The sequence below is a fragment of the Rubrobacter aplysinae genome, assembly GCF_001029505.1.
Lineage (GTDB): Bacteria > Actinomycetota > Rubrobacteria > Rubrobacterales > Rubrobacteraceae > Rubrobacter_A > Rubrobacter_A aplysinae.
Genome location: NZ_LEKH01000007.1, coordinates 1 through 56561, shown reverse-complemented (window position 1 = coordinate 56561; position 56561 = coordinate 1). Strand labels below are relative to the sequence as shown.

At 63.8% G+C, this 56561-nt stretch carries 60 protein-coding genes and 2 riboswitches (1 of these 62 running past the window's edge); of the genes, 46 read left to right on the top strand and 14 right to left on the bottom strand.

Translation table 11 applies throughout. The features are described 5' to 3' along the window. The 11 genes from ABD53_RS08865 to ABD53_RS08820 form a co-directional block, all read left to right on the top strand. Window positions 1–381 carry the 3' end of a helix-turn-helix domain-containing protein gene (locus tag ABD53_RS08865; protein WP_047865419.1) on the top strand. The gene continues 405 nt to the left of window position 1, outside the view, so the window shows 381 of its 786 coding nt (coding positions 406–786); its start codon lies beyond the left edge, outside the window; the stop codon is at window positions 379–381. Window positions 382–1358: 977 nt separating this feature from the next. Further along, complete coding sequence (locus ABD53_RS16940) at window positions 1359–1547, top strand: hypothetical protein (RefSeq protein WP_152670690.1); 189 nt, start codon at window positions 1359–1361, stop codon at window positions 1545–1547. A gap of 37 nt (window positions 1548–1584) precedes the next feature. Continuing rightward, the gene (locus tag ABD53_RS08860; RefSeq protein WP_053057864.1) at window positions 1585–2328 is read left to right on the top strand and encodes a DUF4417 domain-containing protein; all 744 of its coding nucleotides are present in this window, start codon (window positions 1585–1587) and stop codon (window positions 2326–2328) included. Between the two features lie 311 nt (window positions 2329–2639). Next, a complete protein-coding gene (locus ABD53_RS08855; protein ID WP_047865418.1) occupies window positions 2640–3035 on the top strand; it encodes a hypothetical protein in 396 nt (131 codons plus the stop codon). 153 nt (window positions 3036–3188) lie between these two features. Next, window positions 3189–3683: a single-stranded DNA-binding protein gene (ssb, locus tag ABD53_RS08850; protein WP_047865417.1), complete on the top strand. Its 495-nt coding sequence runs from the start codon at window positions 3189–3191 to the stop codon at window positions 3681–3683. A 126-nt stretch (window positions 3684–3809) separates the two neighbouring features. Then, on the top strand, window positions 3810–4115 hold the full coding sequence (locus ABD53_RS08845; RefSeq protein WP_047865416.1) for a hypothetical protein: 306 nt from the start codon (window positions 3810–3812) through the stop codon (window positions 4113–4115). 1 nt (window position 4116) lies between these two features. Then, on the top strand, window positions 4117–4518 hold the full coding sequence (locus ABD53_RS08840; RefSeq protein ID WP_047865415.1) for a hypothetical protein: 402 nt from the start codon (window positions 4117–4119) through the stop codon (window positions 4516–4518). Window positions 4519–4784: 266 nt separating this feature from the next. Next, window positions 4785–4994 carry a hypothetical protein gene (locus ABD53_RS08835; protein ID WP_047865414.1) on the top strand — a complete coding sequence of 70 codons (210 nt, stop codon included), beginning with the start codon at window positions 4785–4787 and terminating at the stop codon, window positions 4992–4994. A 58-nt stretch (window positions 4995–5052) separates the two neighbouring features. Beyond that, window positions 5053–5352, top strand: coding sequence for a hypothetical protein (locus ABD53_RS08830; RefSeq protein ID WP_047865413.1), 300 nt, complete (start codon window positions 5053–5055; stop codon window positions 5350–5352). 763 nt (window positions 5353–6115) lie between these two features. Beyond that, entirely contained in the window at window positions 6116–7129 is a 1014-nt protein-coding gene (locus tag ABD53_RS08825; protein WP_047865412.1) for a hypothetical protein, read from the top strand. Between the two features lie 540 nt (window positions 7130–7669). Further along, a complete protein-coding gene (locus tag ABD53_RS08820; protein WP_152670689.1) occupies window positions 7670–8149 on the top strand; it encodes a hypothetical protein in 480 nt (159 codons plus the stop codon). Window positions 8150–8446: 297 nt separating this feature from the next. Here ABD53_RS08820 and ABD53_RS08815 read toward each other — a convergent pair whose 3' ends face one another. Continuing rightward, window positions 8447–8968, bottom strand: a complete 522-nt coding sequence (locus ABD53_RS08815; protein ID WP_152670688.1) for a hypothetical protein — start codon at window positions 8966–8968, stop codon at window positions 8447–8449. On the opposite strand from ABD53_RS08815, the gene ABD53_RS08810 reads away from it, so the two are divergent. From ABD53_RS08810 to ABD53_RS08785, 7 genes are all read left to right on the top strand, one after another. Further along, window positions 8932–10719, top strand: a complete 1788-nt coding sequence (locus ABD53_RS08810; RefSeq protein ID WP_327286736.1) for an ISL3 family transposase — start codon at window positions 8932–8934, stop codon at window positions 10717–10719. The two genes, ABD53_RS08815 and ABD53_RS08810, sit on opposite strands and share 37 nt — an antisense overlap. 153 nt (window positions 10720–10872) lie before the next feature. Further along, window positions 10873–11190, top strand: a complete 318-nt coding sequence (locus ABD53_RS08805) for a macro domain-containing protein (protein ID WP_160309654.1) — start codon at window positions 10873–10875, stop codon at window positions 11188–11190. A gap of 75 nt (window positions 11191–11265) precedes the next feature. After that, complete coding sequence (locus ABD53_RS08800) at window positions 11266–11586, top strand: DUF4326 domain-containing protein (protein ID WP_047865407.1); 321 nt, start codon at window positions 11266–11268, stop codon at window positions 11584–11586. Between the two features lie 19 nt (window positions 11587–11605). Beyond that, a complete protein-coding gene (locus tag ABD53_RS08795; protein WP_047865406.1) occupies window positions 11606–12133 on the top strand; it encodes a hypothetical protein in 528 nt (175 codons plus the stop codon). Window positions 12134–12149: 16 nt separating this feature from the next. Continuing rightward, on the top strand, window positions 12150–12311 hold the full coding sequence (locus ABD53_RS17260; RefSeq protein ID WP_160309653.1) for a hypothetical protein: 162 nt from the start codon (window positions 12150–12152) through the stop codon (window positions 12309–12311). A gap of 324 nt (window positions 12312–12635) precedes the next feature. Continuing rightward, on the top strand, window positions 12636–13103 hold the full coding sequence (locus tag ABD53_RS16935; RefSeq protein ID WP_152670687.1) for a hypothetical protein: 468 nt from the start codon (window positions 12636–12638) through the stop codon (window positions 13101–13103). Window positions 13104–13210: 107 nt separating this feature from the next. Further along, the gene (locus ABD53_RS08785) at window positions 13211–13651 is read left to right on the top strand and encodes a hypothetical protein (RefSeq protein WP_047865404.1); all 441 of its coding nucleotides are present in this window, start codon (window positions 13211–13213) and stop codon (window positions 13649–13651) included. Between the two features lie 64 nt (window positions 13652–13715). On the opposite strand, the gene ABD53_RS08780 is transcribed toward ABD53_RS08785, so the two are convergent. The 5 genes from ABD53_RS08780 to ABD53_RS08760 form a co-directional block, all read right to left on the bottom strand. Next, entirely contained in the window at window positions 13716–14480 is a 765-nt protein-coding gene (locus ABD53_RS08780; RefSeq protein WP_047865403.1) for a CPBP family intramembrane glutamic endopeptidase, read from the bottom strand. A gap of 51 nt (window positions 14481–14531) precedes the next feature. Then, window positions 14532–16520 (bottom strand): LTA synthase family protein, encoded by a 1989-nt coding sequence (locus ABD53_RS08775; RefSeq protein ID WP_047865402.1) that lies wholly within the window; start codon window positions 16518–16520, stop codon window positions 14532–14534. A gap of 59 nt (window positions 16521–16579) precedes the next feature. Next, window positions 16580–17242 (bottom strand): DUF305 domain-containing protein, encoded by a 663-nt coding sequence (locus tag ABD53_RS08770; RefSeq protein ID WP_235401484.1) that lies wholly within the window; start codon window positions 17240–17242, stop codon window positions 16580–16582. 8 nt (window positions 17243–17250) lie between these two features. Continuing rightward, a complete protein-coding gene (locus tag ABD53_RS08765) occupies window positions 17251–17814 on the bottom strand; it encodes a DUF3105 domain-containing protein (protein WP_047865401.1) in 564 nt (187 codons plus the stop codon). Window positions 17815–17921: 107 nt separating this feature from the next. Next, complete coding sequence (locus ABD53_RS08760; protein ID WP_152670686.1) at window positions 17922–18281, bottom strand: hypothetical protein; 360 nt, start codon at window positions 18279–18281, stop codon at window positions 17922–17924. Between the two features lie 248 nt (window positions 18282–18529). Here ABD53_RS08760 and ABD53_RS08755 point away from each other — a divergent pair, with 248 nt between their 5' ends. The 8 genes from ABD53_RS08755 (at window position 18530) to ABD53_RS08720 (ending at window position 26724) form a co-directional block, all read left to right on the top strand. After that, a complete protein-coding gene (locus ABD53_RS08755) occupies window positions 18530–19369 on the top strand; it encodes a heparan-alpha-glucosaminide N-acetyltransferase (protein WP_053057862.1) in 840 nt (279 codons plus the stop codon). Window positions 19370–19495: 126 nt separating this feature from the next. Continuing rightward, window positions 19496–19897 (top strand): ArsR/SmtB family transcription factor, encoded by a 402-nt coding sequence (locus ABD53_RS08750; protein WP_047865399.1) that lies wholly within the window; start codon window positions 19496–19498, stop codon window positions 19895–19897. Then, a complete protein-coding gene (locus tag ABD53_RS08745; RefSeq protein WP_053057861.1) occupies window positions 19894–22182 on the top strand; it encodes a heavy metal translocating P-type ATPase in 2289 nt (762 codons plus the stop codon). Before ABD53_RS08750 ends, ABD53_RS08745 begins: the two co-directional genes overlap by 4 nt. A 494-nt stretch (window positions 22183–22676) precedes the next feature. Then, window positions 22677–23123, top strand: coding sequence for an ArsR/SmtB family transcription factor (locus ABD53_RS08740; RefSeq protein WP_047865513.1), 447 nt, complete (start codon window positions 22677–22679; stop codon window positions 23121–23123). Between the two features lie 4 nt (window positions 23124–23127). After that, complete coding sequence (locus tag ABD53_RS08735; protein ID WP_200900345.1) at window positions 23128–25098, top strand: heavy metal translocating P-type ATPase; 1971 nt, start codon at window positions 23128–23130, stop codon at window positions 25096–25098. A 232-nt stretch (window positions 25099–25330) separates the two neighbouring features. Next, entirely contained in the window at window positions 25331–25888 is a 558-nt protein-coding gene (gene lspA, locus ABD53_RS17255; RefSeq protein ID WP_160309652.1) for a signal peptidase II, read from the top strand. Between the two features lie 17 nt (window positions 25889–25905). Then, complete coding sequence (locus ABD53_RS08725) at window positions 25906–26178, top strand: hypothetical protein (protein WP_152670685.1); 273 nt, start codon at window positions 25906–25908, stop codon at window positions 26176–26178. A gap of 144 nt (window positions 26179–26322) precedes the next feature. Further along, entirely contained in the window at window positions 26323–26724 is a 402-nt protein-coding gene (locus ABD53_RS08720; RefSeq protein WP_084709455.1) for an ArsR/SmtB family transcription factor, read from the top strand. A 29-nt stretch (window positions 26725–26753) separates the two neighbouring features. Here ABD53_RS08720 and ABD53_RS08715 read toward each other — a convergent pair whose 3' ends face one another. Then, on the bottom strand, window positions 26754–27887 hold the full coding sequence (locus ABD53_RS08715; RefSeq protein ID WP_053057859.1) for a S1C family serine protease: 1134 nt from the start codon (window positions 27885–27887) through the stop codon (window positions 26754–26756). 217 nt (window positions 27888–28104) lie between these two features. On the opposite strand from ABD53_RS08715, the gene ABD53_RS08710 reads away from it, so the two are divergent. The 10 genes from ABD53_RS08710 (at window position 28105) to ABD53_RS08665 (ending at window position 39390) form a co-directional block, all read left to right on the top strand. Beyond that, window positions 28105–28329: a hypothetical protein gene (locus ABD53_RS08710; protein WP_152670684.1), complete on the top strand. Its 225-nt coding sequence runs from the start codon at window positions 28105–28107 to the stop codon at window positions 28327–28329. Between the two features lie 58 nt (window positions 28330–28387). Then, entirely contained in the window at window positions 28388–29125 is a 738-nt protein-coding gene (locus ABD53_RS08705; RefSeq protein ID WP_047865395.1) for a ZIP family metal transporter, read from the top strand. A gap of 226 nt (window positions 29126–29351) precedes the next feature. Beyond that, window positions 29352–31868, top strand: coding sequence for a heavy metal translocating P-type ATPase (locus ABD53_RS08700; RefSeq protein ID WP_047865394.1), 2517 nt, complete (start codon window positions 29352–29354; stop codon window positions 31866–31868). 154 nt (window positions 31869–32022) lie between these two features. After that, the gene (locus tag ABD53_RS08695; RefSeq protein WP_047865509.1) at window positions 32023–33012 is read left to right on the top strand and encodes a cation diffusion facilitator family transporter; all 990 of its coding nucleotides are present in this window, start codon (window positions 32023–32025) and stop codon (window positions 33010–33012) included. Window positions 33013–33154: 142 nt separating this feature from the next. Then, window positions 33155–33709 (top strand): methyltransferase family protein, encoded by a 555-nt coding sequence (locus tag ABD53_RS15920; protein ID WP_152670683.1) that lies wholly within the window; start codon window positions 33155–33157, stop codon window positions 33707–33709. Window positions 33710–33774: 65 nt separating this feature from the next. Next, a complete protein-coding gene (locus ABD53_RS08685; RefSeq protein WP_047865393.1) occupies window positions 33775–34683 on the top strand; it encodes a DUF1385 domain-containing protein in 909 nt (302 codons plus the stop codon). A 3-nt stretch (window positions 34684–34686) separates the two neighbouring features. Next, window positions 34687–35661 carry an AAA family ATPase gene (locus tag ABD53_RS08680; RefSeq protein ID WP_235401482.1) on the top strand — a complete coding sequence of 325 codons (975 nt, stop codon included), beginning with the start codon at window positions 34687–34689 and terminating at the stop codon, window positions 35659–35661. Window positions 35662–35791: 130 nt separating this feature from the next. Continuing rightward, window positions 35792–37198 (top strand): hemolysin family protein, encoded by a 1407-nt coding sequence (locus ABD53_RS08675; protein ID WP_047865392.1) that lies wholly within the window; start codon window positions 35792–35794, stop codon window positions 37196–37198. Between the two features lie 118 nt (window positions 37199–37316). Continuing rightward, window positions 37317–38858, top strand: a complete 1542-nt coding sequence (locus ABD53_RS08670) for a glycosyltransferase family 117 protein (RefSeq protein ID WP_047865391.1) — start codon at window positions 37317–37319, stop codon at window positions 38856–38858. 4 nt (window positions 38859–38862) lie between these two features. Beyond that, window positions 38863–39390 carry an MnhB domain-containing protein gene (locus tag ABD53_RS08665; RefSeq protein ID WP_047865390.1) on the top strand — a complete coding sequence of 176 codons (528 nt, stop codon included), beginning with the start codon at window positions 38863–38865 and terminating at the stop codon, window positions 39388–39390. Window positions 39391–39439: 49 nt separating this feature from the next. On the opposite strand, the gene ABD53_RS08660 is transcribed toward ABD53_RS08665, so the two are convergent. Together ABD53_RS08660 and ABD53_RS15915 are read right to left on the bottom strand one after the other, a co-directional pair. After that, entirely contained in the window at window positions 39440–41014 is a 1575-nt protein-coding gene (locus ABD53_RS08660) for a glycosyltransferase family 117 protein (RefSeq protein WP_047865389.1), read from the bottom strand. 202 nt (window positions 41015–41216) lie between these two features. Beyond that, on the bottom strand, window positions 41217–42260 hold the full coding sequence (locus tag ABD53_RS15915) for a bactofilin family protein (protein WP_152670682.1): 1044 nt from the start codon (window positions 42258–42260) through the stop codon (window positions 41217–41219). Window positions 42261–42482: 222 nt separating this feature from the next. Then, a riboswitch (cobalamin riboswitch) is annotated at window positions 42483–42697 on the top strand. A gap of 34 nt (window positions 42698–42731) precedes the next feature. On the opposite strand from ABD53_RS15915, the gene ABD53_RS08650 reads away from it, so the two are divergent. Continuing rightward, window positions 42732–43487: a HoxN/HupN/NixA family nickel/cobalt transporter gene (locus ABD53_RS08650; protein ID WP_053057856.1), complete on the top strand. Its 756-nt coding sequence runs from the start codon at window positions 42732–42734 to the stop codon at window positions 43485–43487. A 174-nt stretch (window positions 43488–43661) separates the two neighbouring features. Here the strand turns inward: ABD53_RS08650 and ABD53_RS17965 are convergent, their stop codons facing one another. Together ABD53_RS17965 and ABD53_RS08640 are read right to left on the bottom strand one after the other, a co-directional pair. Next, on the bottom strand, window positions 43662–43964 hold the full coding sequence (locus tag ABD53_RS17965) for a transposase (protein ID WP_152670681.1): 303 nt from the start codon (window positions 43962–43964) through the stop codon (window positions 43662–43664). A 33-nt stretch (window positions 43965–43997) separates the two neighbouring features. Next, entirely contained in the window at window positions 43998–44540 is a 543-nt protein-coding gene (locus tag ABD53_RS08640; protein ID WP_160309651.1) for a metal-dependent transcriptional regulator, read from the bottom strand. 98 nt (window positions 44541–44638) lie between these two features. On the opposite strand from ABD53_RS08640, the gene ABD53_RS08635 reads away from it, so the two are divergent. The 3 genes from ABD53_RS08635 to ABD53_RS08625 all read left to right on the top strand — a co-directional run bounded on the left by ABD53_RS08635 (window position 44639) and on the right by ABD53_RS08625 (window position 47256). Further along, window positions 44639–45967: an Nramp family divalent metal transporter gene (locus tag ABD53_RS08635; protein WP_047865388.1), complete on the top strand. Its 1329-nt coding sequence runs from the start codon at window positions 44639–44641 to the stop codon at window positions 45965–45967. A 120-nt stretch (window positions 45968–46087) separates the two neighbouring features. Further along, window positions 46088–46245, top strand: a riboswitch (cobalamin riboswitch). 52 nt (window positions 46246–46297) lie between these two features. Next, window positions 46298–46513: a CbtB-domain containing protein gene (locus ABD53_RS08630; protein ID WP_047865387.1), complete on the top strand. Its 216-nt coding sequence runs from the start codon at window positions 46298–46300 to the stop codon at window positions 46511–46513. A 14-nt stretch (window positions 46514–46527) separates the two neighbouring features. Next, window positions 46528–47256: a CbtA family protein gene (locus ABD53_RS08625; protein ID WP_047865386.1), complete on the top strand. Its 729-nt coding sequence runs from the start codon at window positions 46528–46530 to the stop codon at window positions 47254–47256. A 106-nt stretch (window positions 47257–47362) separates the two neighbouring features. Here the strand turns inward: ABD53_RS08625 and ABD53_RS08620 are convergent, their stop codons facing one another. Together ABD53_RS08620 and ABD53_RS08615 are read right to left on the bottom strand one after the other, a co-directional pair. After that, entirely contained in the window at window positions 47363–47854 is a 492-nt protein-coding gene (locus ABD53_RS08620) for a DUF6789 family protein (RefSeq protein WP_200900344.1), read from the bottom strand. 34 nt (window positions 47855–47888) lie between these two features. After that, window positions 47889–48329: a MerR family transcriptional regulator gene (locus tag ABD53_RS08615; RefSeq protein WP_053057853.1), complete on the bottom strand. Its 441-nt coding sequence runs from the start codon at window positions 48327–48329 to the stop codon at window positions 47889–47891. Window positions 48330–48988: 659 nt separating this feature from the next. On the opposite strand from ABD53_RS08615, the gene ABD53_RS08610 reads away from it, so the two are divergent. From ABD53_RS08610 to ABD53_RS16540, 6 genes are all read left to right on the top strand, one after another. Beyond that, window positions 48989–50662 (top strand): VanW family protein, encoded by a 1674-nt coding sequence (locus ABD53_RS08610; RefSeq protein WP_047865385.1) that lies wholly within the window; start codon window positions 48989–48991, stop codon window positions 50660–50662. 104 nt (window positions 50663–50766) lie between these two features. Continuing rightward, window positions 50767–52146, top strand: a complete 1380-nt coding sequence (locus ABD53_RS08605; protein WP_047865384.1) for a VanW family protein — start codon at window positions 50767–50769, stop codon at window positions 52144–52146. Between the two features lie 144 nt (window positions 52147–52290). Continuing rightward, a complete protein-coding gene (locus ABD53_RS08600; RefSeq protein ID WP_235401495.1) occupies window positions 52291–53352 on the top strand; it encodes a class E sortase in 1062 nt (353 codons plus the stop codon). Between the two features lie 132 nt (window positions 53353–53484). Then, the gene (locus ABD53_RS15910; protein ID WP_235401478.1) at window positions 53485–54063 is read left to right on the top strand and encodes a sortase; all 579 of its coding nucleotides are present in this window, start codon (window positions 53485–53487) and stop codon (window positions 54061–54063) included. Window positions 54064–54119: 56 nt separating this feature from the next. After that, the gene (locus ABD53_RS08590; protein WP_152670678.1) at window positions 54120–54494 is read left to right on the top strand and encodes a hypothetical protein; all 375 of its coding nucleotides are present in this window, start codon (window positions 54120–54122) and stop codon (window positions 54492–54494) included. Between the two features lie 15 nt (window positions 54495–54509). After that, entirely contained in the window at window positions 54510–54917 is a 408-nt protein-coding gene (locus ABD53_RS16540; protein ID WP_084709449.1) for a sortase, read from the top strand. Between the two features lie 68 nt (window positions 54918–54985). On the opposite strand, the gene ABD53_RS08585 is transcribed toward ABD53_RS16540, so the two are convergent. After that, the coding region (locus ABD53_RS08585) for an MMPL family transporter (RefSeq protein WP_047865381.1) at window positions 54986–56561 on the bottom strand (1576 nt) is incomplete at its 5' end.

The following is a 56561-nucleotide window of genomic DNA, read 5'->3' as shown; positions in this document are numbered from 1 at the left end:
AGAGCTTCCTACTCAGAAGATGTGAGCGAGGAAGCGGCCGGGGTTGGAATAAAGGTGATAGCAGGCCAAACGAACGTGGTGCATTACCCGGAAGAGGATGCGCAAGCAGCTCCGAGTAGCGGCCACGACGCGTTCGTCAAAGAAGCACAGCGGACACGCAGTAGCGGCCCAGAAGATCCGTTGCCAACCACGCAGCAAGACAACCAGCAGCTACTCGATAACTCTGGATCCGGGGAGCAAACCACGCTTGAAGAACTATACGTACACGTCAGGCAGAGCCGCCGGATGATGGCAGAGTTACTGGAGCAAGTAATAGCCATAGAGAGTCAAGTCGGAAGCGCGATTGCAGCAGCCACAGAGGGAAGAAATGGAACGCGATGAGAAGTGTCGGGAGCTGTATTCAAGCTGGTATCGGGAGCTGGCTAAGTGGTGCAGCGACAGCATACTGCACCGGCGAATCTGCCCCTTCACACAGGCTTCACAGACTCTTCACACACGTATCACGCGCCGGATCGACAAAAGTACCCTTCACACACCCTTCACCGAGAAAGTCGTGTGAAGGGTGTGTGAATGCTTCATATTAGCCTGGATGCCGATAGGTAAAGGAGTTATGCCGAATCAGAGTATCAGCGACCCTACACAAGGAGTCAGAAAACGTTCGTTAGGTGTGGGTATAGAAATTTTCTGGCGAATTGGCCTTGGTTTTGGGGCTAGGAAGAAGTGTTGGAGGCGGGTTTGTGGAGTAGTGGATGCTAGTAGATACAGGAGAGTTTGGAGGGATAGAGAGGTGGCGATTGGAGGAGGTTATGGAGAGGAGATAGAAGGGTGGAGTGAGGCTGGAGCTGGAGAAGATCAGAGGATGGTAGAGGGAGGATGCTGGAGTGGAATCGAGGAGGTTGGTGGAGAAGAGATAGCGAGTAGGGAAGGGTCGGTCGAGAGGGTTGGAGGAGGGTGTCGTCACAGTGTTTTCGGAGTAGCTTCGGAGTTCGTGAAGAAGCGTAGCGGAGCAGTCGAGAATGTCGGTGGGGAAGAGTTACCGGGGCAGCTATTGTCGGGGCTCGGCGGTGATGTCGTGACGGTCGGCGCGGGTAAGTTAGCCGGCGAATCGGGGCAGCACCAACCACGTGGACGGAGGCCGGAGGTACGTCTATATGACAGTCTCGAAAAGTGTCTAAAACAACGCAGCTTTTTAGTGGGTAGTAGGTCGTGTGGGGTGGAAGTAGAAGGCTTGGTCAGAGACCACAGGCTGCCCGCGCACGAGATAGGGAACCACGTATCTCAGAAGAGTTTGGAGGAGTTCTCTTCCCGTAAGAGGAAGAGCCAGTCGGTGGAGTCGAGAGAGCCAGGAGGTAGAGCTCATGGGGGGTCGCGGCGCGGCCAGCGGATCGAGCAGTGGGTCGAGCGGTGGAGGTTCGGGAGCCGGTACGGCAGCGGCCACAGCAGCAGCGGCGGTCGGAGGTTACGCGATCGGCACGGTGGGGGGCACTGGAGGGTCCAGTGGCGACTCGGGAGATCACGAAGGCGAGGAAGAAGAGGAAGAGGAGTAAGGTCTGGTGATAGACGGTTATCGGTAGGAGGTCGCCGGTGGACGTAGAGAAGGAGCTCAAGAAGAAGAGCCCACAGGGTTCGGTAGACGCCCTGAACACCACCCGGTTGATGGACTCTGACAACGGTCTCGGCATACCCCTGATAAGGAGAGAGCAAGAGATCCCCGGTGTGCTGATGCCGTACCGGACCAGGCTCAATGAAGATGTGGTGCTGGCCCACGAACCATACCGGACGGCCCTGCATTTCTTCCTCGAGGACTACCGGTTCGAGGGTGTGTGGAGTCGTCCCCGGGAGAAGCTGAAGTACGTAAGTAGCGTGGGCTTTGCCCTCTCACCGGACTTCAGTCTCTATCGTGACTGGCCGCTGACGGTGCAGCTCTGGAACGTTTACCGCAACCGCTGGTGCGGGGCGTACTGGCAGTCCGGTGGGGTGAAGGTGATCCCGACGATCTCGTGGTCCACGGAGGAGTCGTACACGTTCTGCTTTCTCGGAGTCGAGAAGGGCTCTACCGTGGCTATATCGAGCGTCGGGGTGGATCTGGGTAACCGTCACGAGAGGTCGCTATTCGTCTCGGGGTGCAGAGCGATGGTCGAGGCTATCGAGCCGGAGGCGGTACTGCTTCAGGCCGAAGTATTCCCGGAGGAGCTCGTAAGAGAGGGCGGCCTTAGAGATGTGGATCTTAGACGGTATCCATCTCACTGGCAGTCGATACGTCAGGCCCAGAAGGAGGCACGCCAGCGAGACTTCGAGAGGTTTCAGGAGAGCCTGGATGTGGGGTGAGAAGACGGTCCCGGTAACCTGGAGGGAAGCCGAAGCATCGTGGGGTCCACGGCGGCGACGCGGCCCAAAGTGTCCAAAACCACGCAGCTCACAAAGTTGAGCGGAGTCAACTTTGCTCGCAGCGCGGTTTCTCTTGGGGGCCGTCGCCGCTGGGCTCGTGGAGGCAGGGCAGAGGAGGGCTTCTTCCCGAAAGAGGCCAGAGGTAGTACAGACGTCAGAAGCCCGTCGAGATAACGAAGTCGGCTCGCTTGCGGCGGTGTTCAGGCCAGACCAGGGGTACAGGCCTGAACACCAAAGAGGATGGAGGAATCGTGAGCGAGCACAGGCGGCTGCTACGGAAGGCCCGGAACGTCGAGGCGCTGGTGGAGAACCCAGTAAGCAGGTCTCTGGAGAGAGCGGCCGACGCGAAGGCGAAGGTGATGAGGCTACTCGGTGCGGAGATAACAGAGGCCGGGTCGAAGGTACGCGGAGATCTCTTCCTGCCGATCTGCTCGCCGGCGGACGGCTCAGAGGTGGGAGTGTACCTGGAGGGAAACAAGCGTCCGGCGATCACCAGCCACGTCGTCTACCCGGCGCTGGAGCTAGAGGAAGAGCCATCGTTGTATGCCGGAGCGGAAGACGCGGTGAGCCATTTCCTTACCGGGTTCTCGCCCTACTCCGAGCAGTACACCTCGGAAGACGAGCCGGTAGGAGAAGAGGCGGCCTAGGTGGAGCTTCGGAGCTTTGCTGGCTGCTTGCCCAGTGGTGAAAGCAGCCAGCACGCTCTCTCAGTGGATGTAGAGGGTCACTGGCGGTAGGTAAATCGGGCTTATCCCGTAAGGAGGGAGGCCCACGTAGAGCAAGTCGAGAGGAGGGCCAAGATGGCCGACTTCAACCTGGTGGTCGAGGCCGGGAACCTCACGCGAGATCCCGAGCTTCGGTTCACGAACAACGGCATCCCGGTGTGCAACTTCGGGATCGCGGTAAACCGCGTCCGCAGCCAGAACGACGAGGTGGACTTCTTCGACGTCACGGCCTGGCGCGAGCTTGGCGAGACCATCGCCAACTACAAGAAGAAGGGCGACCCCATACTCATCAAGGGCCGTCTGCAGTTCCGGTCGTGGGAGGCCCAGGACGGCTCCAAGCGCAACAAGGTGGACATAGTGGCCGATGAGGTCCAGTTCCTCCCGCGCGGCCAGGGCGGAGAGTTCGAGAATGGCGGTTCCGCTGGTGGTCAGAAGGTCGGAGCGGCAGCGGGCGGCTCGGGCAGCTCGGGCAACGACGCTGCACCCGCCGATTTCGAGGATGGGCAGTGGGATGATATCCCCTTCCATCACGCTCAGGCCAGGCAGCGGGTAGTGACTGACATCCTGTAGCAGCCAACCAGCAACAGAGTGTGCGCTACAGGGGGCGCGGAGCCGGTGAGCGGCTCCGCGCCTTTTCTTGTGTAGAAACCGGATGGGGAAGGGCGGGGAAAGTCTGCCACGGACAGGGAGGGAGAGATGCAGGACGTAAGCCGGGAGCTCTCGGCATTCTTCGATGATCGGTATCCGGGGCATGCCCGGACGATCTCGACAGCAGTGGAGCTACCGAACGGGTGGGTCCTCGCCATGAGCTTCGAGAGGGTCCGGGACAACCGCGGCGGAGCCCACACGGTCTACTACGCGACCCGGGTAAAGAACCGCGTCCTGCTTGGCGAGGAGCGGGCTCACAGCGGCAATCACCGCGAGGTCGCCCGGCCCGACTATCCGCGGGCGGCGCAGCAGATAGAGAAGTGGTACAGAGCCTTGCGCAAGGAGGTAGGGTAAAATGATGATCGTGAGCCGTTACGATACCGACGCCATCGCCGAGGCCGTGCCCGGTCACATCTTCGCCTTCGACATCCGCCCTGATGGAGAAGGGTCTCAGGCCCTGGTAGCGAGCCACGACGGCGAACACGTGCTGGCGATGGGCGAGACCTGGTGGGTTAGCCGCCTCGAAATCCGCGACGACGGGAACGAAGGCGTGGTCGCAACGGTTAGCTACCAGGAGAACTTCGGTCACCCGTTCGACGCGGGCACAGAGTACCGCGAGCTCGAAGAGACGATGCCGGAAGAGGAGATCGACCCACCACCGCCGAAAGGAACGGTAGAGCGCAGGCGCTACGACCAGCAGATGCGCGAGGCCTACCACGAGCTCATGAAAGAACAGAAGGACCGCTCGGAGTCCTGAGAGATCTCCCGGAGGCGGATGCATTCCGCCGCTCCTGCTCCCTTCTTGCTCTCTCTATTTGATTACCCCGTAAGAGACGTCTTCATCCCGTAGCACCGGATCATCGCAGGGTCCCACGAGACACCTGAAACCCCTGCGCGCGGCTTCCCGACTCTTTACAGTCTTTGATCGTCTTCAGCAGCTTCCACTACGTGGCGCTACTGCGTGGCGAGTAGTACAGCGGTGCAACTCGCCACGCAGTAGACCAATCAGAGGAAGGAGCCACCATGCGTACTGCCCAGGACGAGAAGCTACTCCGGGTAATGGAAGACCCGGTAGAGCGGGAGGCACTCGTGGATCTGCTCAAGCATCGCTTCTCGGGCAACGAGCTAGTCGGCCGGGAGCGTCTAGTCGAGTGCGCCTCTCACGCAGCCTTCGACGCCCTGCTCGACTTCGAGTTCACGGTGGGCGAGGAGGCCGGGCTAATCGGAGAGTAGAGCAGAGTAGAAAGCCCTATAACCTCCATAACCTGATTACCTACACAAGGAGAATCAGATGCTGCCAGTCCTGTTCGTGGCGGCGTTCGCCGTTTTCGCGGTCCTTGCCTGGATACTGATCACCGACGCGGGCCGTAGGGCGGATTTCTATCGTAACCGCTACAGAGAGACTTTGGCAGAGCTCGAGGTGCGTGAAGAGTGGCGGCGGTTTGACTCCGAGTACACGAGCCGGCTGTGGGAGGAGCTGGACACCCGTAGGATGGAGATCAAAGGCCTCGAACATCAGCTCCAGGATGTGTTGGAGGAGAACGAGGCACTGCACGCCCAGCTCTCGCGCTACTGGCTACAGACCAACTAACTACTAGGGGAGGGCGGGAGCCCGAGCGCGGGGCTTCCGCCCGAACCAGTTCGAGCTCCAGCCCATGCGGGCCGCAGCGTGGCTGGAGGATCACGCGACCGAGCTAGCAGAGGTACCCGGGTGCGGCTCGCCCGCTGCGGTTCGAGGTTCACATGAACCGCCTAGAGCGACCTTCTCTAACACGGCGGACGGCTGTGCCAGCGGGGGTGTGGCTATCTGCGGAAGGCGCAGATCCCTATCGCGGGGTGTGTGGCCCGGTACGATACTCGATGGTAGGAGCAGCAGTTTCCGAAGCGGCTTTAGCGTAGCACCACACTCACCACGTCAAGGGCCGGAAAACTCGGCCAGCAGTCTAGACTGCTAGCCGCCCTCCGGGTTTGCAAAGAATTTTCTTCACGGCCTCTGGCCTAAAAATTCTTCGTCAAAACTTTTCCTAGCAGAGCTGCCCTTGACGTGGCTCGCTTAGGCGCGGTGGAACGCCTACATTCGGAAACACTGGCCTTTGACTCTTTAATGGTGTGGGTATGCTTGGGGCTTCGGCGCGGCGTAGTTGTATAGGATGCTTGGGGCTGGTGGTAGCCGCTGCCGTCTCACGGGAAATAATCCTACCATTTGCAGGGAAAATTTCTCTAAAAATCTCCCAAATTCGCCCTTTTTGGTCTTGATTTTGCTGGTTAAGCTGCTAGAATATTAATTAGTAAAGTTAATCCAGGTTCGGCGATGAGCCAACATCCCGAACCGTGATCCAAAGGGGGACTTCCCAATGGATAAGGCCAGTGTAGCGCATCTTTTCGGTACGTGTTTTGCCGAAGCACTCCGCGAGCGGGTAGGGGATAACGGTAGCGTCGGCTCCGGCAAGATCGCCGCCGAGCTTGGAAGCGAGCACCACATCCCCGCCGAGTTTGTCGAGCGGATGACCGGCTACGCCGCCCGCATCGGCGCGGTGGACGCGGTAAAGCTTGCCGACGAAAGCACCGCTTTCTACTACACCGACGACTACCAGCAGACCACCCGCCGCACCCTCGCCATAGATGCCGGACGCGCCGAGGATAGGGGAGACTACGCCGTAAGCTACGCCCCGGCGGATACGCGAGTTTCAAAACTCCGCACCCCCGCCGTGCTTTTCCCCGAGGCGACCAAAGACACCGTTACCGCCGGAGAAGCAGAGGCCGCCCCAAAGTCTACCCGCACGGGCCAGGACGAGTGCGAGCGGTGGTATCAGCAGGCTATCAGCCGCCGCCAGATAAACGCCCAGATAATCGCCACCAGCCCCGCCCCGCAGCGCAAGGATTACACAGCCGATCCGCTCGCAGCGTACCGGGAGAGGGTAGAGGCTCAGGCCGGAGACGAGGCCCGCGAGAACTATGCTAAGGCAGAGGCCCGCCGCAAGTGGAGAGAGGCCGACCGCCTCATAAACTGGCTGTATCACAGGCCCGGACAGGCTCAGGAGATAAACAGCCTCTACTACGAGCGCGGAGCGCACAGCCCCGAGGCTCAGGAGCGGATCAGCGCCGCCCTGAACCGCCTCAAGGATCTGAAGAAGGTATACCGCAGCCGCCGGGGAGGTAAGGTATACGCCCGGCTTGCCGAGGGAGTGAAGCCCCGCCGCTACACTCGCCGCGAGCTTGAAGGTTACGAAGAGGTTCAAACGCAGGAGATAGCCGACGAGACAGCGGGTAACGAGGAGGACACCGGCCCCGAGCAGAGCTTCGATCCGCAGGTAATGGCGGAGATGGCCGCCACCGGAGCCAGCTACACCGAGGCTTGGGATAGCTAGAGCGGAGCAGAGGGAGACGGAGCGGAGGCCGGGAGAGAGTCCCGGCCTCCGCGTCTCGCGTTGGTTCACATAGCGAACCGGCTAGCCGGTGGCGGGCGCTTCTGGCGAAGCGCAGGCTCGCCAGCGGCGGGGCCGACTCGCCGCTTTCAGCGACTCACCGGCCCCACTCGCTGGCTCGCCGAGTTTCACTTGCTCCGGAGATGCTGACCCGCGCAAGCGGCCGTCCTCAAGGTGGTGCGGCTCCGGCCGGGGCGATTCGCGCTCTTCGAGCACTTCACCGCCCCGACCTCTGGCGGAGAACTGGCGAAACCCGATGAGAGAGGAACGTCAGTGGAGCGGAGATAATCCAGTGCGGCACCGCCGCTCCGACTCGCCGCCTCCGGCGACTCGCCGGCGCGACTGGCGCACCACGGGTACCACGAATAGGGTAGAGGGTTACAAGGGCTGGCAGGGCCTGTGGCCCTGGCGTGGCTCTGCCAGCCCTAGCATTGGAGTAAACGGGCTAGTCACTACAATCACTACAGCAAGGAGAAGACAAAAATGAGTATTACCGCTACCATGAATCGTAAGACTATGGGATCCACGGACGGCGAACACTTCAAGCCCGACGAGCAGCTTCAGGAGTACCTGGAGTCTCTCTCTTCGACCGAGCTTCGGGAGCTCGCCTCCTATGCGCGGAAGATGGCTATGGGTAAAGAGAACCCGGAGCGCGGCCCCGGCCAGGAACTGAGCCGCTGGCTGGTCGCCCAGTACATCAGGGGCTCCGGTCCCTACTTTTATCTTCAGTCCTATATAACGGGTGATCTCACCTATACCGACAAAAATGGACGCAAGAGGAGCGGAAAGGGCAAAACCCGCTACGTTGGACGCAGGCTACCGGCTGACCTTGCCGAAGAGTTCGGCTACCCCGAGGGCGTGACGCCGGAAGAGAGCGGTATCAACGTTACGGGTACTCCGAGAACCTCTAAAGGAAGTGAAGGCTCGAAGTCCGGGGAGGGATCAAAGCCTTCAAAAGGGTAGGAGTCAGAGTAGCTTCGTACTAGATGCTGTACGTTATCTCCTTTAAAGATCTTCTCTAAAGAGAAACAGCCCTGGCGCTAACAGACAGACGTGGGCCTAATATAGATGAAGGCCCACGTCAGAATATCCGGGGAGAAATCATGCTCGAAATCAACGGAGATCTCTGGAGACTGAGACCAGACAGCTACCCGGCGCTGAAACTGATAACCACAAACCAGACTGACTCATAAAGTCAGGGCTCTCCCGAACTCTAGGTGAAGAGCAAGGCTCTCAGTGGAAGATTGGGGTTGGGCCGAGCTACTCTTCAAGGATCATCACGTAGACTCTGACGCCTCCTCCTGGTGGCGACTCGGGAGAGCCTTCGGGAAAGACAGCTACGGAGTAGCGGTAGCCATCGCGGCGACCCTGCACGCCCGTAGGACCCTCTATGTACCGAGCTCCGTTTTCTGTAGCCTCGCGCTGCTCCGCTTCGGAAAGCTCCGAGAAGGGTGTAGGCTCTTCACTGTTCTCTACCTCCCAGCCTCGCACGCGGAGTTGTGTCCGGTAGTAGCCGAGGACCTCTTGCTGGGAGTCGTCGGTCGTGAAGCTGACGTCGCAGGTGCCGTTGGTCTTGTTGGAAATCACCTGGAGCTGACGGTCCTTGTACCTAGAAAGGTTAGCGTAGGCGGCGCGCTCGCCTTCACTACAGCCCGTGGTGCCACCGTAGGAAGCCAGGCCTAGAGACCCAAAGACACACACCATGATGACTCCGACGACCCAGAGTATGGTCGCCGCTGTCCTTGATGAAATTGCGGAAGAGTCGGAGCCATCGGGCTGCATCGGCGCTTTCCTTCCTCGACAATGCTCGTGAAAGCCACCAAAACACCGGGAATCTTATGCTCAAGACAGCCTTCTTCAAAAGCAGCTTCACCTTACCTGAAGAATTGCAGGTTGCCGAGATCTCCTTCGATGGACACTCGGTAACCATTTACGCTTTCAAGAATGCTCCAGCAGCCAAGTGCCCTCTGTGTGAGCGGCCTTCACGTCGAATTCATGGTCTCTACACCCGTACGCTGGCCGACCTGCCGTGGTCGGGCACCCCAGTGCGCCTACGGCTTCGGGTGCGGAAGTTTTTCTGCGACGAGCCATCTTGCGAGCGCAGGATCTTCGCCGAGCGCCTGCATGATGTGACCCGGCCGTTTGCCCGCGGCACCAACCGCCAGAGGAACGCTCTGGAGTGGATAGCCTTCTCTCTGGGCGGCGAGGCCGGAGCTAGACTCGCCCGAGAGTTAGGCCTACTCGTTAGCCCCGACACCCTCCTTAACCGGATTCGGAGAGCTTTCGTCGTCCACAGCGCCGAGACCGGGGACGAGAAAGACCTACGCGTGGTGGGAGTGGACGACTTCGGCTTAAAGAGGAACAACGGCCCCGCAACGATCATGGTGGACCTAGAGCGCCACAAGATAGTGGATCTCTTGCAGGGCCACTCGACAGAGCTAATAGCTGGGTGGCTGGGGCAGCATCCCGACGTCGAAGTGGTTGCTCGCGACCGCTCCAACGTCTGCCGGGAAGGCATCGACGCCGGCGCCCCGCAGGCGAGGCAGGTCGCCGACCGCTGGCACCTCTTGCACAACCTCACCCAGGTCGTGGAGCATTTCTTGCTGACCAAACGCACGGAGCTGAAGAAGGCGGTGATGCCTGAGACTACGCATGACGGGGCGGAGACTTCCAAAGACGGCAAGGAGGGCCATGTTCCGGTTACGGAGATCCCCGACATACGCGCTTACGAGCACATAGAGGGACCGGCCAGGGAACGCCACGAGCGCCTGGTCGAACAGTGGAAAGCGATCCGCAGGCTCCACCTTGCCGGAGCAAAGGTCAAGGACATAGCAGAGTGGACCGGCACCAGCCGCAGCACCGTCTACCGCTACAGAGAGCTCGCCGAGCCTCCACCCCGGCCCAAGCATGGCAGAAAAGGTAGCGTCCTCGATCCGTGGCGACCCTACCTCATAAGGCGCTGGAACGAGGGCTGCCACAGTGCAAAGAGACTCTATTACGAGATCCGCGAGCAAGGCTACTCACACAGCATAGACATAGTGACCAAGCTCATCTCGGACTTTCGCTACACTGAGCAGCAGGGCAAGCGGCTCCAGGCTCCTAGAGCACCCAAGGCGAAGAAGGGCTCCATCGCGGGGGTGTCTCCGACAGCCAGGAACATGTCTGCGCTGTTTATGCGCCGGCAAGAGAAACTCGATGCGGAGCAGAAGGCGTACCTGGATAGATTGTGCGCTTCTGACGCGGCACTGGCTGATGCTTACCGACTGACGCAAGAGTTCGCGAAAATGGTCCGGAAACTCGACGGCGAAAAGCTGGACGGCTGGCTAGCAGAAGCAGACGCCTCACAGGCCGAGGTGATGAGAAAGTTCGCCGCCGGGTTAAACAAGGACATTGCGGCGGTGAGAGCGGGGCTAACGGAGAGCTGGAGCACCGGACCCGTCGAGGGCTTCATCCATAAGGTGAAGCTCCTGAAGCGGCAGGGTTACGGCCGGGCGAACTCTGATCTGTTGAGGGCCAGAGCCCTGGCGGCCTGAAGGCTGCTCTGGCAGGCGGAACAGCGGGAGACGGACCTCTTCACCTAGAGTTCGGGAGAGCCCTGACTTTGTGAATTGGTCTGTACAAACGGCGAGCGCCGTAAGGGCGGAGCGTGCGTTATGGGTCGAGGGTGCGCGCGGCAGGCCAAAGAGATGCTGCCCGGCATCGACTACAAGCTCGGCGAACTTCTGGGCCGGTACGGCAACCGGGTATTCCGCCTGGCCGCCTTGCCGGATGGCTCTCACCTCGGTAGCTTCCCTGTAAAGCATTCCTGGAGGGACTGTGCAGACCCGGAGCTGATCAAACGGTCCGCTCACCAGCTCGTGGAGCTTATGGAGCGCTTCCGGATCGCCGAGGTCTATCTGCCCAGGCCCGGAGCCGGAAATGGAAAATTGGACTACCTTGCTGACGTAAAGCCTGTCCTTGAGGAGGTCCTAATAGATGATCGGTTCCGCATAATCACCTTCTGAATTGCAGCTAGCGGTATCGGGCCTCGAAAGAAACGAAGGCCCGATACTTTGCAGAGAGGAAAAAGAGGAGCTCAAGTGGCGGAGAAGGTGGTCCATTGCAAAAAAGAGCCGTTCGACGTCTACATAGGTCGCGGACGAGGTTCGGTGTGGGGTAACCCCTTCAAGATCGGAGAGGATGGAGAGCGCGAAGAGGTTATAGAAAAGTACAAGCAGTGGCTCGTCTTCGGGGAAGGCAGGCCGCTTCTAAAGCGTCTCGGCGAGCTTGAAGGCCAGACCCTTGGATGTTGGTGTACGGATTACGGCGGTCTCAGTGCTGGCGACGGGCTTATCTGTCACGGTCAGATCCTTTTGAAGCTCCTACAACATCGCAGGGAGAAGCTCGTCCCGAGAAACTGATAAAGGGGAGAATGAGTACATGCAGATCTTCGTGGATCTTGCCTCAGTCGCACGCGATGTAGTCACTGCGGTGGCCCTGATAATCGGCGGCGGCTTTGCCTACTTCAAGTTCATCCGGGGCCGCACATTCCGGCCCAGGTTAAACCTGGTCCTCACAAGCAAGGTGCGAAGAGAGCAGGGTGTGCTACATGTGCTGATGGACTGTGGAGCTCGAAATATCGGGGCCAGGGAACTACGGATCACCGCGGAAGGCACGGCGGTGAGACTGTTGGCTAGCTCCATGGTATCCACGCAGCAGGATGTGGAGCAGTCTTCGCAAAGTTCGCAAAGTTCGCAAAGCGGCTGGGACCTCATCGGAGTCTGGCAACCTGTCGAGGCGAAGACGCTCGAGCCGGAGGAACCGCTCGAAGAATCGGTTCTCGTGACTATACCCGATGGCGGACAGGTTGCTCTTAGAATAGAGTTTAGTGTCTCGATCCCTTCTGGAGAATCCTGGCAAGCCTCAGACATTGTCTTCCTCGCCGGCGAAGACGATAATGAGTATTAGAGGAGGTGAGGTTCTCATGGCACGAACGATACACTCCAAAAGCACCGGACAGAGAAGGCTACCGCCGGATCCGGAGCGCACAGCCCGCATCGAGCGTGAGAAAGAACAGACTCGTCGACGCGAGGAGCGCGAGGAGCACGAGCGCAAAAGCCGCGAGCACAAGGTCCAGCCCGAATAAGAGGAGAGTTAGGCCCAACTCTCACTAGAGATCATCTACTATTTTTAGCCGATCTCCGGTCCCTGAACACACAGGGCCGGGGATCTTCTCGTGAGCAATCCTGCCCGATAAATATCGGAGAAGAAGATGATAAAGGTACTTTTAAAGCTCCACCACCTGCGCGGCGACGCGTGTGCGGTCTCGCGTGGGCCGAGGCTCTTTCAAAGCGCCTGGCCCGCAGAGCCGTGCACAAGCTGGTGTACAAGATCTTCGGCTGAGTAAGGTCGAGCATCACATCTATCCCGCAAAAAATACGCTCATGGGCCACCGAAGACTGCCACAAGCATGGCGTCCGAATATAATGCCGGCATGAGTGGGGACTACTATCAACGCCGGCGCGAGCGGGAACATTACAGGCGAAGGCGCGACCAGGATCGCCGCCGCCGGGACCGTGAAAGAGAAGAAGGCCTTCGCGAGCAGGCCCGGGGCCCAAACGATGGCTACCTCAGGCAGGCCGCCCGAGTAACCGGGCTCGTTGCGGTGCTGTGGCTTATAGCTACGGTTCTCTCCGAAGGCCAGCTCATCTCCTACCAGTGGTGGCGGACCGTGTTCGTGGCCGGCGCCATCGTCGTGATCGTAGGTCTCGGCCGCGAGCTTGTACTGGCCGCGCTCAGGGCGCACGCCTCGGCCCGCCCCGGCTTTGGCTCTGTCCTCGGCGGAGGCGTGGCCGGGCTCGTGCTGGCCGGCACTCTGCACATTACCGGTGTGATGGGCGAGGTGGCTGGTGTGCTAGCGGGCGCGACGCCAGTGTAAGTGAGGTGTAATGGGGAGAGCCGGGAGCACATGAACTACCCAGGTTTCAAAAGAGAGGAAACTATGGAAGTAGACTACCGCCCGTGAGGCTAATGGCGGATTGGCCCATGCCGTATCAAGGACTACTCGATATCCGCTACGGCCGGCCAGCCAAATGCAGAATCAGGATCTACGAGCACGAAGCGGACGAGCCCCCGGGCTCGCCCGTGGTCCTCATAACCGATCTCGCGGACAATGCCGGCGAGGATATCTCGGCTGCGGCGGAGATCATCGTAGGTACGCTGCTAGCTACTCTTACGGAGGCTACCGATCTCTCGACCTCTACGCCGCCGGCCTTCATCAACCATTATCCCGAGGAGATCACTGGCACCACCGACAGCTACGAGCTGGTCGAGTTCGACGACCCGGCCGTCGCGGAGCTCATGATAGAAGAGACCGCGGCCGGAGCGCCAGCTAGTGGTCGCCGGGTGGTGTGGTCCATAGAGGATGCACGCTTCGTTGCAGCCGACAAAAAGATGGTCGAGACGCTACTGGCGAGTGGAATGTAAATTCTAACCAGCTTTGGGGGGCCAGGTGACAGTTCCACAAAACGGTTCGTTGCCGCCCATGAATTCAGATACTCTCGGGCACAAAACCCAACCCGCTCAATACGAGTATGGTCACTGTGAAAGAGTTGAACGTGGCGTGCGCGGCGATCGGGGCAAGGAGCCCACTGCGGATACGCAGCCAGCACAGCCCCATAGCTAGCGTGAAGATAGATAGGAAGAGCACTGGCTCGAGGTGCAACGACGCGAACATGGCCGACGAGAGCGCCGCAGCGAGGACGAACGCGCTCCGCCCGCCCGCATGTTGCCGGGTCTCGGGGTCCCGACCTCCCCCGCTGATCAGGGTCCGACTGGTGGCTATAGCGGCTATTTTGCCGGCCGCGGCCGAGAACAAACGCCCAAGACCGGCGAAGATACCGCCTCTGAATAGTATCTCCTCCGCGACGGGAGTGACCAACCCAATGATCAGGAAAACCGCTGGTATCGCGACTGCCGGGTTTTCCGAGACCCAGGAGCTTATGCCTTCCATCAGGGGTTGCTGCGCCGAGTTATCCGCAGGGTATCCGAAAGCTTTGAGTACGTACTGACTCGCGGCGGCGAGCAGGGCGCTCAAGACGACCCCGGCAAGTCCTACGCCGATTCCACTCAGCACCGCTCTCACACCGCCCTGCGGGGGCCGGATAAAGCCCAGCGGAGCGAGCGAGAGGCTGAATCGGCGGCCAAAAGCGCGCAGCACGAGCACCCCGCCCCAGAACGCTCCCAACGTGAGCACCACGAACAACGCGTTCTGGAGTACGACCAGGATCATGGTAATGCCGGGATCAAAGTTCATGTACACCTCTCCTTTAGAAAAATAGTCAGAAAGATAGCCTGCGTCCGGAGCCTAATCACCGTAGATCGCTTCTACGCGGGCCTTCCAGGTGAGCAGTTGCGTGCGGCGCTCATCCGCCTCGCGCCGCTCTGAATCCGAGGCCCCGGAAAGCAGGTTGTTCTCCTCCATGGGATCGCGCGAGAGGTCGTAGAGCTCGTCGGGTGTATCGCCGTAGTTGTAGACGTACTTCATGCCGTCCTCCAGGCTCGCCAGGCACTCGCGCGAGCCCCAGCAGCTAAAGTTGAGCGTCCTGTCCTCCGGCGGATTCCACAGCGGCTCTCCGGGATACTCGCCGCCCTCGACGCGGTAGCCGAGGAGGCGCGTTATTGAAGGGAGCAGGTCCAGCTGGTTTGCGAGCTCCTCCACGCGGGCGCCGCCGCTGGTCCAGCCCGGACGCTGGGGGTCGTGGATCATCATGGGGATCTTCACGCCCTCCTCGTAGGGGACCTTGTCGTGCTGGAACCGGCCGTGCTCGCCAAAGGCCTCACCGTGATCGCCCGTGATCACGAACACGGTGTCCTCGTACAGCCCCATGTCCTTGTACTGCTGGATCAGGTTCCGGACGAAGAAATCCTGGTAGCGCACCGTATTCTGGTAGCGGTTCAGGAGAGGGTCTTCGGAGAACTCCTTCGTGCCGTAGCGTGACGGCACGCCGTAGTCGTCGTGGGCCGTGCCGGTCAAATACGTGGCTAGAAATGGTTGTTGGCCGTTCTCCGTAATCTTGCTCAGCCACTTCCGGCTCGGCTGGAGCATTATGTCGTCCTCGTAGGAGAAGTAGTTCGCCCTCTCGAAGCCTTCCCTGTCCATGCTCTCCAGAGGAAAGAAGTCCTCGTAGCCGAAGTTCTCGACTACCTGGCGGCGGCTCTCGAAGTTCTCGGTGGCAGACTGGAAGAACGCGGTGTTGTAGCCTTGCTCTCCTAGTAGTCCCGGCAGACACCGCGCCGGGACGTCCTCCGCTAGCCCGTCCGTGCCCCGCGGGGTGGTCGGCGGGGTTATGCCGCAGTTGATCGCCGTTATGGAGTTAGAGGTGTGGGGGACCGTAGTGTATGCGTTCTCTGCGACGAGGCTCTGTTGCGCCAGCCGGTCCAAGAATGGGGTAATCTCCGGTCCCTCACCGTCCTCGTCGGAGGGCGTTACCGACTCGTAGGGTGTCACCGAGCGCGCCCGGGTGGACTCCAGTTGTATTAGTACCACGTTGCGCTTGTTTGTCCGCGGCGTCTTCGCGAGGCTTGTATCCTGGGGCAGACTCTTCCGGATCTTCTCCTCGTTTACCTCTATACGGTCCTCGTAGGCGGACTCTTCGATCTCCGCGGAGACCATGTTTACGAGCGGAGCCCGGATGAAAGACTCGCTGGCCCCGGTAGCCTCCGGGTTGGCCGGCAGGGAGAAAAGGAAGAGTCCGGCGGCGGCGAGCCCCGCACCGAGGAGACCCAGCAGCGAGCCTCTCTGGCGTACTGTACCGCGCCCGGGTCCCGGTGGGCCGCTCCGGCGGTCGAGAGCCCGCGCGAGTAGCCAGGGGACGAATACCGCGTATAGCAGGGGCACGATGGCGAGCGCGGCCACGCCGGGACTTATCCTGCTCGCGACCACCGACTGTATCTCGCCGGGCGCGGAGAGATAGTATGAGATCAGGTGCAGGCTGAGCGCCGAGCCTGTATCCACGTAGTAGAAGTGGGTCGCCGTAGTGAGGACGGCCACCAGGATAGTGGCGGCGTGAAACGTCACGGTGGCCGCTCGTCTCGGGAGACCGCTCTTGGCGACGATAAACAGGCCCGCCCAGAGCGTCGCGTAGCCCAGGTCGAACAAAATGTCCGATCTCAGGAACTGTAGCGCCTCGTAGGCGCCGGTCTCCTCCGGACGCGCCCCTATGCGCGCGAGCTTGAGAGAGATGTTGTAGACGAACAACGGCCCGAGCAGGGTTAGCAGGTACACCCTGGCGCGGACGTCGAGCAGCGGCGCCGGATCCCGGCCCAGGCGCTGTAGAAATCTGCCTCTACTCATGACTCACACCTACGCTCGAGCGGCGGTAGCGTTTCCGAAAATGGCTGCGCGCAGCGTTCTCATGCCAGGCCCGCATACCCGGTTGCGCTCTGGGCATCTCCGTCCATCTCCATATCCTCCATGGGTCCATTCTGCGGCGGCGGATCTCCGCCCCTCTGTTCGAGCATATCCCGCATGGTCTGGATCTCCGCTCTCTGGGAGGCGATGATGGCCTGCGCGAGCTCCGTAACCGTCCGTTTGTCCGAGCGCTCCATGACGGCCTCGGCCATAGGAATCGCGGCCTCGTGGTGCGGGATCATCAGCTGGAGAAACAACCTCTCGGCCTCCTCGCCTTCGGCGTTTCGCAGCTCGTTGAGCTTCTCCGATGAAGCCATGCCGGGCATCCGACCGTCCATCTCCGACCCCATCCACGCCATGCGCTCGCCCGAGCCCGAAAGTGGTAGCCCCCACAGTGAGAGCCAGCCCTGCATGCGCCCGATCTGACTCTGCTGGGTTAGCGTTATGTCCGTGGCGAGGTTCGTTACCTCTGGATCGTCGGTGTTCTCCTGCACGATCTGGGCCATCTCGACGGCCTGGGCATGGTGGGCCGACATGTCGCGGGCAAAACCTGCTTCGGCGGAGTTCTCTCCAGGAGGTTGGTCGGCGATCACCAGCGAGAGCGAGGCGACGCTCACGAGGACCGCGACCGCGGTCAGTAGGCCAGCCGCTCCTATTCGTCGCAAGAGCCCCATCAGACCGGCTCACCTACTCCGCCGGAGCATGCCGCGCCGGGCTCCGGGGTCTGCGGTCCCTGCTGGAAGGCGCTCACGAACTGCTCCAGGCGCTCATCCGAAGCCTCGTCCACCTGTAGCTGCTCGCCCCAGGCGCTGGCTACGACGGAGCTTGGCAGTCCCTCCATCGGGCTGAGGAGCGCGTAGGGTTCGCCCTGCGCGAGATCCTGTAGCCGGTTGACCTGCTGCTCGGGGAGGTCTGGGCGGTAGGTGATCCAGACAGCACCGTGCTCCAGGGAGTGTACGGCGGTCTCGTTCCGGATCGGCTCCTCGTACACGCCGCAGTTCTGCCACACCGGGTTGTGGTCGCCGCCGGCGGGTGGGTTCTGCTCGTAGTCCACGTTCTGTTCGGTATGCTGCCCGGCCTGACCGACCTCTAACTCTTCGGTGCCGTCCGGAGGACCGGCGGATACCCCCTGGCGGCTGTCCAGAATGACCACACCCACGAAGGCGGCTATTAGCGCCACCAAAATAGCCGCTATAAGTAATTTACCCCAGGGCCGCTCTCCGGGCGCCTGGGCCATGCCTCTTCTTCCACCTGTCATGTCTAACTACACCTCTAGATTGGCTTGCTAGCGTCTGGGACCGCTGTGTGGGCGGACCCGAGGCGTCCGGACGGACGCGTAATGGGCTAGAGGCGCTGCTGGGGAGGAGGGGGGTCCGGCGAGAGACACAAGCTCGGGAGCACCCTCCTAGAGGCGGCGATCAATGAGGCGAGCCTGGGCGTGCGCGCCACCGCCAAGACAGAGCCCGAAACGAGCGCCGCTAGCAGACAGACTCCCGAGACGCCGCCCACACCGTGGGCGCCGCCAGCGTGGGATCCTCCACCGGAGGCGTGCGTGGCGGATGATACGGAGGAGACCTCCGGGCAGCCGCCACCGACGCAGTAGCCCGCCACCTCGAGCTGCGGGTAGAAGGCGACGAAGGCTGCCACAAGCAGGGCGGCTAGCACGGGCATCGCCTGTAATGTGTCGTGCCGTAGAGACTCCAAGATGCGCGGATTGTACACTCTCTAACGCGGCGTCAAAGGCGTTGGAAGTGATGACTGGTGCCCGCGGGAGCGCATGGCGTGCATTGCTCGGCCAAAGAACTCATGAGGGGCATTCGCGACGGGGAGTCGTGGGTTGTGCCCGCGCAGTCGGGATACCAGGAGCCGGTGTTACGGCTCGAAAGCGGCGTTCCTATCCTGCCCCCGGACGCGGCTATGTCAGGGATCGCCCTCAAAGGAGTATGCATCCGGTGATCTATAATCGGGCCGTGCCCAGCGGACGCATCTCCCCGGTACCACGGTTTAAAGGACGGGTCGCGGCGCGGCTCGATGGAGGGGCTCCGGCGGCCGGAGGCCCGCGTTTTTGGGGGGTGGACGCCGCCCGGGGCGTAGCCATGATAATGGTGGCGCTGTATCACCTAGTGTACGATCTGGACTTCTTCGGCGGGTATCCGGTGGAGTCCACGTCCGGGTTCTGGGCCGTATTCGCCGACACCAGCGCCTTCGCCTTCGTGTTCCTCGTGGGGCTGTCTCTGACACTTGGCCTCGGCAGCTCGGCCGAGGCGCGATCTGGAAACTTCAGAAAGTTCCTGCGGCGGGGGGCCGGTATCTTCGGCTACGGCATGGCGATAGCCCTGGTTTTCCTGGTGTCCGGGCTGGGCTACGTGATCATCGGCATCCTGCAACTGATCGGGCTCTCAATAATCCTAGCCTACCCGTTCGTGCGGCTCCGGCTCGCCAACCTCGCGCTCGGTGCCCTGGTGATAGCAACCGGCCTCTACATATCCTCGCTCGGCGTCTCGCTGCCCGGAGCGGGAGGCGTTCTATTGGCCCCTCTGGGCGTAGTGCCCGAGGGCCTCGTGATGCCGGACTACCGGCCGCTACTCCCCTGGTTCGGGGTGGTCCTACTGGGCATCGCGGCGGGTAACTTCCTGTACGCGGGAAGAAAGCCCTCTGGCGAGGCGGCTCCGGCGCCCGTAAGGCCGCTGGCGTTTATCGGGCGACACACCCTGTCTATCTATCTAATCCACCAGCCCGTCTTGCTCGCCGCGCTCGCCGCGCTCGCCGCGCTCGGGTTTATAAGCCTCTAACCCGCCTGGCGGACCGTACCGCGCCGCCCCGGGTCCGACTCCACAGAGAATCTCCCCGCGGTTCGTCGCCCAGCCGTGCATCTGCTATAGTCTTACGGACGATACAATGAATGTTGAGGTGATACTATGACCAACGACCGATGCGACCTGTTGTGCATAGACGCTCCGAAGGCAGAGGCTATCCGGGCGAGGCTTCTGGGGGAGGAGGGGGCGCAGGAGGCCGCGGAGGCGGCCCGGGCGTTATCTGACCCTACGAGGCTTACGCTTGCCGGGGCTCTCGGGGAGGCGGAGTCCGTAGGCGAGGCGGCCGGTGAGCTTTGCGTTTGCGATCTGGCCTGGATCACGGGCCGCTCACAGAACCTGGTCTCGCACCACATGAGGACCCTGCGCTCTCTCGGGCTGGTCAGATCCCGCAGAGACGGAAAGCTCGTGATGTACCGGCTTACGGAGCGAGGCAAGGTCCTTCTCGGCGCCGTGGCAGGCGGCGCGCCCGGGGACCGGATAGCCGGGAAAGAGGTGGGCGCATGAAGCACGGGAAGGGCCTGCCGGTATTCCAGCCGGACGAGAGACCCGAGCCCGAGGCTAAGATCGATCAGGGCGCGGGCTCCTGCGCCGACGGCTGCTGCTTGCCTTCCGACGGAAACGGATCGGGCGCCGACGAGGATGCGGCGCCTCTGGCGGAGAGTGGAGGCTCCGATGGTCTGGAGCGCACCGTCGTGCGGGTAACCGGGATGGACTGTGCGAGCTGCGCGGCGACCGTCGAGCGTGGCGTCTCGCGCCTCCAAGGCGTGCATCGTGCGACCGTGAACTTCGCCGCCGGCAGGCTGGACGCCACTCACGAGAGCGGCGTGACGTCCGCGGAGATAGAGCAAGCCATACAGAAGTCTGGCTACGGGGTGGAGCATCCCGGAGAGGCGGAGGGCGCCTCCTTCTGGCGCCAGCCGCGGGTGCTGCTGGCGCTCGGCGGCGGGCTCCTTTTCGCTCTCGGGGCGGTGTTGGCGCTGCTCGGGACGCCGGGGGTTGTAAGCTCTGCGGCGTACGCCTCGGCCATCGCGGTGGGGGGACTGCCGATCTTCCGGGCGGCGGTCGCCTCCACGAGGGAACGCAACCCGGACATGAACGTCCTGATGAGCGTCGCCGCCATCGGCGCCGCGGCGGTGGGCGCCTGGGGCGAGGCGGCGCTGGTGGTGATCCTCTTCGCCCTGGGGCTTTCGTTGCAGGTCTACGCCGTGGAGCGCACCCGCGGCGCCGTGCGCGCCCTCGCCCGGCTGGTCCCCGACGAGGTGCTGGTGCGCAGAGACGGCGCCGAGTATCTCGTGGCCGCCGGGGAAGTGTCCGCCGGGGAGACCATTCTCGTGAGGCCCGGCGAGCGTCTCGCGGTAGACGGGGAGATCGTCGAGGGTACCTCGGCTTTGGACGAGTCGCCGGTAACCGGCGAGAGCACCCCGGCCGAAAAGGGGCTCGGCGAGGAGGTCTTCTCCGGCAGCCTCAACGGACAGGGCGGGCTCGCGGTGCGGGTCAGCCGGGAGGCCGGCGAGTCCACGCTACAGAAGATAACCCGCATGGTCGAGGAGGCGCAGGGGAGCAAGGCTCCGGCCGAGCAGTTCGTCGAGCGGTTCTCGCGGATCTACACGCCGGTCGTCATGACCGCGGCCCTCGTGGTCGCCGTCGCGCCGCCGTTGGCCGGCGGGGAGTTCTCGACCTGGTTCTATAGGGCCATGGTGCTCCTGATAGTCGCCTGTCCGTGCGCTCTGGTGATCTCCACGCCGGTGACGGTGGTCTCCGGGATCGGGGCGGCCTCCCGGCGCGGTGTACTCGTCAAGGGCGGCGAGGCGCTAGAGGCCGCGGGCAAGCTGAAGACCCTCGTCTTCGACAAGACCGGCACACTCACCGAGGGGAGGCCCGTCGTCGAGAGGGTCGCCGCGGTCGGCGGCGCGGGCGAGGGTGAGTCGCTCAGGATCGCCGCGGCGCTGGAGCGGCGCTCCGAGCACCCGCTGGCGCACGCCATCCTCTCCGCCGCGGACGGCAAGCTCCCGGAGGTCTCGGAGTTCCGGGGCATCTCGGGCCGCGGGGCCGAGGGCGTCGTGGAGGGCCGGAGTTACCTCGTCGGCAGCCCCAGGCTCTTCGAGGAGCGGGGGGTTCCGCTGGAGGCCGCCGCCGGTGAGCTCCGGGAAGTAGAAGATGCCGGGCAGACCCCGGTTGTGCTCGGGACGCGGGAGGGGCCTCTCGCCGTCCTCGGGCTCGCCGACGCCATAAGGCCCGACGCGGAGGCCGCGCTGCGCTCGCTCAGGGAGGCCGGGGTGCGCGACTTCGTGATGCTCACCGGCGACGCCGAGGCCCCGGCGCGCCGGATCGCCGACAAGCTCGGCATAGATTACCGGGCGCGCCTGTTGCCCGAACAGAAGGTCGAGGCCGTCAGGGAGCTCGTCTCCGGCGGAGGTGCTTCCGGGCGCGGCGTCGTCGGCATGGTCGGGGACGGCATAAACGACGCCCCGGCGCTCGCGGCGGCAGACGTGAGCTTCGCCATGGGCGCGGCCGGCACCGACGTGGCGCTGGAGGCCGCCGACGTGGCGCTGATGCGTGACGATCTGGGTAAGCTCGCCGAGGCGGTCAGGCTCTCGCGCGCCTCCGAGGGCATCATCAAACAGAACATCTTCACCTCCATACTGGTCAACACGATCTTCTCTTTGCTCGCCCCGTTCGGGCTGGTGACCCTCTGGCTCGCGGTGCTCGCCGACATGGGAACCTCTCTCGGGGTAACCGGCAACGGGCTAAGGCTATTCCGCCGTGGCGGTAAACCGCGCCAGCCGTAGGCTCCAGCATGGCGGCAGGCAGACTTCGCACTGCTGTATGTGACCCATGGGTCCCGTGAGGAACGCAGAGGCTGATAGCTCTGAGATCGGGAGTAGGATGTCGAAAAGAAATGATAAGGAGTGGCCAGTTCTCGTTTCTTATGAGCGTCTTGATCATAGCCGGCTCCGCAGGTACGCGACGCTGCTTTCCGGGGCGGACTTGCTCTCCTCCGAGCTCGCCGGTTACCTCGCTATCAGCTTTCTCCCCAGCTTCTCTATAGCTTCATCAAGCGCAGTCTCAAGGTGTCCTCTTGCTATCGGGTCGCCCTCACAGCAGTATCAGCCAACGCGCTCGTAGTCATCCGTTGGATTCTCCGCACTAGAGCTCCGTACGCGCTACGGTAGCGACGAGCTACCGACCCTCGGACTCCGCGTACTTGACGACCTTCGTGGACAGTCACTATAATATTTCGATATTCGTTCAAGTTTAGGTATATGTTTGGAGTATGTTCTCGATGGTTGCGAAGAAGGTCGAAGAGCGCGGCGGGATCGAGCGGGTGGCGAACGAGGGCGTGTGCGAGGTGGACCTCGTCCATCCGGCAGCGGTGCGCAGGGTTCGTGAGAGCCTGCCCGAGGAAAGGGCGACGCGCAGAGCGGCCGAGGTCTTCGGGGTGCTCGCTGACCCGACGCGGGCCCGGATCGTCTACGCGCTCTCGGTCGAGGAGCTGTGCGTTTGCGACGTGGCGGCGGTGGCGGGCCTCTCGGTGAGCGCCGCGAGCCACCAGCTCAAGAGGCTCCGCGACAGCGGTGTCGTGGACTACCACAAGGAGGGCCGTCTGGCCTTTTACAGCCTCGTGGACGATCACGTCCGCGGTCTGATGGAGGACGGCGTGGCGCGGGTACTCGCGGCTGGCGCCGGGGTAGGCGTCCCCGCTGGAGCCAACGAGGCGCAGGGGGCTTAGGTTCGTGACGGAGAAGGAGCTGCGCGACATGGAGCCAGAAGAGGTCGAGGGGGTCGAGGAATCCGAAGAGCGCGACGATGATGAGGTAGAAGGCTTCGAGGGACCCTGGTACCGTTTCCCTCCCGCGCGCAACGCCCTGATCTCGGGTGCGTTTCTCCTCGTCGGGTGGCTCGTCGAGCGCTTTACGGACGCGCCCGGCTACGTCTCCGTCGCCATCCTCGTCCTGGCGATTCTCATCGGGGCCTACTACTGGGCGCGCGAGGGCTTCGAGGAGTTCGTCGAGGAGCGGGAGGTCGGCATCGAGGCCTTGATGGCCGCCGCCACGGTGGGCGCGGTGATCCTTGGCGCGTGGTCCGAGGCCGCGTTTTTGGTCTTCCTCTTCGCCGCCGCCGAGGCGACTGAGGAGTATACCTACGCCCGCACCCGCACCGCCATCCGCTCGCTGTTGGACCTCGCCCCGGAGACGGCGACCCGCCTCGAAGACGGTCGGGAGGAGACTGTCCCCGCGGAGGAGCTTGCGCTCGGGGACCACTTTCTGGTGAGGCCCGGCGAGAGGCTCCCCACCGACGGGGAGATAGTCGAGGGCGCTTCGAGCCTGGACGAGTCGGCGGTGACGGGCGAGTCGGTGCCGGTGGAGAAGGGCGCGGGCTGGAAGGTCTTCGCCGGTACGATAAACACCACCGGCTCCTTGAAGGTTCGCGCGACGACCAGCTTCGAGTCGAACTCGCTGCAGAAGATCATCCACCTCGTGGAGGAGGCCCAGGGCGTAAAGTCCCGGGCGCAGCGCTGGATAGACCGCTTCGGCAACCGCTATAGCCCGGCCGTCCTCGTCGGCGCGCTCTTGTTGCTCGTCGTGCCGCCGCTGCTCGGCGGCGCCTTCGACACCTGGGCCTACCGGGCGGTGGTCTTGCTGGTGGCGGCCGCGCCGTGCGCGCTGGTGATGTCCACCCCGGTGGCGGTGGCCGCGGCGATAGGCCGCGCCGGGCGCGAGGGCGTCCTGATAAAGGGCGGTATACATCTTGAGAGCCTCTCGAAGCTAGAGGTCGTCGCCTTCGATAAGACCGGTACCCTAACCCGCGGCGAGCCTGTGGTAACCGACGTGATCCCGGCAGGCGGGAGGCCCGGCGATATGCTCGGGGCCGCCGCCGGCGTGGAGCGTTACAGCGAGCACCCGCTGGCCCGCGCCATCGTGGACCGCGCCCGCTCGGATGGTCTAGCCCTCCCGGAACCCCGCGACTTCGAGGCCCTGGCCGGGGCCGGCGCCAAGGCTCGGCTCGACGGGCGGACGGTCTACGTGGGCAGCCCCGCGCTCTTCGGGGATCTCAACGCGTCCCTAGACAGGATGGACGAGGAGATCGAGCGCCTCCAGGCGGAGGGTAAGACGGTCGTCCTGGTCGGCGCCGAGGAGCGCGTCCAGGGGCTCCTGGCGCTGCGCGACGAGCCCAGGGAGGAGGCTAAACACGCCGTCGAGGAGCTGCACGGGATGGGCTACCGGGTCGCCATGCTCACCGGGGACAACGAACGCACGGCGAGGACCATAGCCGGGGAGCTCGGCATCGACGACGTGCGAGCCGACCTTAAGCCCGAGGACAAGGTTAGCGCCGTCGAGGCGCTTGAAAAGGAGTACGGCCCCGTGGCGATGGTCGGGGACGGCATCAACGACTCGCCGGCGCTGGCCACGGCGTCTGTAGGTATGGCGATGGGAACGGCGGGCACCGACGCCGCCATAGAGGCCGCCGACGTGGCACTGATGGGCGACGACCCCGGAAAGGCCCTCTACGCGATCCGGCTCTCCCGGCGCAGCCAGGGCATCAGCCTCCAGAACATCGTTTTCTCCATACTCGTCCTCGCGGTCTTGATCCCGGGGGCGGTCCTGGGTCTGCTCGGCATCGCGGCTGCCGTCTTCGCCCACGAGGCCTCCGAGCTCCTGGCCGTCGCAAACGGGCTGCGCATGGCCCGGAGGAGGGTCGCGTAGCGAATGGCCGGCACGGCCAGCGAGTTTGCCGGGTCGAGGAGTTCCGCCAGGAGGATTTCGCCGGCGGAAGAGGGCCCATCGAGTCCATGAAAGTGGCATCACGCTTTCCGACCGGAGTCATCATGATGTACGACGTATCGCGGCCGGACCCGCGGGTAAACCGCCCGCCGCTGCCCGCTCTGCCGCGGAGGCCTTTCGTTATCAGCAACGTCCGGGCCGGCGGACGATCCGCGTGAAACCCGGCGCCGAGGAAGCCGCGCTCGGTTCGGGCCGTAGCGGACGCCCGGCCTGGCCGGGGGGAGTCCGTTTGATCCTCGCGGTCGCGGTCCCGACCGTCCTCGCAACCGGGGCGGCTCGCCAGTGGGCAGAGCGGAGCCTGGACTACGGCGAGCCGGTGCCCCTGGTCGGCGACCTCTTTCGTCTTACCCTGGGCGAGAACGCGGGCGTCGCCTTCGGCCTCTTGCAAGGCTCCCCGCTCGTGCCATGGCTGTCCGCCCTGGCGCTCGTCGTGTTCGCGCTCTTCCTCGCACGCCCCCTGAGCGGGAGCCGCGCGGGCGGGGTCGCGCTCGGCCTGCTCCTCGGCGGTGGCCTCGCCAACCTGATCGACCGCGTGCGGGACGGGAGTGTAACCGACTACCTGGATGTAGGCCTGGGGAGCTGGCGCTGGCCGACCTCCAACCTGCCCGATGTGGCGATAACGACCGGGTTCGTGCTCGCCTTGTGGTTGATTGCGCGCGGTCCTTCCGGCGAGCCTAAAAGTTTGATGGATTACGCGGAGGACGCCCATTAACGCTGGTTGTGAGGATCGTGCTCACTCTGGCCACAAGCCTGGACGCGGCTTCGGAGATCGTCGCCATCCTCGGGACGCCCTTCCCGCATGCGACCCTAGCGATGGGAACGGCGGCGCTCGGCTACCGGAGACGCATAATCACCGGCACCGCGATAGCGGCGGAGGAGGAGACGATTGGGCGGGATATCGGAGTTTTCCTCGCTCTCTGTCTGGTGACCGCGGCGAGTGGGCTCGTAAACCTGCCATTCGCGCTAAGGGTGGTCGTGGCGCTCGTGCTGATACCTATATGAGCGAGCACCGCGAGCCAGAGCATGGAGAGGATGGAGGGACGAGGAACACGATAGATGCCCTTGACGAGGGTAGACAAGACTCGAGTAGGGTAGGGGACCGTCTCCCACAGGGTCTCTTCCCGCCCGGTCGGATACAATGGTTTCATGACGACGCTAGATCAAGTAGAGCAGGCCAATATCTCCGAGGCCCCGGCGGGGTCTCCCACGTGCGACGTCGAGGGCGCCCACCCGAGTGCGGTAAGCGCCGCCCGGGAGGCGATGCCCGAGCAGCAAGACATACAACGGGCGAGCGAGCTCCTCAAGGCGATCGGCTACCCGGTCAGGATGAACATCCTCTCCGCCCTCTCGCCCGGGGAGCTGTGTGTCTGCGACCTGCAGGAGATCCTCGGTATGAGTCAGTCGGCCGTCTCCCATCAGCTCCGTAACCTCCGGAACGCCAACCTGGTCAAGCACCGTCGCGGCGGCAAGCAGGTCTACTATTCCCTGGCCGACGGACACGTCGACAAGCTCCTGGAGATGACTCTGGAGCACGTTAGCCACGACTAGGCCTCCCGCGGCGGTGGACTAGGAACTCTCTACCCATTTTGCCCGGGTGAAGAAGCCGATTCGGGCCTCTCGCCGAGCGTGATCCCGACCGTCCGCTCTTCGCCGCCAGAAACCACCGTCAGCCGAGCCCGGTCACCGGGCTGGTAGTCACGCAGCGCACCGAGAAGGTTCCCTGAGCCCTCGACCGGCGTACCGCCGATCTCGGTTATGACGTCTCCTTGCGAGAGCCCGGCCTGGTCCGCGGGGCTGCCTCCGGTGACCTCGCCGACCAGCGCGCCCGACTCCGCCTGTACGTCGAACTGGCTCGCTACCTCCGGGGATAGGGTAGCCGTGGAGATCCCGAGGTAGGGGGCCTGCGCCTCTCCGGTCCGGATGAGTTGGTCCGCCACGGAGGTCACCGTGCTAGCCGGGATGGCGAAGCCTATGCTCTCCGCACCGGTCTGGGTGGGAGGCAGGTAGGCGACGTTCACGCCGATGACCCGTCCGTCGCGATCCGCCAGGGCGCCGCCGGAGCTTCCGGGCGAGATCGCGGCGTCCGTCTGTGTAAGGTCGACCAGCGCCTGCTCCTGCCGCCCGCCGGTCAGCTCGGCGGGTATCTCCCGTCCGAGGCCGCTAACGACGCCGGAGGTAACCGTGGACTCCAAACCCTGGGGACTGCCGATGGCTGCCGCGAGCTGGCCCGCCATTGGTTCCTCTTCGACGAAGCGAGCCGCCGGCAGATCATTCCGGGGCACCTTCAACACGGCAAGGTCGGTGAAGTTATCTTTCCCGACCACCCGGGCCTGCTCCGTAGAGCCGTCAGAGAAGGTGACGTTGACTTGGCTGGCGTCGGCCACCACGTGGTCGTTGGTCACTATGTAGCCATCCTCGCGGTAGACGATGCCGCTACCCAGCCCCTCGGACTGTTGCCGGCCGAAAGGCGTCTGCTGGGCACCCTCGACGTTGACCTGTACGACCGAAGGGCGTACCCGCTTGGCTACCCGTGCGACCGGCTCCCCGCCGCCCAGCAGAGGTTCCGCCGCATCACCGGCGCCCGATGCGGTAGAGGCCGAACCCGAATCGGCGGCGGTACCCTCTCCTCTACCGTTAGTGGAGGAACCAGCGCCAGCGCCGCAGCCGGCGACCAGTAGCGCCGATACTACGAGTATAAGAGCCGGTCGCAACTTACCTATCCCGCGACGGGTATTCGACCCTAGATTACCCTGACCGTTGTACCTACTAAAATCTGGACGCACGAGTCCCGCACCTCTCCTGAGCTTGCCAGCCTCTCCTACGACGCCTCCTTCGCCGAGTTTCCGGCTGCCCGCCTCTGTTTCGGCGGCGCATCCGGGTGGGTATTGTATGACAAGATGTTCATGTAAATGGTAGAGGGGAGGAGTCGTGGCCGTGAGGAGGCTAAAGGAACTGGTCGGTATCGTCCTTACAGGGGACGGCGTGGTAGGGCTCGCCGCCCCCCGGAGGGACAGCCTGCTGTGGGATTTTGGCCCGGAATGGTACGGGCGGGTGATGGAGTCGTTCGCGGACCGGCCGGGTCTGGTCCGGGGGCTGGCGGCTGCGGAGATCGTCGGGGGGTTGTGGTTGGTCCTCAGGCAGTACCCGGAGTAGCTAGAGTGGGCGGGGAGAGACGAATGGTGGGGCGTCTACCGGCGCGGGCGGCACGACCGTGAGCGCGTACCTCATAGTACTGCTACTGGCGGCAATGCCGGCGCTGGGCAACTTCGCGGGCGGGGTGCTCGCCGAGATGGTGCCGGTCTCGCGGCGCGTGCTCAATCTGGTGCTCCACGCGGCGGGCGGCATCGTTATCGGGGTGGTCGCCGTAGAGATCATACCGAGGGCCGTGGAGGCGGATCCGGCCTGGCTCATCGTGCTGGCGTTCGTGCTTGGAGGGGGCTTTTACGTGGCCACGGGCTGGGTGGTCGAGCGGCTGCAGTCGCGCTTCGGCAGCGAGAACGGGGCCGGGCCGTGGATGATCTTCTTCGGCGTCTCGACGGATCTCTTCTCCGACGGCGTGCTGATCGGCACCGGCTCGACCATCTCCGTGGGGCTTGGGCTGCTCCTCGCTGTGGGGCAGGTGCCGGCCGACTTCCCCGAAGGTTTCTCTTCCACAGCCAGCTTCCGGCGCGCGGGGGCACCGCGCCGTAGACGCCTCTTGCTCTCGGCCGCATTCGCCATACCCATCTTCGCGGGGGCGACGCTCGGCTACTGGGCTATGCGGGACGCCCCGGAGATCTACCAGCTCGCGCTGCTCACCTTCACCGCCGGCATCCTTACGACGCTGGTAGTCGAAGAGTTGGTGCCAGAGGCCCACGAGGCCCTCGAAGAGGGAGAAAGCCGCCTCGCGCCGCTCGTCTTCGTGGCCGGCTTCGCCCTGTTCGCGCTCCTCTCCGCCTACCTGGGGTAGCCGCGGGACTCGCGCTCCAGGGTAACCCGCAAACAGGGCGTACGTTAACCCGTTCTCCCCGCACTGGCCCCGAGACACTGGCCGCCATGCTCGGCTACCTCGCAAAAAACGATTGCACCCGATCCCCGCATCGCATATATTATGACGAGTGGTTCATATGAACACTGTTAGCTACAAAGAGAGTGCCCGTCAGTCTGGGCGTGCGTAGGTTCGAGGGAGAAACGAGATGCCGGACAAGCTGCAGCTAGACCTTCCCGCTCTGCTTCCGGAGGCCCCGGATGAGGGGGACGAGTGTGTCCGGAGGCTCATCGCGGGGCTCGAAGCGCAGGAGGGGGTCGAGCGTCTGCACGTAGTCGAGACCACCGTCGGCGAGACCGGTCGGCTCTGTGTCCACTACGACCCGGACGTGTCCTCTTGGCAGGAGGTCCGGCGTTCGGCCGAGAGCGCCGGTACACGGCTCACGGGCCGCTACGGGCATCTGTCACGGGAGATCGGAGCCGGACACGTGGGGCGCGAGGCCGTGGAGCGGCTGAAGTGGATGCGCGGGGTGACGGATGTGACGGTCGCCTCCGGGCTGCTCCGGCTCGAGTTCGACCGCGAGAGGACCGACGAGGCGCAGCTCCTCGGCGCGCTAGAGGAGGTAGGCGTGCGCGGGGCACAGAGTGAGCCGGACGGGCATGCGGAGCCCCGGGACGAGACTACACCGCGCAGCCTGGAAGAGGGCGGCGAGCAACGGCACCACCAAGAAGGTCACGACCAAGAAGGTCACGACCAAGAAGGTCACGACCAAGAAGGTCACGACCACGATCACGGCGGGATCTTCGGCGAGAAGACGGAGTTGATCTTCGCGATCTCCTCCGGCGTAACGCTAATCATCGGGTTCTTGATCTCGGTACTCACCGACGTAACCCAGTGGGTGCCCCTGGGCTTCTACTTCGCCGCGTACTTCTTCGGCGGGTTCTACACGCTTAGAGAGGCCGTGGAGAAGGTCGCCAACCGCCAGTTCGAGATCGACTTCCTGATGCTCGTGGCCGCCACGGGCGCGGCTATCCTCGGCGAGTGGGCCGAGGGCGCACTACTCTTGTTCCTGTTCTCGTTGGGGCACTCGCTTGAGGGCTACGCGATGGGCCGCGCCCGGCGGGCCATCGAGGCGCTCGGCGAGCTAGCTCCCCAGACCGCCGTGGTGCGCCGCGACGGCGGGCAGCGGGAGATCGCCGTAGAGGAGCTGGTCGTCGGCGATACCGTGATAGTGAAGCCAAACGAGCGTCTGCCCGCCGACGGGTTCGTGACGAGCGGCGAGAGCAGCGTGGACCAGTCCGCGGTGACCGGCGAGAGCGTGCCCGTAGACAAGAGGCCGGTCGAGGACCCCGATAGCGCCGCGGACTCCGGCGGCATAGACCCCGAGAGTCAGGCCTTCGCCGGGACCATTAACGGTGCCGGGGCGCTCGAGGTCCGGGTAACCAAGCGCGCGGAGGACAATACCCTCTCGCGGGTGGTCAAGCTGGTCAGCGAGGCCGAGTCCCAGAAGTCGCCGACCCAGCGCTTCACGGATAAATTCCAGCGGTACTTCGTGCCAGCGGTCCTCGCGCTCGTCGCGGTCCTGCTAGCTTCGCCTCTGGTGACCGGCGAAGCCTTCGCGGACTCGTTCTACCGGGCTATGGCCGTGCTGGTGGCGGCGAGCCCGTGCGCCCTCGCCATCGCCACCCCGAGCGCGGTGCTCTCGGCGGTGGCCCGCGCCGGGCGCGGCGGCGTTCTCGTCAAGGGCGGAGGGCCCTTGGAGAACCTCGGCACGCTCACGGCCGTCGCCTTCGACAAGACCGGCACGCTTACCGAGGGCAAGCCCCGCCTTACCGACGTGGAGCCCCACGGCGACGCCGAGGAGACGGAGCTCTTGCGGGCGGCGGTCGCCGTGGAGAGGCTCTCCGACCACCCGCTGGCCGCCGCGGTGGTCAGCGGCGGGACCGAGCGGGGGGCTGGGGAAGATACGCCCGAAGCGACGAGCCTGGAGAGCATCACGGGCCGGGGCGTCAGGGCCGAGCTTGACGGCGAGACGGTGTACGTTGGGAAGGACGCCCTCTTTGGCGAGGTCGGCGGACCGGAGTTGCCAGAGGAGCTGCGACAGGCCGTCGAGAGGCTCGAAGGCGAGGGCAGGACGACGATGATCGTGCGTGCCGGAGAGCGGTATCTGGGCGTGCTCGGGCTGATGGACACGCCGCGCGAGTCGGCGTCCGAGGTCGTGGAACGCCTGCGGGAGATCGGTCTGCGGCGCATGATCATGATCAGCGGCGACAACCAGCGCGTCGCCGACGCGGTGGCCGGACAGATAGGCCTAGACGAGGCCTGGGGAGATCTACTCCCCGAGGACAAGGTCGAGGCCATAAAGAGGCTAAACGAGCGTGAGCAGCGCGTGGCGATGGTCGGCGATGGCGTCAACGATGCCCCGGCTATGGCGAACTCAACCGTCGGCATAGCGATGGGCGCGGCGGGCTCGGACGTTGCCCTGGAGACCGCCGACGTGGCCCTCATGTCCGACGACCTCACGCAGCTCCCGTTCGCCGGGGGCCTGAGCCGCAGGACCAGCCGCCTCATCCGGCAAAACCTGTTTATAAGCCTCGGCGTGGTCGCTCTGCTCGTCCCGGCGACTATCCTCGGCCTCGGCATCGGCCCGGCGGTGGCCGTACACGAGGGCTCGACCCTCGTAGTCGTGTTCAACGCGCTGCGGCTGCTGGGCCACAAGGCGTAACCTCTCGTATTTCTCGTATTTCCCGTGAACTCTTTCTGCGCGTTTCAAAGTGTTTCCGAGTATTTCTGCGTGGGCGAGGTTTGACACGCCCCGCAGCAGGATATGATATGACGGAGTATTCATACAACAGACCACGTAGATGGAGATTGTAGAGATGGCTGACGGTCACTCCCACGCGAACCCGGAGCAAGGACACTCTCACGAGCACTCCCGCAAAGGTTCGGGAGGGCATGATCACGGGTCCGGCGCCAACAAGAAGGCGCTGGCGGTAGTCCTGTCTTTTACCCTGACGTACATGGTCGTCGAGATCATCGGCGGCTTCATAACCGGCTCCCTGGCTCTGCTGGCGGACGCGGCCCACATGGCCTCGGACAACGTGGCCCTGGGTCTCGCTCTGTTCGCCTTCTGGCTCTCGTCCAAGCCTCCGACGCCTAACAAGAGCTTTGGCTACAAGCGGACGGAGATACTGGCGGCGCTCTTTAACGGTGTCACTATCGTCGCGATCTCTCTCTGGATCTTCTACGAGGCGTACAACCGCTTCCAGGATCCGCCGGAGATACTCGGCGGCTGGATGATGGTGGTGGCCGTGATAGGGCTCCTGGTCAACCTCGCGGGCACCCTGATCCTCACACGGTCTGCCGGTGAGAACCTCAACATGCAGGGCGCTTTGCGCCACGTACTCGCCGACCTGTTCGGCTCGATCGGGGTTATCGTCGCGGCGGTAGTCATAATCTTGACCGGCTGGAACTATGCGGATCCCTTGATCAGCGCCTTTATCGGGGTACTCGTCCTCTTTAGCTCTTGGAAGCTCCTGCGAGACTCGGTCGGCATCCTCATGGAGGGCTCGCCGCCCGGGATAGATGCTCGGGAGATCGGCGGCCAGATGGCTGGCGCGGAGGGTGTCGAGGAGGTGCATGACCTGCACGTGTGGACCGTCACCTCCGGGTTTACGGCCCTCGCCGCCCACGTGCTCGTGGGGGCGGACGAGGACTGTCATGCCGTCCGCCGGGAGCTGGAGGCTCAACTCGAGGACGAGTACGGCATCGAGCACACCACCTTGCAGGTGGATCACGCCGGCGACCACGAGGCCAGCGGGGGAAATCTTACGTTCCAACCGGATAACGGACCCGACGAGCGAGGTTAGGAGGCGGATCTCTAATGCGCTACAGCTCCGAGTCCGGTAGCAAAGCTAGCGAGGTAAAGTTGCAAACCTACGACAATGGCGTCCGCAACGCTGGATCCAGAGAGGCAACTAGGGCCCTTGAGTCCGAGGGCGGGGATGTGCCGTGACCGCGAAAGGTGATTCAAAGGTGCGGTGGGGCGGCGCCTGTCTCCCTGCCGTCATGCTGCTCTCCGTGGCGTGGTTGCTCCGGCGGGCGGATAGGGACTACGAGAGACTTGGCAGGCTCTCTACCCGGGCCTCGCTAGTTGCCTGGGTGCTGTACACGCTTCACGCTGGTCTGACCTTGGCGGCGTCCGGCAACCAGCGGCCGCGCGGACCCGGCGTAACGTCTCTGCTGGGTGTAGCGCTCTTTGTGGCGGCGGCGCGCGAACATCGCTCGCTACGCCAGGTGTCGGGGCTGACGGCCGAACGGCTAGTGAGATCGGGACCCTACCGGTTTACCCGTAACCCGCAGATCTTCGGCTGGGGCCTCGCTCTATCGGGGGTCGCGTTCAGGGGGCACTCGCCAAAGGCCCTGGCTCTGGTGGCCGCCTTCGTCGTGGCTCATCGTGTGTACGCCCCCGTCGAGGAGCGGCACCTCGAGCGCACTTTCGGGGCGGAGTACCGGCGCTACCGGGCGGAGGTTCCGCGCTTTCTGGGCCTCCCCGGAGCAGGTTAGTCGGTTCCTAGATCCGGTTCCATGCGGCTTCTAATACGTACCGTCTTGATGAGGAGGGGTAAGAGATGAAAGTAGGAGGACAGGCGATAATGGAGGGTGTCCTGATGAGGTCCCCCAACTTCTGGGGGATCGCCGTCAGGAACCCGAACGGTGAGGTCGAGCTCGAGTCCGACAGCTTCACCTCGGTAACAAAGAAGAGCCGGCTGTTCCGCCTACCCATAGTGCGGGGCTTCCTCTCGCTGGGCGAGACTCTGTTTCTCGGCATGAAGGCGCTCACGCGCTCGACCAACATAGCCCTTGGCGAGGAGGAGGATCTCTCCAAGAAAGAGGTAGCCCTCACCATGCTCGTCGGTCTCGGGCTCGCGTTTCTGCTCTTTCTGGTGGCCCCGGTGCTCGGGACCAAGGGTATCGGGGCGCTCCTGGGTCAGGCCATCGAAAACCCGGTGCTCTTCAACGTGGTCGAGGGCGTTATAAGGATCGGGGTGTTCGTAGGCTACATCCTCGTGATTAGCGCGTTCAGCCGGGATATAAAGCGCTTCTTCGCCTACCACGGCGCCGAACACAAGGCCATTAAAGTGTACGAGTCCGGTGACGAGCTGGTGCCGGAGAACTCGCACCGCTTCGACACGAGCCACGTCCGCTGCGGCACGAGCTTCGTGCTGTACGTGCTGGTGCTGAGTATCCTCGTGTTCGCGCTGCTCGGTACCCACGGCTGGCTGTTCATGGTGCTGAGCCGGGTGCTCGTGATCCCGCTGGTCGCCGGTCTCGGGTTCGAGTTCATCATGTGGAGCGCGCGGCATCAGGATAGCGCCGTGGTGCGGGCCCTGACGAAGCCGGGGCTGATGATGCAGAGCCTCACCACCCGCGAGCCCTCCGACGACATGGTGGAGGTTGCGATGGCCTCGCTCGCGAAGGTGCTCTCGCTGGAGGCTCGAGCCGAGAGTACCGGGCATGCGGAAAAGTCGGTCGTATAGGCCTTGACGGGAGAACGGGCCGGGAAGGTCCATGAAGCGGCTCTGGACTACGAGGGGGTCGCGGATGCGGTGGACAGGATAACCCGCAACGTTGCCCGGGCCGTAACCGGCAAGCGGGACAGTATAGAACTCGCGGTCGTGGCGATGCTCGCCGGCGGGCACGTGTTGGTCGAGGACGTTCCCGGCGTGGGGAAGACCCTGCTCGCCAGGTCTCTGTCCCGGTGCATGGAGGCGGAGTTCCGGCGCATCCAGTTTACGCCGGACCTTCTGCCCGGGGACGTGACCGGGCTGAACGTGTACGGCCGAGGCCGCTCCGCCTTCGAGTTCTGGCCGGGTCCGGTCTTTGCGAACATGGTGCTGGCCGACGAGATCAACCGGGCGAGCCCGAAGACCCAGAGCGCGCTGCTCGAGGCCATGGGGGAGGGCGCGGTAACCGTGGACGGGGAGACCCGGCCGCTGCCCCAGCCGTTCTGCGTTATAGCGACCCAGAACCCGGTCGAGCAGGCGGGTACGTATACGCTACCGCACGCCGAGCTCGACCGTTTCATGATCAAGATGAACCTTGGCTACCCGGACGCGGCCTCCGAGGTGGAGCTCCTCAGGCTCTCCCGGGATTCAGTATCCGGCCTGAGCCCCGTGATCGGTCTGGAAGAGTTCGGGCATATCATGCGTCTAGTTCGGGAGGTGAGTGTTAGCGAAACCGTACTCAGATTCGTGGTGGGCGTGACGTCCGCCACGCGCGGACACGAGGACGCGACGCTAGGCGCCTCGCCGAGGGCGAGCCGCATGCTTCTAGCGGCCGCCAAATCCCGGGCGGCGGTAAGAGGCCGCGCTGACTGCCTCCCGGAGGACGTAGCGGCCCTGGCGCCGAGCGTGCTGGCGCACCGGATACTGCCCGCCCGCCGGCGAGCCGTGGACCCCGGAGGGGCCGAGAGCATCGTGCGGGATGCATTGGATTCGGCTCGGGCTACCCCGTGATCAGCTCGGCGTGCGAGACGAGTCGCACTCGACAAACAGGGTTGGGAAATGGAAGGAGCGGAGGGTGAGAGCAAGACCCTCCCCGTTGATCTTAACGCCGTAAACACCGCGATCAAGCTCGAGGAGCACATTGGAAGCCGCGCTATTACCTACAATAAGGATCCTGGTCACCCTGCTGTTGGTGGCACTCAACGGGCTGTTCGTGGCCGCGGAGTTCGCGTTCGTCAGGATAAGGGCGACCCAGGTAAATCGCATGGTAAGCGAGGGTAGGGTCTCTGCGAACCTGGTACAGACGGCTACGGCGAGGCTAGATCAGTATCTGGCGGTCTGCCAGCTCGGGATCACGATCTGCTCCCTGGGCATCGGCGCGCTCGCCGAGCCGACCATTGCGAGCCTGATACAGCCCGTATTCGAGGACCTCGGCTTCCCGGAAGTCTTGGTCCACCCGGTCGCCATAGCCATCGCGCTCTCCGTAGTCTCGTTTTTCCACGTGGTATTCGGCGAGCTGGCTCCGAAGACGCTCGCGATACAGAGGGCCGAGGGCACCTCGCTGTTCGTGGCGCCGTTCATGCGCTTTTTCTACTACCTGCTGTACCCGCTCACCGCCCTGTTCAACGGGACGGCGAACGCCATAACCCGGGCATTTGGCATCCCGCCGGCCAGTGAAGGCGAGGAGTCTCACACGGAGGAGGAGATCCGCACCCTGATAAGCCAGTCGACCCGCCAGGGCTTTCTGGAGGCCGACGAGTCAGAGATGATCGGGGGCGTATTCGAGCTCGGCGATACGACGGCGCGCGAGATCATGGTCCCGAGACCGGACGTGGTCTCCTTCTCCGCCAACACGCCTCTCGGGGAGCTGGTCGCGGGGGCGGCGACGGGCAACTATACCCGCTACCCGATCTACGAGGACGAGACCGGGGACAGGATTATCGGCGCGGTGCACGTCAAGGACCTGTTGCGTAACACCGTCGAATCGTCCAACGGCGAGAATCTCAAGGCAACCCCTATGGAGCGGGACATCGTGCGCGAGGTGCTGACCGTGCCCGAGAACCGGCGCATAGACGACATCCTGGACGACTTCCAGAAGCGTGAGATCCAGATGGCAGTGGTCATAGACGAGTGGGGCTCGTTCGAGGGCCTCGTAACCATAGAGGACATCCTCGAGGAGATCGTGGGCGAGATCCGGGACGAGTTCGACGAGGAGGAGCCCCTACTGCGCAAGCTCTCTAGCGGGGCCTACTCCGTGGACGGGCGCATACCGATCAGCGTCGTCAACGAGGCTCTCGAAGCCTCCTTCGAGAGCGAGGACTTCGACACGATAGGCGGGCTGGTGCTCGGCCAGCTAGGGCGGGCCCCAGAGGAGGGCGACGAGGTGCTCGTAAGCGGGCACCTGATGCGCGTGGCGGAGGTTGAAGGCTCCCGGGTGTCGCGGCTAGCGATCCAGACGGTCCAGCAGCGGCGTAGGGTTGATACCCAGGATGAGACGCCGAACGAGGACGGCTCTTTGGATCGCCGGGCGGATGACGCCGGTGACTAGCCCGCGGGCAGACCAGTCTCGCAAGACGACCGCCGGAGATTAGCGAGAACTCTTTACCGTGAAAGCTCCGGGCAAAGCGAGAACAGTCCGCAGACTTCGCCCCGCGAAAGCCGGCGTATTGCTCGCCGGAGCGGGCGCGGCCCTGCTCGTATTCGTCCTGTACGTGAGGACCCTCGCGCCCGGCGTCCTGACCTACTCCAGGCCGGATCTGCTCGACGCGGCGATGCTCCAGGTCCACGCCGCCTCGCTCGGAATCACCCACCCAACCGGCTACCCAGCCTACACGATGCTCACCCACCTGTTCACGGAGCTCCCCTTCGGCGGCCCCGCCTACCTGGCGAACCTAGCCTCGGCGGTCTACGGTGCCTGTGCGGTGGCCCTGGTCTACGCCGCCGGCTATCTGCTCACGCGGAACGTCATCGCCGCGGCGGCGGGCGCCCTTTCCTTTGGGCTCGGCCAGACTCTCTGGTCGCAGGCCACGATAGCCGAGGTTTACCCCTTAAACGCGCTGTTTATCGCCCTGACCATTGCGGTCCTGCTCCTCTGGAGGTCCAACCGGGACGACCGGTACCTGCTGGCCGCCTGCTTTTTTATGGGCCTCTCGCTCGCCAATCACCTCACGAGCGGTCTCCTACTTCCCGCCGGGGCTCTATTCGTGGCGCTCGCCGACCGGCGGAAGCTGCTCGAGGCGAGGCTGGCCCTCAAGGGCGTGGGGCTCTTTGCCCTCGGGCTCACGCCCTACCTGTATCTGCCCGTACGAGCCTCCATGAGGCCCGAGAGCATGGAGGCGGATCCCTCAACAGTCGGCGGCTTTTTTGCGCTCGTCAGCGGCGCGCGGCTTAACGGACGCCTCCTCACCCTGCGCCCCGGCTCACTCCTAGAGGATCTAAGCCTCTACGGCGAGGATCTGCTCGAGAACTTTCCGTGGCTCCTGCTCGCCGCGGGGGTCGCCGGACTAGTAATCCTGCTCCGCCGAGACCGGCCGTCCGCCGCGCTCACCGGCTTCTTGTTCGGGGGCTGGCTACTGTACGCCCTCGCCTACACCATCCTCGACGTTCAGCTCTACTTCATTCCGACTTATCTGGTGCTCGCGCTCTGGATCTCGGTCGGCCTCGCGGCCCTGCTCGATACCGTGCGGAGACTGGTCGCGACCGAACGGTACGGGCTTCGGCTTGCCTCCTACCTTCCGTTCGCCGCGGCGGCGCTGCTGTTGCCCCTGGTGGCCGCCGCGGAGACCTACGCGGAGGTGGATCGCAGCGGCCAGGATGAGGGTCGCAGGATCATAGAAGCGGTGGCGGAGAACGTCGAGCAGGACGCGACCGTCATACACCACCGGAGCAGCCTCTGGTACATGGTCGTGGTCCAGGGTCGGCGCGAGGACCTCACGCTGGTGGACCCCTATTATCCCTCCTGGGGACCTCGGCACTACGACGCCGTCTGGCCGGGGAATCTTCCCCCCGACGAGACCGACCGCCGTCACGCTACCAGCCGCGACGACCTCGGCGTCACCGCCGCGGAGAAAGCCGCCGAAAAGGGGCCGGTATATATACTCGACCAGGGGCTGGTCGGAGGCTCCCGCTTCCGGAGGGCCGGATTCGAAGTGGTCCCAGTGGAACCCGGGCTCCTGTACGAGCTCGTGCCGCCGGACGGGCGACGGTAAGCACATGCCCCAAGAGTCGCCCGGCGAGGCCACGAGCATCATGACCCGGGTAGTCGCCCGGCTTCTGCTGGCGCCCACCCTGATAGCCGCGATCGCGATCCTGGTCAAGGGGTATGTACAGCCCGGAGACGGCTTCGCCGCCGGGGCGGTCGCGGCGCTCGGAATCGCCATGCAGTATCTGGCCTTCGGCCGGCGCGAAGTGGAGAAGAAGCTACCGGTAAGGGGCATCGGAAGATTATCCTACGCAGGGCTCTTGATCGGGCTGACCATCGCCGTAGTCCCACTATTCTTGGGGGACCCCATACTCACCCAGTACCCGCCGCCAGGCGCCGACGTCATATACCTTGGCACCCTTGAGCTCATCACGGCGGTCGCCTTCGACCTCGGAATCTTCCTCGTAGTGCTCGGCTACGGCACCGGCGTCATAAGCCTCGTGTCCAGGCTAATCGACGACCCCTCGAGCGCGTCCATGCGGGACGCTACTCACGAGACGGGCAACGGCGACCCCGCCCAGGAAGGCCGGACACTCTGAGCGTACTCCTTTCGGGAGCCTGTCCGCCGCCCGTACGGCACGCATAGGCTCACCCGCGATCCTCGGGTACCAGCCTGTAGAGTATCCCGTTCTCGCCGGCCGGCCTCACCTCGAAGCCGGCGCGCTCGAAGGCACTGGTATCCAGACCATCTTGATTCAGGAGATAGACTGGACCCCTTCGCGAAGCTTTGCGGGCGGTCTCGACCCCGGTCTCGTCGTCCGTGCCGTAGCGTGCCGCCGCCTCCTTACGGTCCACCGGCGCGGGCCAGACCATGTCCGTGTGCCTGACCCAGGCCGTGTTGAAAGGGTCCACCAGCGTAAGGTCCCGGCGGCGCTGCTCGACAAGCACCATGTACCAGAGGTTGCTCCGGTGGTGGAGTACCGTCGCGCCGGGTTCGGCCTTCCGGGCCACGGTGTCTATGATCTCGCGCCCCCGGTAATCCCCGCTGCGGTCTACGGCCCTGTAGGTCTCCGGCGCTTCGAGTAGCGGAGTGACGATCAAGATCACCGACAGAGCGGCGACCGGAAGAGCGCCCGCTAACGCCATCCGGGAGCAGCCGGAGCCGGCGACGTTCTCCATGCCGCGCAAGGCGAATCCCGCGCCGCGCGCCACGAAGAGCCCGAACACCAGATACGCGGGGATAAAGAAGACGTAGAAATCGACGAACGTGTATAGCAGCCCGTGGACCGACCAACCCGCGAACGGTATCCCGAGGAGTAGCGCCGCAGACCGATCCCTAAAGAGGAGAGAGCCGATTCCGACGACCCCGACGAGCATCAGGACCACGGGGAACTGTCCGAGAAAGTACTCGCCCGTGAGACGCTCGTACATCCTGCCGAGCGCATCGATCACCAGTTGCCTGGCGCCCGCTCCGCTCCCGGAGCCTCCATCGTCCACTAGCTGTCTCTGTACGTAGCCTCCGCCCGTGACGAGCATCAGGAAGCGCCCGGGGGTCGAGGGATCGGCCTCGTTCAGCGGCGGTTCCGTCGCCGCCCTTAGCGGCAGGTAAAGGTAGGACAGAAGCCCGGCCAGGAAGAGCCCGGCACCCCGCAACAACAGTTTCCACCGGGCCAGCGCGTGCCGGTCGACCGCGAAGACGAAAGCCAAGCCTACCGGCACTAGCAGCGCGCTGGTTACGTGGTGGGTGAGGGCAAGACCCGAGACCAGGGCGAATAGCAGCAGCAAGCCCTCCCGCCGGGCGTCCCGCCAGGCCAACAACAGCCACAGCTCCAGGGAGATGAGGGCCGCGTTCATCGTGTAGACCTCGGCGATGACGGCCTGGCCCCAGAACACGGGTGCGAGTCCGAAGGAAAGGGCGCCGACCGCCGCGGCCACCGCCCGTCCGGTTAGCCTGAGCCCGGCCAGATAGGTAAAGAGCACCGCCGCGGCCCCCGAGAACGCGGAGAGCAGGTTCACCCGGTAGGCCATATCTCCCACGGGCAGATAGGTGAAGAGCTTGCCGATCATCGTGTAGGTCGGGTACCCGGTGGGGTGTCCTATACCGAGCACGGCCACCGTCGCCTGCAGCATCGCGGAGTCCGACATACCGGGAAAGTCCTGGTACAGCACCGTAGGAGCCAGCGTGCGGAGATATAGGGTGCCCGCGAGCAGCGTAACCGTCACCCCGAGAGCCGCCGCGGCCGGTGCCCGAAATTGTCCCTTTCCTCCCGGAAGCCGCCCGAGTCTCACGCAGGCCCCAAACAGGGGGCCGCCGCGTTCCCGTCCATGCCGGAGTCTTCCGGCGAACGGCTAGCCGAGCGTGGCCCGGGTCTGTCCGTTGCCTCGGCCAACCGCTCCGGCGCCGACTCTCCACAACGGATGCGGACTACCATCGTGACCTCGCTCGGAGTGGATAATATCTGCGTAAGGTCTCCGAGTCGCGAGCGGTGAGAACCACGCCGCCGGCGCCCTGTAGCGCGGCGGCGAGGAGGACGACTTCACCAAGCACGGGGATCATGTATGCTGCCGAGATCAAAGCGGTACCCACGAGCATCGCGGCCATGCCGTAGGCGTGGTCCCGCAGGCCGATGGCGGTCAGCGCCTTCTGGCCGACATGGTACGAGGCGGCGAGCGCGCCGGAGAGCGCCAGGGCGAGTACCACGGGTATGAAAAGCACGAGTAGCGGCATACCGATGACGGAGATCAATAGCATTCCGGTAACGGCCGCGGCGGCCGCCGCCGAAGCCAGGCCCGCCAGTACAGACCGTAGCGGCCGCCGCGCCAGCGTCCCGGCGCTCTGCAGCAGCCAACGACGGCCCACCATCACAGCCAACGCGCCACAGGCGGCGAACGTTAGGGCAAGCACGATCTTTATCGACACGGACGGCCTTAGGAGGGCGGACGACGGGTGTACGCGGGCGGCCTCGGCGCCGGTTACTATAGGACCGCCCACGGTGGAGCCGGCCGCCCTCAGCGTACGGCCGTCCCCGACGGAGACGTGACCGCGGACGCGCGCCCCGGGTCCCAGCACGAGATCCCCGGATCCCAGCTCGACGTCGCCCGCCACCAGGGATTCCAGGTATACTTCCCCGAAGGCGCTCTGTACATCCCCCCCGACAGGCGCCGAGACCGTGACATCTCCGAACGCGGAACGGACGTCGCCGGCCACCGGAGCCCTTACGTTAACGGAACCGGAGACGACTCGGACGTCACCGTTCACCCGCCGGTCCACGACGGCGTCTCCGAACAGCTCGGAGACATTCTCTCCCGTCTGTTCCGGCTTTGAGGAGGCCTGATCGGCTGGATTGCCGTGAAAACCGCGAGTGGTCGCCGCCGATGCGTGGTAGGGCGCAACCACGGCCAGGAGAGTTAGACTGATCCCGGCCAGCAGCATCCGGGTAAGAGGGCGCGCCGCCCCGTATCCATTCATGCAGCGGCGGGGCGCCCCCCGCCGTATTCGAGGTCTAGTATTCAACATAAGCACTGCCGACTCATACGCATGCCGGGACTTGGGGTTTTGGACGGGCGTCCCCGTCGCTCTGGTCCCGGGCCGATAAAGAACGGCAAAGGAGATCCGGAAGGGGTCTTAGTCGGTCTGTTAGCCGCGACGTGAGCCCGCGGGGGCCGCTCTGGTTGCCGCACCCGGAGCTCTGTATACTGCCGGGCGCCAAGTCATCGGGGCAGCGGTGTCCAGGAAGCCGGTGAGAGTCCGGCACGGTCCCGCCACTGTGACCGGGGAGCGTTCCCCAGCGCGCCGTTCGCGCGGGCGTAAGGCCACTTCTCCTGTACTTCTTTGTAACGGAGTGGGAAGGCCGGGAAAGGCTACGATCCGGCAGTCAGGATACTGGCCCGCCGCCGAGAGTAATCCGGAGGGGACGAGGATCCCCGGGAGGAGGCGGTTGTGGGCGCTATAGATACCTGGCTCGAGGGCCTGATGCAGGGCGGTGCGGGCCTGGGGTTGATCCTGCTGGTGAGCCTTCTTCTCGGCCTGCGGCACGCCAGCGACCCGGACCACCTGGCCGCCGTTACCACGCTGGTCGCCGCCGACCGGGGGACGGTAAAGACCGCGGCCTCTCTGGGCCTGACCTGGGGTCTCGGCCACGGCACCACCCTACTGGTCGTAGGACTCCCGTTCGTGCTCCTGGGACGTTACCTGCCCGAGGCGGCGGTCCAAGCCGCCGAGGTCGCCGTAGGGGTACTGATCGTGTTTTTGGCGGCGCGCCTGTTGCTCAGGTGGCGACGTGGTATGTTCCACGCCCACGTCCACCGCCACCCGGACGGCGAGCCTCACCGGCACCTGCACGGCCACGCCAGCGGCCCGGAGCACCAGCAGCACTCCCACGTCACGCCGTTTCGGACTCCGTTCTCAGCCTACGCCGTGGGGCTACTGCACGGAGTAGGCGGCTCGGCCGGGCTCACTTTGCTCTTAGTCTCCACGATTAGGGGTCCTGTGGTAGCGACCGGCGCCCTGCTCATCTTCGCGCTGGGAACCGCCCTGTCCATGGCCCTGCTGAGCACGTTTTTCGGGGTGGCCCTCGCGCGCGGCCCTATAGCGAGACATTTCGACCGCGCGGTACCGGTCTTCGGGGTTCTCGCGGCCTGTTTCGGGATCTGGTACGGGCTCGGTGCCCTGGAAGTCGTGGCGTATCCTATGTAGGTTTCTCCCGAAAACCGACCCTACTAGACAAACTCTGCATTGATGGGTTGACTCTATCGGTATCGGGTTTTGATGGGCTAGAGTCTAGTCACTGGACAAGGATGTGAAGAATTTCTGAACATTCTTTCTCTTCCCCTTGAACCTCACGCCGCGCGAGGTCGTAATCCCGATTTGCTAGTGTGATGTCTTCATGTCAGGGAGACTCCGTAGCCACCAGCCGTACCCGGTGAGGCTCGCCAGCTTCGTCGGGTCCTCCCAGTACGGTGCGAGCGCCCTGCTCAAGGCTTCCATGATCTCCTCAATGGTCTCGAAAATCTTGTTGGAGAGCTTGGCCCGAAGCTCCTGGAAGTAGCGCTTCACCGGGTTCAACTCGGGACTGTAGGGTGGAAGCGGCAATGCCTCGACACCCTCTGGCCAGCTAAGTGTCTCCAAGATAGAACTGAAAGATGCCACAGCCGACGGCCAGGCGAAAATCATGCCTGGAACTGCGGAGCCGATTGCACACTGGCTTCAACCTATTATTGGTGAGGTCTGTACCCGATAGGCGCGGACCCGCTCGCCGACCTTCGTCTGGTCCAGGAGCCAGGATTCTTCCGGCGCCAGGGTACCGTCCGCCCGCGGGATAGGGTCCCCATACGGATCGCGCTCGGGACTACCCAGAAACTCGGCCAGGCGCTGCGCGAAAACGTCCGACACTGCGTGTTCGAGGCGCTCGGCCTCCTCGTGTACCCCCTTCCACGGATAACCCAGGTGCTCCAGCAAGAAGGTCTCGATCAGCCGGTGCCGACGCAACAGCCTCAGGGCTTCCTCTAAGCCACGCTCGGTGAGAAAAGCCCCCCGGTAGCGCTCGTACTCGACCAAGCCCATCTCCCGCAGCCGACCGAACATGTTGGTCACCGAGGCGGGCGCCACCGAGAGCCGGACGGCAACGTCGTTGGTGGAGGCCCCGCCCGTCCCGGCCACCTCCCAGATGGCCTTTAGATAGTCTCCCACCGAAGAAGACAGCTGTCGAGTCGTCGCCAGATCGCTCATCATGAACCTTAGTGTAGTCAACCCTAAATCAAGCATCAAGTATAACATCAGCTTGATTTTAGCTTTGTCAGTTAATAAATTTAGCGTTGGTTAATAAAATAGATTAGGAGAAGACTTCTATGGCTTACACGAACGCTTCCGAGGAGACTACTCCTGGGGAGTTCCTGCCAGGGGAAAGCGCCACGATACGGGCGGCGGAGGCGGCTTTAAAGGGGCAGAAGCGTGGTGTGAAGCGGTTCTTGCCGTTCCTGGGGCCGGCGTTCATCGCAGCGGTGGCCTACATAGACCCGGGCAACTTCGCCACCAACATCGCGGCCGGGTCTACCTTCGGGTTTCTCTTGCTCTGGGTGGTTCTCACCTCTAACCTGATGGCGATACTCATCCAGTCGATGTCGGCAAAGCTGGGCATCGCTACGGGCAAGAACTCGCCGGAGCTATGTAGGGAGCGCTTTCCCAAGCCGGTGACGTTCGGGCTGTGGGTCCAGGCCGAGGTTATCGCCATAGCCACCGACCTGGCGGAGTTCATCGGAGGAGCTTTGGGACTGAATCTGTTATTCGGTATCCCCCTGTTTCCGGCGGCGCTGATCACGGCGGTCTTCTCTTTCGGGCTTCTGGAGTTGCAGCGCAGGGGCTTTAGGCCGCTGGAGGCGGGGATCGCCGCGCTGGTGGGGGTGGTAGTCTTCTCCTTCGGGTATCAGGTGTTTATGGCCAAGCCGGAGCCCGGACCTCTCTTCGGCGGGCTTTTTACCCCGCAGCTCGCCGGCACCGACAGCGTATTGTTGGCTGTCGGCATCCTTGGGGCCACGGTCATGCCCCACGTTATATACTTGCACTCGGCGCTTACCCAGCGCCGGGTGGTGGGCCGCACCGAGGAAGAGAGAAAGAGGATCTTCCGCTTCGAGTTCGTGGACATCCTGATCGCCATGGGCCTCGCCGGAGTGATAAATGCCTCGATGATGATCATGGCCGCGGCCCTATTCTTCCAGAACGGCCCCGTCGTCGAGGGTCTGGACGTCGCGTTCGCCCGGCTTGGCGAGCTGGTCGGTCCCACAGCGGCCATCCTCTTCGGCGTCGGGCTATTGGCGAGCGGATTCTCGAGCTCTGCGGTGGGTACCATGTCGGGACAAGTGGTCATGCAGGGCTTCATAAACCGCAGGATACCGCTGGTCCTAAGACGCCTGATCACGATGACCCCGGCACTGGTCATCATCGGCCTTGGGGTCAACGCCACCACCGCACTGATCTTGAGCCAGGTGGTGCTCTCGTTCGGCATACCCTTCGCCCTCATCCCACTCTTGATCTTCTGCCGCAACCGGCAGATAATGGGCGGCCTAGTCAACCACCGCCTGACCACCATAGTGGCAACGGTGGTCATCGGCCTGATCATCGCGCTGAACGTATTTCTGCTCTACCAGACCTTCTTCCCCGGCACGGCATCAGGAGGATAAGGACGGATAAAGAGGGCAGAAGCTCGTGGGGCGAGTCTTGCGTAAGCCGGCCGCTGTCTTGACGCCCGTCGGGCTTGGCCGTATGCTAGCGATCACAAAAAAATGAGGGCGGCGGAGAGCCAGGAAGCCGGTGAAAGTCCGGCACGGTCCCGCCACTGTAACCGGGTAGCGAGCCCCGAAGTAAGGCCACGGTTTCCGACGGAGCTCTGATAGAGAGCTCCGGTAAGTCGAGGAACGGGAAGGCCGGGGGGAGTGTCGATCCGGGAGTCAGGAGACTGAATCGCTGCCCGAAATCCGACCGGGGCGAGGACCCCGATAAGGAGGTTTCCGATGCACAGAGGCTCTCTAGAGCGGGTTCTCTCTCCGGGAGGGATGCCCTGGTGGAGCTGGGTTACGGGGGCGCTGTTGGTGTTGATGCTCTTCGTCCTGCTATCCGCCAGTGGAGAGTTGCTCGTACCCCTGCTCGGGTCGGCAGCTGAGGCCAGCAACTACCTCCACGAGTTCTTCCACGATGGACGCCACCTGCTGGCCGTTCCCTGCCACTAGGAGCGCTGAGAATAATGACTACGTCGTATCTGCGCCGGGGACTAGCTGCTGGCTTGTTGGCGGGACTCCTTGCGGGAGTCTTCGCGTTCTTCGTAGGAGAATCATCCCTTGAGGGGGCCATCCAACTCGAGGAAGCCTCCTCGGGCGGTGCCCCCGAAGAGGAGGTCTTTAGCCGCTCGACCCAGAAGGTTGGACTCTTTTTCGCCACCGGCCTAACCGGACTGGCCGTAGGAGGTCTGTTCGGGCTGGCGTATGCGTATTTCCGGCCCCGGATGGCCTCCGTAAGCGATTGGAGGAGCAGCCTTTCTCTTTCGGCAGCTGTGTTCGCCGGGGCAATCCTTTTGCCCTTTCTCAAGTATCCGGCCAATCCGCCGACCGTCGGAGGCCCGGAGACTATCGGGGCCCGCACCGCCGCATACTTCACCATGGTCATACTGTCCCTGCTCGCTGTTCTGGTGGCCTGGTACGTAGCGAGGAGACTCCGGGAACGAGAGGTTAGCCCTCCCGTACGCCATACGGCGGTGGGAGTGGGGTTTGCGGTTATCGTTGCGGGATTGTTCATGGGGCTTCCGGCTGCCGTGGACCCGGGGGGTTTCCCGGCCGGACTGCTGTGGGATTTCCGACTTTCGGCTCTGGGCACCCAACTGGTTCTATGGGCGGCATTGGGGTGCATCTTCGGCGCACTATGCGAATGGACGGACCGGGAAGGAGATTCCTCGCCGAGAGTAAGCGACCTTTCATGAAATTAGAGTGTCAAGTGCTATAGCGCTATTTTTGCGCAAAACTCGAAAGCAAGGGTCGTCGTCTGCTGGGTTAGGATCGCTGTTACCATTTTGTTGTAAGCGACTCTTACTCCCCGCTCTTACCCCGATCCAGCAGCAAACCCAGGGTGGTGCCATAGACCAGGTGCAGTACGAGCGTCGCCACCGCGATCTGGGGAGCGATCGAGGTTCCGAAAAGCCCCCAGCCCACGAACGGCAAAAAGACGACCCCCATGAGCACCCACAGAAGAATCCCCCAGCCCAGTCCTTTTAGGAGCGTTATCGGCCTTGTGAGGGCCGCAAGTACCGCGCCCGCTACGCCACCGAAGGCCAGATGACTGAGAGCCGCCACAAGCACTATGAGGGGCTGGGGCAGATTTCCCCCAAGTACCTGGCCCACGATGGCCGCAGGTACGGGCATCGGCATCGGGGATAGCCCAGTCGCTGTGGCCACGATCATAAGCACCGACATCGCAAGCGTGGCAACCACTCCCCAGCCGAAACCCCGTGCCAGGCGGCCCTGGGCCATCGAGGATGATTGCCGCTGTTCCTGCTGTCGCGTGCTCGTGCGAGACGTCATGTGTTCCTCCTTATGTCCGGGTCGATGAGCATCTTCAGTCTTCGGAGTCGGTGCCGGTCACGGCGTCTACGCAGCCGCAGAAGCTCGCCTCCTCTCCGCAGAGCTCCGCCGGCCCGGTCTCGGATAGCTGCCTCTCGTAGTAGAGGAGGTTCTCCTTGAAGGCGGATAACTCCTCCATCTTTCGCTCGGTCTCTCGCAACTTCTCCCGTAGAGTCTCTTCGAGGTCCGGGACGATCTCGCCCCGGTTGCACCCTTCGGCTAGAGCGACCAGCTTCCTCGTCTCCTCTAGCGTGAGACCCAGGAGCTTCGCCCGGCTAATGAACCTCAGCTGCGCCAACTCCTCCCGGCCATAGAGACGGTAGCCCGCCTCCGTATGGGAAGCCGGCTCCAAGAGCCCCCTATCCTCGTAGTAGTGGACGGTCCTCACGGGTAACCCCGAAAGCCGGGACACCTCTCCGATCTGCATCAGCTTCATCTCTGTACTCTCCATCTTCATGCCTAGCCAATATAAACCCTTCACCATAGTGTAGAGTCAAGGAGGTCTCCCGACTTTTATTGGAAGAGACTATTCGTATGAGTGCAGAAGTGGCTTCCGCCGAGGTCAGTGCTGCAAGCTGTATGGCACCCATGAGTCACAGATATTTGATGCGAAGCCTGCTACGAGATGCCCTTAGACGAAGCCTGCTACGAGATGCCCTTAGAAAGTAGGGAGTTCCAACAATATCCGGATACCGGACACGCCCCGCCAGAAAAGCGTGTCCCGAAGCCTCGCACAACGTCCGCCCCGAATCGGAGCCCCCGGCCTTTCGTCTGCCGGCGGGAGAGATGCCGAGACGGCTACCCTGATTATTTTCATGGACGCAACCGCGCCTCACTGATAACCTATGCGCCTGCATTCATATGTGCGGGTGAATAAGCGCCGGAGTCCCACACCCCGTCCGTGATCCTGGTTGACGGTGGTTCTGTCACGGTTCGGTCTGGGGTTGCGATGGTCTCCGGATACGGGCCGCCGTTGGCGGCGGAGCAGGACACGACCAGAGGCGGAGGATGAATCGAGACTCAACAGTTATCAGACGGGGCAGAGCGGGGTCTGGCCGGCGTTGGCGCCGGCGGCGCTCGCGTACGCGGCTCCTCTTGGCCGGTGCCTCGTTGCTCGGCGTGGTAGTGGTCCTTTTCGCGGCTCTCGGGGCGAGTCCGCAGGCTTCCGAGGGCGGCATCCCGCGCGGCGTCGAGGCCGGCGGGCTAGACCTAGGCGGTAAGTCCACCGAGGAGGCGGAGAAGCTTCTTCGGGAGCGCGCCTACGCGCTGAACGAGATCCGGGTGAGCGGCGACGGTAAAGAAGTGACCGTTCCGGCCGAGAGCGTCGGGGTGCGTCCCGATGTGGAGGCAACGGTGCGGAATGCCCGAAAGGTCGGCCGCGAGGGAAATGTCATCGAGCGGGCCAGGGAGCGTGCGGGCGGACTCGTAGGGACCGTCGAGGTGCCCCTTGAAGTCGCCTACGATGGGGAGAAGGTCCGCGACGTCTCGGAGAGCCTGGCGCGGCGGCTTGGCGAAGACCCCACCCAGGCCGGGGTCTCGGTGTCCCTGGCGGGTGTCGAGGTTTCGCAGTCTGCGGAGGGCTACGAGGTCGACGTGGATCAGACCGCGGCCAACATCCGCGGCTCAATAGAGAGCCTGGAGGGCGAGGCGGAGCTCGCCGGCGGGGCGACACGGCCCGAGATCAGCACCGCCGAGGCCGAGAACACGGCCGAGAAGGTCAGGACCGCCATCAGCGAGCCGGCCACACTGGCCGCGGACGGCGAGCGGTGGGAGCTGAGCCCGCGACAGATCGCCGGGCTCATCAACGTCACTCCCGAGAGTAGCAGACTAGAGGTTTACCTCTCCCCGCAGGCCCTGCGCTCGGAGCTTTCGGGGATGTACTCCAGTATCAACGTCGAGGCCAGGGAGGCCGACTATCGCTTTGCGGGCGACAGCGTAGAGGTGGTGCCCGGCCGGACCGGACAGAGCATACAGACCCTGGAGCTCCTCGGCGAGCTCCGGAGCGGTTTGCTCCAGGGTAAACGCGAGTACGAGGTCCCCGTGGCGGAGGACGTACCCGAGCTGACCACCCAGGAGGCCCGCCAGCAGAGGCCGACGCAGCTGATCGGCAAGTACCGCACCACCTTCGAGGGCACCGGCGACGACGCCCCGGCCCGGGTAGACAACCTGAGGACCGCCTCGGAGGCGCTCACCGGGCAGACTCTGGCCCCCGGCGAGGTTTTATCCGCAAATGACGTCCTCGCCCCGCTGGACTATAAAAAGACCAAGGTGTTCGTCGACGGCAAGGTGGAGAAGGCCGCCGGCGGCGGGCTGTGCCAGGTCTCCTCTACCCTATACATGGCCGCCAACTACGCCGGGCTGGATATAGTGGAGCGCAACGCACACTTCGCCCTGTTGAACTACATCAGGCCCGGCCTCGACGCCACGGTGTGGTTCGGCGCCGAGAACGGCTACCGGGGCCAGGAGCTGGACATGAGGTTCCGCAACACCACCGAGGGCTACGTCATGATCCGGGAGTACGTCGCCGACGACGGCTACATCTACGCCGAGGTGTGGGGCCAGCCCACGGGCAAAAAAGTCACGATGGACTCAAAGAACCTCGTCGAGAACGAGAACATATCCAAGTGGAGGACCACGAAGACCGTCAAGAACGCCCAGGGCGAGGTCGTCTCCAGCGGACCTATATACACCAGCACGTACTACGCCCTTGAGACCGACGAAGGCAAGCTCCCGCCGACTGAAGTCGACGTCGCGCCGGTGCGGCCTTAGCAAAGCCGGTAGAACGGCGGTTATCTCTATGGTAAGGCCACACCCGGGGCGTAGAAGAGCCGGGGCCCGGTCGGGGCGGTTACGGAAAAGGAGGCTACGGGACAATGAGGCGAGAGGCGTTTTCTAAGGCGAGAGGCGAGGGAGCCGGTTTTAAGGTCTACGGTCGGGGCAGCTTCCGGCGCCGGCGCAGGACGGTGGGCGCGGTGCTTCTGGCATTGGTGCTAGCGGGCGTGTTGGTTGCGGCCCTAGGATTCTCCCGCGGTGACGAGGGCATAAGGCGCGGCGTCGAGATCGGGGGCGTGGACGTCGGCGGAATGAGCAAGGCCGAGGCCCGGCAAGCCCTGGAGGCCGGGGCCTCGCAGAGCCTGGCCCAGATAAGTTTCGTGAACGGGAGCGGAGGCGACGCACCGGACGGCGGCAAGGTCTCCGCACAGAGTCTGGGTATCGCGTTGGATGACCGGAAGAGCGTGGAGAAAGCCTACGACGTAGGCCGGGACGGAAACTTCGTGGAGCGGTCGGTCGCGGCGGTACGCGGCTCCTCCACCGGAGTCTCGATACCCGCCGCGGTCTCCTACGACCGGCAGGCGGCGGAGGAAATCGTCTCCGGGTTCGCCGGCGAGGTGGACCAGCAGCCGGAGAACGCCAGCTACGAGGCTTCGGGCTCCGGTGACCTGGAGGTGGTGGACGGCGAGCCGGGCAGCGAGCTCGACGTCCAGAAGACGCTCGGGAACCTGGATGAGTCGCTACCCAAGCTGGATGGAGAGATCCCGCTTGCCACAAAGAGCGTACAGCCCGAGAAGAGCGCCGAGAATCTGCAAAGCATGGCCCCCACCAAAAAGCTCGGGGAGTTCGAGACCGACTACCGCTACTCGGATAGCGAGGCGCGTAAACAGAACCTGAGGATGTCTTCTGGAGCGGTGGACGGCACTGTCCTCGAGCCCGGAGAGGTGTTCTCCATGAACGAGCACATAGCGGGTCTGGACTACAAAAAGGCAAAGGTCTTCGCCGACGGCGGGGAGACCTCGGCGCTCGGCGGCGGGCTCTGCCAGGTCACCTCGACCGTGTACATGGCCGCCCAGTACGCCGGCCTTGAGATAGTGGAGCGCACGCCGCACTACACGACGCTGCCGTATATAAGGCCGGGCTTCGACGCGACGGTATGGTTCGGGGGGCAGGGCATACCCGAGCTAGACATGAAGTTCAAGAACACCACGGACTCGAACGTCCTGATCCGGGAGTACGTAACGGAGAAGGGGATTTTGAAGGCCGAGATCTGGGGCCAGCCAAACGGCAAGGAGGTCACCATGCGCTCGGAGCAGGACTTCAAGGACACGGACCGCGGGATCAAGTGGAGCACGTACAAGACCGTAAAGAAGGATGGCGAGGTGATCCGCGAGGGTCTGTTGCACGAGGACCTGTACAGCTACCCGCCGCCAGAAGCCAGCGACGAGGGCTACAACGACGTCCGCGTCGGCGGCTGGTAATCCCCACAGGCGCCGCCAACGTATATATCACCACGATCCGTAACCGGAGAGCGTAACGATAGGGGCGGAGCTTTGTCCGCAGGCAGACACAACTATACACGGTATACACGGCGTGGCCGGTTGGGACCGTCGGCCCTTGTGGCTATGATCTTGCTGGTCGCGCTCGCCGGTCTCACCCTGGCCTTTGCTCCGCCCATGTCGCAGCTCGCCTCTACCGGGGCGCCGGACAACCCGGAGGGCACCGGCGGAGACACCACCCAGGAGGTAGAGACTACCGAGCAGACCACCAACGGGTCCACTCAGGAGGAGCCGGATACCCTACAAACCACGGCACGGCCTCAAAAGACGCCCACGGCGGACGAGTACGAGGGTGAAGCCGCGGACGAGTCCACGGAGATAGGTCCGGCGACCGCGGACGCGAACGATTCCGGCGGCGCCGGGGCCGCGAGCGCGGAGCCCTCCGAAACGTCGTCCGGCGCCGACGAGGGAGCCGGAGATGGCTCTGGAGGCGGCGAGGCCACCGCGTCACAGAAGGAATCGGAGCCTCGACAGGAGTCACAGGAGCAGGCGGCAGAAGAAACGCAGGAGAAAGCCCAAACCGATGCTCCACAGAAAAATGCTCCTCAGAAAGAGCAGGAACCACAGGAGCAACAGCAGGACCAAGAGACCGATGAAGGCGATAATAGCCCGCCCGATAAACAGGAGGCCTCCACACCCCCGCCGCCGAGCGACAAGACGATGTCACTTTCTGTGCCCAGGTTAGCTCAGGTCCAGGGAGATACGGTACTCAACTCCGACGCGCCCGGGACGATGGCTCGGGCAGCGATGAAGCTACCCTCCACCGGCTTCCCGTGGCAGGAGGGCGCAAACACCTACATCGCGGGCCACCGGATAGGATGGCAAGGTACCGAGAGCCGCTACCAGTTCTACAACCTGCCCGCCATGCGAAACGGAGACGCCGTGTACCTCACCGACACTAACGGCACCACCTACGAGTACCGGGTCACGGAGAAGTTCGCGGTCAGTCCATCGGAGAACTGGGTGACGGAGCCCGTGGCCGGCAGGGACATGATCACCTTGCAGACCTGCACAGATTCCGTGGACCCGAGTACCTGGTGGGACATAACACCAAAGCTCATGCAGGCCGGACCGGACACTGGCCGTCTCGTGGTCCGGGCCGACAAGGTGGCAACCTATCCAGCCTAATCCCGGCCATGAGCGGCCTCGGGGCCGCCCGGTGGATAACTCTGCCCTACGGCTGATGCAGAGCACCACGCAGTTCAGGAGAAGCGGATGAGTCTAAAGAGCGCAATTAGATGGACTCTAAGCGGCGGGTTCTTGTTGGCAGGGCTGGTGATGCTTGCTATCTTCGCCGTCAACTTCCTCGGCCTGGGTGTGAGCGCTGGATCCACCAACGAGCCAGACCCGGAGGGCTTCAGCGTACCCTCCGTGGAGCAGACTACCTCCCGGCAAACCGGCGGCCCCGAGGACAAGACCCTGAAGGTGACGGTCCCGGAGATGAGCCGCATAGAGGACGACACCGTCCCGAACGCCGCCGGAGACGACGAGGAGGCCCTGAAGGAGAATGGGGCGATACACCTGCGCGGGACCGGCTTCCCTTGGCAAGAGGGAGCTAACACTTATCTGGCCGGCCACCGTCTTGGCTACCCGGGCACCGAGAGCTTTCTCACCTTCTACGACCTAAATAGCCTGGAGAACGGCGATAAGGTCTTCGTGGAGGACTCCGAGGGCACGGAGTACACCTACAAGGTGTACAAGAGCTTCGTGACCGGGCCTTCGGACCTGTCCGTTACGGAGCCGGTGGCCGGCACAAACGTGCTCACATTGCAGACCTGCACGCTGCCCGACTATAGGGATCGCCTGATCGTGCGCGCCGAGCTCGTGGAGAAGTCCTGAAGCCTCTATGGCGTACCACTGACCAGTATTGTGGCGGTTATAAGAGGAGGCTGTGAATGAGCAATAGGACCGAGAGGCGCGGCCGGGGAGCGTTGGCGTCAACCTGGCGTACTTTATATGGTCGGGTGGTGATGCTGGCACTGTTGCCGGTGCTTGCATTCACGGTCTCCGCCTGCGGGAGCGCTTCCTCAGAGGACTCAGGCTCGGGCTCGCCGGAGAACACCGGCAAACAGGTAGAGGCGGTGACCCCTGAGGAGGTGCTCTCGGGCAAAGAGCGTACCGGCTCGCCGGATTTCAGGGAGTGGACCGAGCCGGCTTCGGAGGATTACGATTCCGGTACGCGCGAGCTTTTCGTCGGCACCGACACCTCCACGGGCGCGATACCGGCCGTCAAGCCATTCAACTTCGGCCGCGACCCCGGAGGCCCCTAGAACAAGAAGCTCTCCCTGGATATCCCTAAGCTGGGCCTGCAGGACGTACCGGTCTTTGACTCGATCTCCGAGGAGAATCTCAAACAGGGAACCGTCCGCGTCCCCGGCACGGGGTACCCCTGGCAGCAGGGGGCGAACACTTACATAGCCGGCCACCGCATCGGATACCCCGGCACGCCCTCGGACAAAATCTTCTACGAGCTTCCAAGGCTCGAAGAGGGTGACGAGGTCACCGTTACCGATGCGTCCGGTAGAGAGTATGTATACAGGATCTTCAATAAAGAGGTAGTGGGCCCTGAAAATGTCGAGGTTATGAGCCCGATCAAAGGCAAGGAGGTGGTGACCTTGCAGACCTGCACCCTCCCGGATTACGAGGACCGGATAATCGTGCAGGGTGAGCTGATCGAGGACGACGCAGCATGAGTTGTAGCGCATATCGCAAAGCGCTTCTGGGTGTAAGACACGAGTACTGCCCCCAATCCACTCCTTTCTCATTCGTCTTCCAGGCTTGGTAGCCGACGGTCCAGCCATCTGGGCAACCACCAGTTCGCCCTTCCCGCTAGCCGCATGACGGCCGGCACGAGTACGATGCGCACCAGCGTCGCGTCCAGAAATATAGCCAGCGCAAGCGCGAAGCCGATCTGCTTTATCTCCAGGACCTCGCCGGCCACGAAAGAGCCGAATACCGCGACCATGATCGCGGCCGCCGCAGTGATCGGCAGCGCGGTGTGCTCAAGGCCCTCTGCCACGGCGTGCTCGTTGTCCCCGGTTTGCCGCCAACTCTCCTGGATGCGGCGCACCAGAAAGACCTCGTAGTCCATCGAGAGCCCGAACAGCAGAGCAAAGAGGATGAGCGGCAGGTAGACCACGATGCTACCCGGCTCGAAGCCGAGAACCTCCTGCAGGTGACCCTGCTGGAAGGTCCATACCAGCAGCCCAAACGAAGCTCCGGTGGCGAGCAGGTTCATCAGGATCGCCTTTAGGGGAAGTAGCAGGCTCCGGAACACCAGGGTCAGGAACACGAAAGACAGCGCGAGCACGAGCCCTATGACTACCCATAGCTTGTCCTGGGTCTCGTCGCTAATGTCCACGAACTCCGCCGGTGACCCGCCCACGAGCACCCGGGCGTCTGATGCGGATCCGGTGGCGTCCGGCGCGATGTCCCCGCGGAGCCTCTCTGCGAGGTCCATCGCCTCCGCGCTATCCGGCTCTACGGAGGGCACCACGGTCAGATACGTGCTCTCACCGTCCCCGCTCACGAGCGGCGACTGGCGCAACGGCTCTGGAGATGGGTCGCTCTGCCGCCCCCCGGCTCCGGCTGCGTCGGCGACCGAGGTTACCCGGGCGACCGCCGGGTCCCGGCTCGCCCGCTCATCGAGCCGGGCGACGGCCCGTAGGTCGGCCTCAGAGAGCGGGCCGTCGGTGGAGGTGTATGCCACCTGGATCGGTGAGAGCAGACCGGGGGAGAACTCCTCGGCCAGTATCTGCTGGCCCTGGCCCACTCGGGTATCCTCAAGCGCCGGGATGCCGAGGTCTATGCCGAGCCGCATGCTGAGCGTCGGCACTGCCGCTACCAGTAGAACGCTAGTGACGAGCACCGCGACGATGACGGGGCGACGCATGACGAGGCGCGCCCACCTTGCCAGCAAACCGTGCCTATCTCCGCCGGGCTCGGCCCCGACGACCCTGTCGCGCCAGGGCAGCCGTCCAGACTCAACCCGGTGGCCGAGCAGGCCGAGCAATGCGGGAAGAAGGGTGAGGGCGACGAGGAGCGCGCAGCCGACGGCCAGCGACGCCCCGAGACCCATCTGGCTGAATGAGGGGGAGTTGACCACCAGCAGCGTCGACAGGCACAGCATGACGATGATGCCGGAGAGCAGAATCGTCTTTCCCGTGCGGCCCATGCTTACCGCTACCGCGTCCTCGACCGCACCCCGGCCCGGCCGCTCCTCAGGGGTCCTCCGGCGCATCAGCTCCTCGCGGAAGCGGCTCACGATGAACAGCGCGTAGTCTATTCCAACGCCCAGCCCGATCATCGGCACCACGGTCGAGAGGAGGCTGTCGATG

Excerpts from the sequence above, each read along its gene's own strand:
- ABD53_RS16940 (WP_152670690.1), top strand. The coding sequence starts at position 1,359 with ATGGGGGGTCGCGGCGCGGCCAGCGGATCGAGCAGTGGGTCGAGCGGT.
- ssb (WP_047865417.1), top strand. The coding sequence starts at position 3,189 with ATGGCCGACTTCAACCTGGTGGTCGAGGCCGGGAACCTCACGCGAGAT.
- ABD53_RS08845 (WP_047865416.1), top strand. The coding sequence starts at position 3,810 with ATGCAGGACGTAAGCCGGGAGCTCTCGGCATTCTTCGATGATCGGTAT.
- ABD53_RS08840 (WP_047865415.1), top strand. The coding sequence starts at position 4,117 with ATGATGATCGTGAGCCGTTACGATACCGACGCCATCGCCGAGGCCGTG.
- ABD53_RS08835 (WP_047865414.1), top strand. The coding sequence starts at position 4,785 with ATGCGTACTGCCCAGGACGAGAAGCTACTCCGGGTAATGGAAGACCCG.
- ABD53_RS08830 (WP_047865413.1), top strand. The coding sequence starts at position 5,053 with ATGCTGCCAGTCCTGTTCGTGGCGGCGTTCGCCGTTTTCGCGGTCCTT.
- ABD53_RS08825 (WP_047865412.1), top strand. The coding sequence starts at position 6,116 with ATGGATAAGGCCAGTGTAGCGCATCTTTTCGGTACGTGTTTTGCCGAA.
- ABD53_RS08820 (WP_152670689.1), top strand. The coding sequence starts at position 7,670 with ATGAGTATTACCGCTACCATGAATCGTAAGACTATGGGATCCACGGAC.
- ABD53_RS08810 (WP_327286736.1), top strand. The coding sequence starts at position 8,932 with ATGAAATTGCGGAAGAGTCGGAGCCATCGGGCTGCATCGGCGCTTTCC.
- ABD53_RS08815 (WP_152670688.1), bottom strand. The coding sequence starts at position 8,968 with ATGCAGCCCGATGGCTCCGACTCTTCCGCAATTTCATCAAGGACAGCG.
- ABD53_RS08805 (WP_160309654.1), top strand. The coding sequence starts at position 10,873 with ATGCTGCCCGGCATCGACTACAAGCTCGGCGAACTTCTGGGCCGGTAC.
- ABD53_RS08795 (WP_047865406.1), top strand. The coding sequence starts at position 11,606 with ATGCAGATCTTCGTGGATCTTGCCTCAGTCGCACGCGATGTAGTCACT.
- ABD53_RS17260 (WP_160309653.1), top strand. The coding sequence starts at position 12,150 with ATGGCACGAACGATACACTCCAAAAGCACCGGACAGAGAAGGCTACCG.
- ABD53_RS16935 (WP_152670687.1), top strand. The coding sequence starts at position 12,636 with ATGGCGTCCGAATATAATGCCGGCATGAGTGGGGACTACTATCAACGC.
- ABD53_RS08785 (WP_047865404.1), top strand. The coding sequence starts at position 13,211 with ATGCCGTATCAAGGACTACTCGATATCCGCTACGGCCGGCCAGCCAAA.
- ABD53_RS08780 (WP_047865403.1), bottom strand. The coding sequence starts at position 14,480 with ATGAACTTTGATCCCGGCATTACCATGATCCTGGTCGTACTCCAGAAC.
- ABD53_RS08775 (WP_047865402.1), bottom strand. The coding sequence starts at position 16,520 with ATGAGTAGAGGCAGATTTCTACAGCGCCTGGGCCGGGATCCGGCGCCG.
- ABD53_RS08765 (WP_047865401.1), bottom strand. The coding sequence starts at position 17,814 with ATGGCCCAGGCGCCCGGAGAGCGGCCCTGGGGTAAATTACTTATAGCG.
- ABD53_RS08750 (WP_047865399.1), top strand. The coding sequence starts at position 19,496 with ATGACCAACGACCGATGCGACCTGTTGTGCATAGACGCTCCGAAGGCA.
- ABD53_RS08745 (WP_053057861.1), top strand. The coding sequence starts at position 19,894 with ATGAAGCACGGGAAGGGCCTGCCGGTATTCCAGCCGGACGAGAGACCC.
- ABD53_RS08740 (WP_047865513.1), top strand. The coding sequence starts at position 22,677 with ATGGTTGCGAAGAAGGTCGAAGAGCGCGGCGGGATCGAGCGGGTGGCG.
- ABD53_RS08720 (WP_084709455.1), top strand. The coding sequence starts at position 26,323 with ATGACGACGCTAGATCAAGTAGAGCAGGCCAATATCTCCGAGGCCCCG.
- ABD53_RS08700 (WP_047865394.1), top strand. The coding sequence starts at position 29,352 with ATGCCGGACAAGCTGCAGCTAGACCTTCCCGCTCTGCTTCCGGAGGCC.
- ABD53_RS08695 (WP_047865509.1), top strand. The coding sequence starts at position 32,023 with ATGGCTGACGGTCACTCCCACGCGAACCCGGAGCAAGGACACTCTCAC.
- ABD53_RS08685 (WP_047865393.1), top strand. The coding sequence starts at position 33,775 with ATGAAAGTAGGAGGACAGGCGATAATGGAGGGTGTCCTGATGAGGTCC.
- ABD53_RS08665 (WP_047865390.1), top strand. The coding sequence starts at position 38,863 with ATGCCCCAAGAGTCGCCCGGCGAGGCCACGAGCATCATGACCCGGGTA.
- ABD53_RS15915 (WP_152670682.1), bottom strand. The coding sequence starts at position 42,260 with ATGAATGGATACGGGGCGGCGCGCCCTCTTACCCGGATGCTGCTGGCC.
- ABD53_RS17965 (WP_152670681.1), bottom strand. The coding sequence starts at position 43,964 with ATGATTTTCGCCTGGCCGTCGGCTGTGGCATCTTTCAGTTCTATCTTG.
- ABD53_RS08635 (WP_047865388.1), top strand. The coding sequence starts at position 44,639 with ATGGCTTACACGAACGCTTCCGAGGAGACTACTCCTGGGGAGTTCCTG.
- ABD53_RS08630 (WP_047865387.1), top strand. The coding sequence starts at position 46,298 with ATGCACAGAGGCTCTCTAGAGCGGGTTCTCTCTCCGGGAGGGATGCCC.
- ABD53_RS08625 (WP_047865386.1), top strand. The coding sequence starts at position 46,528 with ATGACTACGTCGTATCTGCGCCGGGGACTAGCTGCTGGCTTGTTGGCG.
- ABD53_RS08620 (WP_200900344.1), bottom strand. The coding sequence starts at position 47,854 with ATGACGTCTCGCACGAGCACGCGACAGCAGGAACAGCGGCAATCATCC.
- ABD53_RS08615 (WP_053057853.1), bottom strand. The coding sequence starts at position 48,329 with ATGAAGCTGATGCAGATCGGAGAGGTGTCCCGGCTTTCGGGGTTACCC.
- ABD53_RS08605 (WP_047865384.1), top strand. The coding sequence starts at position 50,767 with ATGAGGCGAGAGGCGTTTTCTAAGGCGAGAGGCGAGGGAGCCGGTTTT.
- ABD53_RS08600 (WP_235401495.1), top strand. The coding sequence starts at position 52,291 with ATGATCTTGCTGGTCGCGCTCGCCGGTCTCACCCTGGCCTTTGCTCCG.
- ABD53_RS08590 (WP_152670678.1), top strand. The coding sequence starts at position 54,120 with ATGAGCAATAGGACCGAGAGGCGCGGCCGGGGAGCGTTGGCGTCAACC.